42 protein-coding genes and 1 pseudogene (1 of these 43 cut by a window edge) are annotated in these 51,802 nt (G+C 65.7%); 16 read left to right on the top strand and 27 right to left on the bottom strand.

Translation table 11 applies throughout. The features are described from left to right. Window positions 1-209: hypothetical protein (locus AC16HO_RS06510; RefSeq protein ID WP_484335340.1), on the top strand; the 209-nt coding region annotated here is incomplete at its 5' end. A 268-nt stretch (window positions 210-477) separates the two neighbouring features. On the opposite strand, the pseudogene AC16HO_RS06505 reads toward AC16HO_RS06510, so the two are convergent. Both AC16HO_RS06505 and AC16HO_RS06500 read right to left on the bottom strand, forming a co-directional pair. Beyond that, a pseudogene (locus tag AC16HO_RS06505) lies at window positions 478-1,134 on the bottom strand (magnesium chelatase domain-containing protein); the annotation flags it as partial. 414 nt (window positions 1,135-1,548) lie between these two features. Further along, a complete protein-coding gene (locus tag AC16HO_RS06500; RefSeq protein WP_395641250.1) occupies window positions 1,549-1,845 on the bottom strand; it encodes an accessory factor UbiK family protein in 297 nt (98 codons plus the stop codon). Between the two features lie 219 nt (window positions 1,846-2,064). On the opposite strand from AC16HO_RS06500, the gene AC16HO_RS06495 reads away from it, so the two are divergent. The 4 genes from AC16HO_RS06495 to AC16HO_RS06480 all read left to right on the top strand — a co-directional run bounded on the left by AC16HO_RS06495 (window position 2,065) and on the right by AC16HO_RS06480 (window position 9,792). After that, window positions 2,065-2,403 (top strand): P-II family nitrogen regulator, encoded by a 339-nt coding sequence (locus AC16HO_RS06495; RefSeq protein ID WP_395641249.1) that lies wholly within the window; start codon window positions 2,065-2,067, stop codon window positions 2,401-2,403. A gap of 251 nt (window positions 2,404-2,654) precedes the next feature. Continuing rightward, window positions 2,655-7,109 (top strand): glutamate synthase large subunit, encoded by a 4,455-nt coding sequence (gltB, locus tag AC16HO_RS06490; protein WP_395641248.1) that lies wholly within the window; start codon window positions 2,655-2,657, stop codon window positions 7,107-7,109. Window positions 7,110-7,129: 20 nt separating this feature from the next. Continuing rightward, window positions 7,130-8,566 (top strand): FAD-dependent oxidoreductase, encoded by a 1,437-nt coding sequence (locus tag AC16HO_RS06485; RefSeq protein ID WP_395641247.1) that lies wholly within the window; start codon window positions 7,130-7,132, stop codon window positions 8,564-8,566. Window positions 8,567-8,610: 44 nt separating this feature from the next. Then, window positions 8,611-9,792 carry an amino acid aminotransferase gene (locus AC16HO_RS06480; RefSeq protein ID WP_395641246.1) on the top strand — a complete coding sequence of 394 codons (1,182 nt, stop codon included), beginning with the start codon at window positions 8,611-8,613 and terminating at the stop codon, window positions 9,790-9,792. Between the two features lie 99 nt (window positions 9,793-9,891). Here the strand turns inward: AC16HO_RS06480 and AC16HO_RS06475 are convergent, their stop codons facing one another. The 15 genes from AC16HO_RS06475 to AC16HO_RS06405 form a co-directional block, all read right to left on the bottom strand. Continuing rightward, window positions 9,892-10,392, bottom strand: coding sequence for a hypothetical protein (locus tag AC16HO_RS06475; protein ID WP_395641245.1), 501 nt, complete (start codon window positions 10,390-10,392; stop codon window positions 9,892-9,894). A gap of 10 nt (window positions 10,393-10,402) precedes the next feature. Continuing rightward, window positions 10,403-11,215 carry a YajG family lipoprotein gene (locus AC16HO_RS06470; protein ID WP_395641244.1) on the bottom strand — a complete coding sequence of 271 codons (813 nt, stop codon included), beginning with the start codon at window positions 11,213-11,215 and terminating at the stop codon, window positions 10,403-10,405. A 137-nt stretch (window positions 11,216-11,352) separates the two neighbouring features. Continuing rightward, the gene (locus tag AC16HO_RS06465) at window positions 11,353-13,659 is read right to left on the bottom strand and encodes a carboxy terminal-processing peptidase (RefSeq protein ID WP_395641243.1); all 2,307 of its coding nucleotides are present in this window, start codon (window positions 13,657-13,659) and stop codon (window positions 11,353-11,355) included. 37 nt (window positions 13,660-13,696) lie between these two features. Then, entirely contained in the window at window positions 13,697-14,713 is a 1,017-nt protein-coding gene (gene lipA / locus AC16HO_RS06460; RefSeq protein ID WP_395641242.1) for a lipoyl synthase, read from the bottom strand. After that, entirely contained in the window at window positions 14,710-15,435 is a 726-nt protein-coding gene (gene lipB, locus AC16HO_RS06455) for a lipoyl(octanoyl) transferase LipB (protein ID WP_395641241.1), read from the bottom strand. The genes lipA and lipB overlap by 4 nt, the downstream gene beginning before the upstream one ends. Window positions 15,436-15,553: 118 nt before the next feature. Continuing rightward, complete coding sequence (locus AC16HO_RS06450) at window positions 15,554-15,859, bottom strand: YbeD family protein (RefSeq protein ID WP_484335339.1); 306 nt, start codon at window positions 15,857-15,859, stop codon at window positions 15,554-15,556. Beyond that, window positions 15,859-17,250, bottom strand: a complete 1,392-nt coding sequence (locus AC16HO_RS06445) for a D-alanyl-D-alanine carboxypeptidase family protein (protein WP_395641239.1) — start codon at window positions 17,248-17,250, stop codon at window positions 15,859-15,861. Before AC16HO_RS06445 ends, AC16HO_RS06450 begins: the two co-directional genes overlap by 1 nt. Window positions 17,251-17,368: 118 nt before the next feature. Continuing rightward, a complete protein-coding gene (locus AC16HO_RS06440; protein ID WP_395641238.1) occupies window positions 17,369-18,313 on the bottom strand; it encodes a septal ring lytic transglycosylase RlpA family protein in 945 nt (314 codons plus the stop codon). After that, the gene (mltB, locus tag AC16HO_RS06435; protein WP_395641237.1) at window positions 18,310-19,329 is read right to left on the bottom strand and encodes a lytic murein transglycosylase B; all 1,020 of its coding nucleotides are present in this window, start codon (window positions 19,327-19,329) and stop codon (window positions 18,310-18,312) included. The genes AC16HO_RS06440 and mltB overlap by 4 nt, the downstream gene beginning before the upstream one ends. Window positions 19,330-19,408: 79 nt before the next feature. Further along, window positions 19,409-20,263, bottom strand: coding sequence for a 2OG-Fe(II) oxygenase (locus tag AC16HO_RS06430; RefSeq protein WP_395641236.1), 855 nt, complete (start codon window positions 20,261-20,263; stop codon window positions 19,409-19,411). 27 nt (window positions 20,264-20,290) lie between these two features. Then, a complete protein-coding gene (gene rodA / locus AC16HO_RS06425) occupies window positions 20,291-21,412 on the bottom strand; it encodes a rod shape-determining protein RodA (RefSeq protein WP_395641659.1) in 1,122 nt (373 codons plus the stop codon). Next, window positions 21,412-23,310, bottom strand: coding sequence for a penicillin-binding protein 2 (mrdA, locus tag AC16HO_RS06420; RefSeq protein ID WP_395641235.1), 1,899 nt, complete (start codon window positions 23,308-23,310; stop codon window positions 21,412-21,414). Before mrdA ends, rodA begins: the two co-directional genes overlap by 1 nt. A gap of 1 nt (window position 23,311) precedes the next feature. Beyond that, window positions 23,312-23,800, bottom strand: coding sequence for a rod shape-determining protein MreD (mreD, locus tag AC16HO_RS06415; protein ID WP_395641234.1), 489 nt, complete (start codon window positions 23,798-23,800; stop codon window positions 23,312-23,314). Window positions 23,801-23,861: 61 nt separating this feature from the next. Next, window positions 23,862-24,881 carry a rod shape-determining protein MreC gene (mreC, locus tag AC16HO_RS06410; RefSeq protein ID WP_395641233.1) on the bottom strand — a complete coding sequence of 340 codons (1,020 nt, stop codon included), beginning with the start codon at window positions 24,879-24,881 and terminating at the stop codon, window positions 23,862-23,864. Between the two features lie 93 nt (window positions 24,882-24,974). After that, window positions 24,975-26,021 carry a rod shape-determining protein gene (locus AC16HO_RS06405; RefSeq protein ID WP_347260347.1) on the bottom strand — a complete coding sequence of 349 codons (1,047 nt, stop codon included), beginning with the start codon at window positions 26,019-26,021 and terminating at the stop codon, window positions 24,975-24,977. Window positions 26,022-26,183: 162 nt separating this feature from the next. Here AC16HO_RS06405 and AC16HO_RS06400 point away from each other — a divergent pair, with 162 nt between their 5' ends. From AC16HO_RS06400 to AC16HO_RS06380, 5 genes are all read left to right on the top strand, one after another. Continuing rightward, window positions 26,184-27,845: an MFS transporter gene (locus AC16HO_RS06400; protein WP_395641232.1), complete on the top strand. Its 1,662-nt coding sequence runs from the start codon at window positions 26,184-26,186 to the stop codon at window positions 27,843-27,845. A 64-nt stretch (window positions 27,846-27,909) separates the two neighbouring features. After that, window positions 27,910-28,197 (top strand): Asp-tRNA(Asn)/Glu-tRNA(Gln) amidotransferase subunit GatC, encoded by a 288-nt coding sequence (gene gatC / locus AC16HO_RS06395; protein WP_395641231.1) that lies wholly within the window; start codon window positions 27,910-27,912, stop codon window positions 28,195-28,197. 5 nt (window positions 28,198-28,202) lie between these two features. Further along, window positions 28,203-29,651, top strand: a complete 1,449-nt coding sequence (gatA, locus tag AC16HO_RS06390; RefSeq protein WP_395641230.1) for an Asp-tRNA(Asn)/Glu-tRNA(Gln) amidotransferase subunit GatA — start codon at window positions 28,203-28,205, stop codon at window positions 29,649-29,651. Continuing rightward, window positions 29,648-31,093, top strand: a complete 1,446-nt coding sequence (gene gatB / locus AC16HO_RS06385) for an Asp-tRNA(Asn)/Glu-tRNA(Gln) amidotransferase subunit GatB (RefSeq protein ID WP_395641229.1) — start codon at window positions 29,648-29,650, stop codon at window positions 31,091-31,093. Before gatA ends, gatB begins: the two co-directional genes overlap by 4 nt. A 54-nt stretch (window positions 31,094-31,147) precedes the next feature. Then, window positions 31,148-32,083 (top strand): carbohydrate kinase family protein, encoded by a 936-nt coding sequence (locus AC16HO_RS06380; protein ID WP_395641228.1) that lies wholly within the window; start codon window positions 31,148-31,150, stop codon window positions 32,081-32,083. Window positions 32,084-32,120: 37 nt separating this feature from the next. Here AC16HO_RS06380 and AC16HO_RS06375 read toward each other — a convergent pair whose 3' ends face one another. From AC16HO_RS06375 to AC16HO_RS06360, 4 genes are all read right to left on the bottom strand, one after another. Then, window positions 32,121-34,004: a M1 family metallopeptidase gene (locus AC16HO_RS06375; RefSeq protein ID WP_395641227.1), complete on the bottom strand. Its 1,884-nt coding sequence runs from the start codon at window positions 34,002-34,004 to the stop codon at window positions 32,121-32,123. A gap of 9 nt (window positions 34,005-34,013) precedes the next feature. Further along, window positions 34,014-35,597: a S10 family peptidase gene (locus AC16HO_RS06370; RefSeq protein ID WP_395641226.1), complete on the bottom strand. Its 1,584-nt coding sequence runs from the start codon at window positions 35,595-35,597 to the stop codon at window positions 34,014-34,016. An 87-nt stretch (window positions 35,598-35,684) separates the two neighbouring features. Beyond that, on the bottom strand, window positions 35,685-36,449 hold the full coding sequence (gene ubiE, locus AC16HO_RS06365; protein WP_395641225.1) for a bifunctional demethylmenaquinone methyltransferase/2-methoxy-6-polyprenyl-1,4-benzoquinol methylase UbiE: 765 nt from the start codon (window positions 36,447-36,449) through the stop codon (window positions 35,685-35,687). Window positions 36,450-36,507: 58 nt separating this feature from the next. After that, complete coding sequence (locus AC16HO_RS06360) at window positions 36,508-37,092, bottom strand: DUF4337 domain-containing protein (RefSeq protein WP_395641224.1); 585 nt, start codon at window positions 37,090-37,092, stop codon at window positions 36,508-36,510. 123 nt (window positions 37,093-37,215) lie between these two features. Here AC16HO_RS06360 and AC16HO_RS06355 point away from each other — a divergent pair, with 123 nt between their 5' ends. Next, a complete protein-coding gene (locus tag AC16HO_RS06355; protein ID WP_395641223.1) occupies window positions 37,216-39,183 on the top strand; it encodes a CocE/NonD family hydrolase in 1,968 nt (655 codons plus the stop codon). On the opposite strand, the gene AC16HO_RS06350 is transcribed toward AC16HO_RS06355, so the two are convergent. The 6 genes from AC16HO_RS06350 to AC16HO_RS06325 form a co-directional block, all read right to left on the bottom strand. Beyond that, complete coding sequence (locus AC16HO_RS06350) at window positions 39,184-39,549, bottom strand: gamma-butyrobetaine hydroxylase family protein (protein ID WP_395641222.1); 366 nt, start codon at window positions 39,547-39,549, stop codon at window positions 39,184-39,186. A 13-nt stretch (window positions 39,550-39,562) separates the two neighbouring features. Beyond that, complete coding sequence (locus tag AC16HO_RS06345; RefSeq protein WP_395641221.1) at window positions 39,563-40,201, bottom strand: hypothetical protein; 639 nt, start codon at window positions 40,199-40,201, stop codon at window positions 39,563-39,565. A gap of 154 nt (window positions 40,202-40,355) precedes the next feature. Next, entirely contained in the window at window positions 40,356-41,684 is a 1,329-nt protein-coding gene (gene hslU, locus AC16HO_RS06340) for an ATP-dependent protease ATPase subunit HslU (RefSeq protein WP_395641220.1), read from the bottom strand. A 91-nt stretch (window positions 41,685-41,775) separates the two neighbouring features. Further along, window positions 41,776-42,315, bottom strand: a complete 540-nt coding sequence (hslV, locus tag AC16HO_RS06335) for an ATP-dependent protease subunit HslV (RefSeq protein ID WP_395641219.1) — start codon at window positions 42,313-42,315, stop codon at window positions 41,776-41,778. A 156-nt stretch (window positions 42,316-42,471) separates the two neighbouring features. After that, window positions 42,472-43,464, bottom strand: coding sequence for a FecR family protein (locus AC16HO_RS06330; RefSeq protein ID WP_395641218.1), 993 nt, complete (start codon window positions 43,462-43,464; stop codon window positions 42,472-42,474). A gap of 166 nt (window positions 43,465-43,630) precedes the next feature. After that, entirely contained in the window at window positions 43,631-45,484 is a 1,854-nt protein-coding gene (locus AC16HO_RS06325; protein WP_395641217.1) for a sigma-54-dependent Fis family transcriptional regulator, read from the bottom strand. A 234-nt stretch (window positions 45,485-45,718) separates the two neighbouring features. Between AC16HO_RS06325 and adh the strand changes: the two genes are divergently transcribed. The 5 genes from adh to AC16HO_RS06300 all read left to right on the top strand — a co-directional run. After that, the gene (adh, locus tag AC16HO_RS06320; protein WP_395641216.1) at window positions 45,719-47,239 is read left to right on the top strand and encodes an aldehyde dehydrogenase; all 1,521 of its coding nucleotides are present in this window, start codon (window positions 45,719-45,721) and stop codon (window positions 47,237-47,239) included. 139 nt (window positions 47,240-47,378) lie between these two features. Continuing rightward, a complete protein-coding gene (locus AC16HO_RS06315; RefSeq protein WP_395641215.1) occupies window positions 47,379-48,572 on the top strand; it encodes a porin in 1,194 nt (397 codons plus the stop codon). Window positions 48,573-48,597: 25 nt separating this feature from the next. After that, entirely contained in the window at window positions 48,598-50,319 is a 1,722-nt protein-coding gene (locus AC16HO_RS06310) for a methanol/ethanol family PQQ-dependent dehydrogenase (RefSeq protein ID WP_395641214.1), read from the top strand. A gap of 105 nt (window positions 50,320-50,424) precedes the next feature. Next, window positions 50,425-51,645, top strand: coding sequence for a c-type cytochrome (locus AC16HO_RS06305; protein ID WP_395641213.1), 1,221 nt, complete (start codon window positions 50,425-50,427; stop codon window positions 51,643-51,645). 17 nt (window positions 51,646-51,662) lie between these two features. Further along, window positions 51,663-51,802, top strand: partial view of a DUF779 domain-containing protein gene (locus AC16HO_RS06300; protein ID WP_395641212.1) — the start only. The gene runs 259 nt beyond the window's last position; 140 of the gene's 399 nt are visible here — the first part of the coding sequence; the start codon lies at window positions 51,663-51,665; its stop codon lies off the right edge, out of view.

Here is a 51,802-nt window from a genome sequence, read left to right as displayed (position 1 = left end):
CGACTTCGTTTCTAAACGTCATTGAATCGACAGATCAGTCACAGGCCTATCCGCTACAATTCTTCACCACGTTCTATCTCAACAAAGTCGGACATTCGCTGACTGGAGCGAAAGTGGAGGCCGGCGGAATCAATTCCTCAGCTTCTGGGCCATTAACAGTCTGGCGACAACGTTTCGACTTGAATTCCGAAGGCTACGAAGACCAGTAGGGGCAAGCCGGGTAAATTCACGAGAAAAGTAGCGACACGAAAGTGGCGACGCTGCGAAAAGAATACGGCGAGAATTTCGCGGCTGGTTTCCGATCCGATGCTCATTTGGGAACCGTACGCGAGAAGATCGGTTTGAGCCTACGTCAGCTGGTTCACCAGACGAAGAAGCTGAATAACTGAGGACGGGTATCGCCTCCGACAAAGCAGAAGGCTCGCCAAAGTCCGGACCCACAAAGTCAATTAGACAAAGGACTTTATTTCTATATCATATGAGCAGGTGGTGCGCGCCGGCCGCGGCGATTTCAAGAGCCCGGCGCGCCTGCGCCTGGCCGCGCACGTCGGCGAGGTCGGGATAGTCGCGCTCCTCGTCGTTCGTGTTCGCGGTCGCCGCGACCGCGCCTTCGGGCAGGTCGCCCGCGCCGCGCAGAAACGCGAGCACGTCGAGCAGGGTATCGGCGCCGCGCACCTCGGCCGCGGACACCAGTGCGGCTTCGGCGGCGTTGGTCCGCGGCACGATCAACGCGCGCCCCGCGCGCACGGTCTTGAGCGCCGCGGGCAATACGCCGGTGACTGCGCGCAACTCGCCGGACAAGGCGAGTTCGCCGAGGAACTCGTAGCGCGCCAATGCTTCCTTCGGCAGGTGCCCGGCAGCGGCGAGGATGCCGAGGGCGATCGGCAGGTCGAAACGCCCGCCGTCCTTGGGCAGGTCGGCCGGCGCCAGGCTGACGGTCACGCGACGTGCGGGATATTCGATCTGCGCGTTCTGGATCGCGACGCGGACGCGGTCACGCGCCTCCTTCACCGCGGTTTCGGGCAGGCCGACGATGGATGTACCCGGCAAGCCGCCGGAAAGGTGCACCTCGACCGTGACCGCGGGCGCGGCCACGCCGTCCTGCGCGCGGCTGTGGACGGTGGCAAGGCTCATGGCAGGCGAATCTGCAACACGCCGTCCGACGTGCGCGCCGTCAAGGCAACTTGCTGGCGGGGATGGCCGTCCGTGGACGGCGGCGCACCGGCGCGGGCGCAAAAACAACGAACATCCCTGTTCACCCGCCGATCCGGGCAGGGTTCCGAGCGTACTGCGTCCTTGTCGAACGGTGCGGCCACGAATGACCGGTTCGGGGTCCTCGCGATCAGGGGCGATCGCCAAGGTACAGATTCCGCGAGCGGTCGCGCCGGTTCCACCCGCTGTCCATGCGGGGAGGGTTGCAATTCATGCCAACCGGACGACGAGCCGTGATCACCGCAACCATCGGCAACGGGTGCCGAGCTCGGTTCACGACCGCCCGCGGAAAAAAGGGGCTGCATCGGCCTCATGCCGATCGGCCACTGATGCCGATCAGTGCGCTGCGGTTTTGCTGCCGAGCAGCGCCTCGAGCTCGGCGACACGATGCTCGAGCACCTCGACCATCTCGCGGGTGCGCAGCAGCACACAACGCTGCACGTCGAACTCTTCGCGAGTGACGAGATCGAGCGCGCGCAAGCCCGACCGCAAGGTGTCCTTGAAGTTGGCGGAGAGGTCGTCCATGGCCTCGCGCGGGGAATCAGCCAGACGCGCACGCGCATCCGCAAGAGCAGGAGGAACGAGTTCGACCAGGCGACGGGCCAGGTCGTCGAGCGGGGAGACGGCAATCACGGCGTTACCTCTCGGACAAATGATGATGCGCAACGGACCGAAGGCAGCCTAGCCTATCCGTTCGCCGCGGGCACTGGCAGTTTACTGATTCGCTTGTAGGAATTTTCCTACACGCCAGACGGAAATCGCGGCCCGGATGCATCATTTCCGGGCGCCAGCGCCGTGCCGGCTTTTTCGGTATAGTCGCCTGCACGCAATCCATTCGGCGAACCACAAGCCATGAAACTGGTCACCGCGGTCATCAAACCGTTCAAGCTCGACGATGTGCGCCAGGCACTCGCCGAGGTGGGCGTGCAGGGCATCACGGTAACCGAGGTCAAGGGTTTCGGCCGGCAAAAAGGCCACACCGAGCTGTATCGCGGCGCGGAGTACGTCGTCGATTTCCTGCCGAAGATCAAGATCGAGATCGCTGTCGCCGACGGCCTCGTCGAACGCGTCGTCGAAACGATTTTGTCTTCCGCGAACAGCGGCAAGATCGGCGACGGCAAGATCTTCGTCCACGATCTGGAGCAGGTCATCCGCATCCGCACCGGCGAGACCGGCGCGGACGCGTTGTAGGCCCGCACTCCCGCCTTCGCGGGAATGGCGCCGGAAACCGTTGCCTTTCCGCGCGCACGAAGCGGATTTTTGTATGGCCGTCTAGGCGGCCATTTGCCACAGCCTTTGACGCGGCGCAACATTTGTGTTGTAGTCGCGTGCGTGGAATATCCACATAACCAAGGCGGGCGCCAGGACGCGCCGGCTTTGTCGTCGCCAGATGCCGGCGGATCGGAGCGATCGCGTCGCATCGAGCAAGAGCAGGTTCGATCATGTTGCAACAACGCGCTGATACGCTGTACGACCCGTCGTTCGAACACGACAGCTGCGGTTTCGGGCTGATCGCGAACATCGACGGCAAAGCGGGCGCGTGGCTGGTCGACCAAGCCTTCTCCACGTTGGCGAAGATGTCGCATCGCGGCGGCATCGGTGCCGACGGCATCACCGGCGACGGTTGCGGCGTCCTGCTCTATCGCCCGTTCGGCTGGCTGCGGGCGCTGGCGAACGACGCCGGCATCAATGTCGGCGAGCGTTTCGCCTCGGGCCATGTCTACCTCGACCGCAACGACACGGCGCGCGCGGTGGCACAGAAGGCCGGACTCGAAAAGTGCTTGCACGCGGAAGGCCTGAGCGTCGCCGGCTGGCGCGAAGTGCCGGTCGATGCGCGCGCCTGCGGGCCGATCGGTGAAGCGCACCGCCCGCGCATCGAGCAGATCTTCGTCGACGCACCGGCCGGCATGGATGAAGGCGCGTTCGACCGCGCCCTGTTCCGCGCGCGCCGCCTGGCCGAGAAAAACCTCAACGACGACATCCACTTCTACGTCGTCACCCTGTCGGCAAGCACTTTTGCGGCCAAGGCCATGGTCGCGCCGGGCCAGCTGCGCGCCGCATTTCCGGACTTCTCGCATCCGGCGCTCGAGGCCAGCGCTGCGGTGTTCCATCAGCGCTATTCGACCAACACGATGCCGCACTGGCGCCTGGCCCAGCCGTTCCGCCTGCTCGCGCACAACGGCGAGATCAACACGATCAAGGCCAACCGCAACTGGGCGACCGCGCGCGCGGCCAAGTACAAGTCCCCGCTCGTCGACTTCTCCGATCTCGGCGAACTGGTCACGAGCAAGGGCTCGGACTCGCAAAGCCTCGACAACATGCTCGAGGTGCTCGTCGCCGGCGGCCTCGACGTGCTGCTCGCGATGCGCGTGCTGATTCCGCCGGCGTACGCCTCGCGCGACGATCTCGACGAGGATCTCGAAGCGTTCTACGAGTACTACGCGTTGCATTCCGAGCCATGGGACGGTCCGGCCGGCATCGTGCTGTGCGACGGAAGGCATGCCGCTTGCGCGCTCGACCGCAACGGCCTGCGCCCGGCGCGCTGGGCGCGCTCGGATGACAACCATCTCATCGTCGCCTCCGAGGCCGGGCTGTGGGACGTGCCCGATTCGCGCATCGTCGCCAAGGGCCGCCTCGGGCCGGGCGAGATGATCGCGGTCGATCTGGTCGAGCACAAGCTGCTCGACAGCGCGGCGATCGACGCGGTCAACCGTGCGCGTGCGCCCTACAAGAAGTGGTTGCGCGAGCAGCTCAACCATCTCGAATCGCATCTGATCGATCCGGCGCTCGCCGCCGAGCCGTTCTCGCCTGAGGTGCTCGCGCGCTACCAGAAGCAGTTCGCGCTGACGCGCGAGGAGCGCGACGTCATCCTGAAAACCCTCGCCGAGGACGAAGCCGAAGCCACCGGCTCGATGGGCGACGACACGCCGATCGCGGTGCTCTCGCAGCAGTCGCGCTCCCTGTACGAATACTTCCGCCAGTCGTTCGCGCAGGTAACCAATCCGCCGATCGATCCGCTGCGCGAGCGCCTGGTCATGTCGCTGACCACGCAGATCGGCCTCGAGCGCAACGTCTTCGATCTGTCGCCGGACAACGCCAAGCAGGTACTGCTCAACTCGCCGATCCTCTCGCAGCGCAAGCTGCGCCAGATCCTCGCGTTGCCGCATATCGCGCCGGCGAACATCAAGCTCGACCTCTACTACGACGAGCAAATCGGCCTCAAGGCCGCGATCGAAGGCCTTTGCGACCGTGCCGAGGACGCGGTGCGCAACGGCGCCATGCTGATCCTGCTGTCCGACCGCTACCCGGCACCGGGTCTGCTGCCGATCCATGCGCTGCTCGCGACCGGCGCCGTGCACGCGCGCCTGACGCAAAAGCAGTTACGCTGCGACTGCAACATCCTCGTCGAGACCGGCAACGCGCGCGACGCGCATCACTTCGCCTGCCTGATCGGTTTCGGCGCGACCGCGGTGTATCCATACCTGTCGTACCAGACCTTGTTCGACATGAGCAAGCACGGCCAGCTCAAGGGCCGCCAGGGCGAGCCGCCGAGCGAGATCGGCCGTAGCTACCGCCGCGGCATCCAGAAAGGCCTGCTCAAGATCATCTCGAAGATGGGCATCGCGACCATCGCCGGCTATCGCGGCGCGCAGTTGTTCGAGATCGTGGGCCTCGACAACGAAGTCGTCGAGCTGTGCTTCCCCGGCACGCCCTCGCGCATCGGCGGTGCCGGCTTCGCCGACATCCAGAACGAATACAAGGCGCAATCGATCGCCGCGCGCGATCCGAACTACGCGCCGCCGCCAGGCGGCCTGATGAAGGCGCTGCCGGGCGGCGAATTCCACATGTACAACCCCGAGGTCGTCGGCTCGCTGCAACTCGCAGTGCGTACGGGCGATGCGAAGCTGTATCAGCGCTATGCCGATGCGGTCGACCGGCGCGTGCCCGCGGCGCTGCGCGATCTGCTCGCCGTGCATCCGCTCGGCGCGCCGGTGCCGCTCGAAGAGGTGGAGCCGGTCGAGACGATCCTGAAGCGCTTCGACTCGGCCGGCATGTCGCTCGGCGCGCTGTCGCCCGAGGCGCACGAGTCGCTGGCAATCGCTATGAACCGCCTCGGCGCGCGCAGCAACTCGGGCGAAGGCGGCGAAGACCCGCTGCGCTACGGCACCGAGAAGATGTCGAAGATCAAGCAGGTTGCCTCGGGCCGCTTCGGCGTCACTCCGGCGTATCTCGTCAACGCCGAAGTGTTGCAGATCAAGATCGCACAAGGCGCCAAGCCCGGCGAAGGCGGCCAGCTGCCGGGGCACAAGGTCAACAGCATGATCGCGCGTCTGCGTTACGCGCGCCCGGGCATCGGCCTGATTTCGCCGCCGCCGCACCACGACATCTATTCGATCGAAGATCTCGCGCAGTTGATCTACGACCTCAAGGAAGTGAATCCTGCGGCGCTGGTTTCGGTCAAGCTCGTCGCGAATGCCGGCGTCGGCACGATTGCCGCGGGCGTGGCGAAAGCGAATGCCGATCTGATCACCATCTCCGGCCACGACGGCGGCACGGGCGCCAGCCCGCTGACCTCGATCCGCTACGCGGGTTCGCCGTGGGAGCTGGGCCTGTCCGAAGCGCAGCAGACACTGGTGCGCAACGGCCTGCGCGAGCGCGTGATCGTGCAGACCGACGGCGGCCTGAAGACCGGCCTCGACGTGATCAAGGCGGCGATGCTCGGCGCGCAGTCGTTCGGCTTCGGCACCGCGCCGATGGTTGCACTCGGCTGCAAGTACCTGCGCATCTGCCATCTGAACTCCTGCGCGACCGGCATTGCGACGCAGAACGACGAGTTGCGCAAGAAGCACTACGACGGTCCGCCACAGCAGGTCGAGAATTTCTTCCGCTTTGTCGCCGAGGACGTGCGCCAGCACATGGCGCGTCTTGGTGTGCGCAAGCTCGACGAAATCATCGGCCGTACCGACCTGCTCACCCAGCGCGAAGGCGCGACGGTCAAGCAGAACAAGGTCGATCTTGCACCGCTGCTCGGCTCGGGTCTCATCGGCAGTGTGCCGGGCTGCGCGGCAGCGCCGATCCCGCAGAGCGATCTGGCCAAGCGCATCGCCGCGGACACCCGGGCGGCAGTCGAAAAAGCGAGCGGGGGCGAATTCCGCTACACCGTCGTCAATACCGATCGCTCGATCGGCGCACGTCTGTCCGGCGAAGTCGCGCGCAGGCACGGCGATCAGGGCATGGCGGCGAACCCGGTCACGTTGCGCCTGTCCGGCGCCGCGGGCCAGAGCCTTGGCGCTTGGAACGCGGGTGGCGTGCATATCGTGCTCGATGGCGAGGCCAACGACGGCGTCGGCAAGGGCATGGCGGGCGGGCGCATCGTCGTGCGTCCGCCGCATGACGCCGGCTTTCCCAGTCACGAATCGTCGATCGTCGGCAACACCTGCCTGTACGGTGCGACCGGCGGCGAGTTCTACGCCGCAGGCCGCGCGGGCGAGCGCTTCGCGGTGCGCAACTCGGGTGCACTCGCCGTGGTCGAAGGCGTCGGCGATCACTGCTGCGAGTACATGACCGGCGGCACCGTCGTCGTGCTCGGCCGCTGCGGCGTCAACTTCGGCGCCGGCATGACCGGCGGCTACGCCTTCGTCCTCGACGAGGCGCGCGATTTCGTCGACCGCTACAACCACGAACTGGTCGACATCACGCGCATCTCGCACGAGGGCATGGAGAACTACTGGCAACACCTGCGCAACCTGCTGCTCGGCTACGTCGATGCGACCGGCAGCGCCTGGGGACGCCGCATCGTCGAGGAGTTCCGCGAGCTCGTGCACAAGTTCTGGCTGGTCAAACCGAAGGCGGCCAGCCTCGACTCGCTCGCCGACGAACTGCGCCGCGCAGCCTGATAGCTGAAGAATCGATCAACGTGAAAAAAGACAATTTTCCATTTTTGCGCTTTCCCCGCGAACTGCCGCGCGAACTCAATGTTCCGATCCGCGTGCTCGGCTACGGCGAGATCCACACGACGTTCAGCGGCGAACAGATCACCGAGCAGGCCTCGCGCTGCATCGACTGCGGCAATCCGTACTGCTCCTGGGGCTGCCCGCTGCACAACCATATCCCGCGCTGGCTCGAACTCGCGCGCGAGGGTCGCGTGGAGGACGCCGCCGCGCTGATGCACGAAACCAATCCACTGCCCGAGATCTGCGGCCGCATCTGCCCGCAGGATCGCCTCTGCGAGCAGGCCTGCACGCTCGAAACCGGCTTTGGCGCGGTGACGATCGGCGCGATCGAGCGTTCGATCACCGATGAGGCGTTCAAGCGCGGCTGGCGGCCCAGGCTCGACGACGTCGAGCCGACTGGCAAAAAGGTGGCCATCGTCGGCGCGGGTCCGGCCGGGCTCGCTGCGGCCGACGTGCTTGCGCGCTCGGGCATCGCCGTCGAAGTGTTCGACCGTTACGAGGAAATCGGCGGCCTGCTCACCTTCGGCATTCCGCCATTCAAGCTCGACAAGAGCATCGTCGACACTCGTCGCGGCGTGCTCGAAGGCATGGGTGTCAAGTTCCGGCTGAAGACGGAAATCGGCAGGGATGTGGATTTCGCCACGCTGACCCGCGACTACGACGCCGTCTTCCTCGGCACCGGCGCCTACCAGTTCGTCGATGGCAAGCTGCCGGGGCAGACCTTGCCCGGGGTGCACGCCGCGCTGCCGTTCCTGATTGCCAACATGCGCCGCCTGCTCGGCACCGCGACGGCTGCGGACGTCATGCCCGAATTGCTCGGCAAGCGCGTCGTGGTGCTCGGCGGCGGCGACACCTCGATGGACTGCGTGCGCACCAGCGTGCGCCACGACGCCGAGAGCGTCACCCTCGTCTACCGCCGCGACGAAGCGAGCATGCCCGGCTCGCGCCGCGAGGTGAAATACAGCCGCGATGAGGGCGTGGACTTCCTGTTCCAGCGCCAGCCGCTCGAGATTCTCGGCAATGCCAGGGGCGTCATCGGCGTGCGCGTCGGCGAGACGCGTCTGGTCGACGACGGCAACGGCCGCCCGCGTTCCGAGGTCGTCCCGGGCAGCGAGGAAGTGCTGCCGGCCGATGTCGTCATCCTCGCCTTCGGCTTCCTGCCCGAGCCGCCGGCATGGGCAACGGCCAACGGCATCGAGTTCGCGTCGAACGGCAAGATCGTGCTCGGCGGCGCCGGCCGCCTGCCGCTGCAGACGACGAATCCAAAGGTGTTCGCCGGCGGCGACATGTGGCGCGGCGCCGATCTCGTCGTGCGCGCCGTGCTCGACGGCCGCGAGGCAGCGAAGCAGATCAAGCAGATGGTTGCCGCCCACGCCACGGCGGATGCGGCCCGCGCCTGAGCGCGAGGTCATCCCACCCTCCCCGATCCGATCACGACCCGCCCATGTTCGAAACCCTGAAGCAACCCGCGCCCGACAAGATCCTCACCCTGATCGCACTGCTGCGCGACGATCCGCGCCCGAACAAGGTCGACCTCGGCGTCGGCGTGTACAAGGATCGCGAAGGCCGCACGCCGATCATGCAATCGGTGCGTGAGGCCGAGCAGGTGCTGTTCGCCGAGCAGACGACGAAGACCTATCTCGGCCTCGCCGGCGACACGACGTTCGACACGCTGATGACGGGGCTGGTCCTCGGCGACGCCGCGCCGGCCGCACGCGTGCGCGCCATCCAGACGCCAGGCGGCTCCGGGGCGTTGCGCATCCTGTTCGACCTGCTGCATCGCGCGAAGCCGGATGCCACGGTGTGGGTATCCGATCCGACCTGGCCCAACCATGTCCCGATGATCGAGGCTTCCGGCCTCGCGCATGCTTCCTATCCGTACTTCGATGCGACCACCGGCACGGTGCGCTTCGAGGCGATGCTGGCCGCGCTCGCGCAGGCGAAGCCGAACGACGTCGTGCTGCTGCATGGCTGCTGCCACAACCCGACCGGCGCGAACCTGACGTTCGAGCAATGGCGCGCGGTCGGCAGGCTTCTCCTCGAAAAGAACCTGTTTCCGTTCGTCGACATCGCCTACCAGGGTTTCGGCGAAGGCCTCGACGCCGACGCCGCCGGTGTGCGCCTGCTCGCCGCGCTCGTGCCGGCCATGTGCGTCGCCACGAGCTGCTCGAAGAATTTTTCCGTTTACCGCGACCGCGTCGGTTGCGCGATCCTGCTCGCGCCGTCCGCGGCCGAAGCCGATCTCGCCTGCAGCCAACTCGGCTCGGTCGCGCGCGCCAACTACTCGATGCCGCCGGACCATGGCGCCGCCGCGGTGCGCATCATCCTCGGCGACCCGGCGCGCCGCGCGGCGTGGACGGTCGAGGTGGACGCGATCCGCGCGCGCATGATCGCGCTGCGTGAGGGCCTCGCCGCGGCGCTGCGCAAGCACACGGGCACGGAGCGTTTCGATTTCGTCGCCCGCCATCGCGGCATGTTCTCGCGTCTGGGCCTCAGCGTCGAACAGGTGCACCGCCTGCGTGCCGAGCACGCGATTTACATGGTCGAGGACAGCCGCGTCAACGTCGCCGGCCTGCCGGATGATCGTCTCGACGACGTCGCGCACGCGATCGTCGCGGTGCTTTGAACACGGCGTCAATCACACGACACTGCATTGAGATGCCGAGAGCGAACAACCATTGCTTCAACATCATGGCGAGAACGAAGGCAAAGCTCGAAACCGGACCTATTTCGGCCTTACGTCGAAAGACGCTAGGTAGCCTGCGCCTATCGCTACGACCCGGTCATTTTCAACCTCGAAAATCAATTTGAAGGACAGCGGCGACCCGAAGTAGGCGGATAGCCTGTCACCGTCGCGCGTTGAAATCTTCATCGACGTGTACGTCTCCTTGGCACGCTCGAATGACATGCCGGGGCAGATGTCCGATGGAGTGCAGTATTTCGCATCGGCACTGCGTAGAAAAATAACACTGCCCCCGTTTTCGCCAAGCCAGACAGTCAAGCCAGGATAGATCATCCGCGGAGCCTTGTTTTGGCGCAGGTCGTCCTGTCGGTCCGGGCTGCCGAGCTTTTCCGACACGATTTTTTTACTGTCTCCGTGATGAATGCCGCCCAGCGAAAGCTCGCTGTACCAAATCGTCGACATTCCTTTTGCCTCGCAAATATTCGTGCACGCGAAAAAGCAAATTGCCGCGAAAATATTATCCGCTCGAAGAAGATTCTGCATTCCGCCTCACTCAGATTTCGCTGAGGATTTCACCGCGGCGCTTGTCGTATTCGTCCTTGCTGATCGCGCCGCTCTTGTACAGTCCATCGAGCTTGTGCAGGCGCGATTCGAGCGATTTCGACGAGACGTTCGCGGCGGGTTTTTCTGGCGCCGCCGCGGCCGGCTTTGCCGCCTTGCCCGGCGGCGGCGCATCCGTGACCGCAGGCGACGTCGACCAGACCTTGCGGAAATTCGTGTCATTCGAGAGCTTCGACAGTGCGTCGGCCAGCGCCTCGCTCAAGGCTTCGTTGCAGGCTTCCGCACTGCGACCGCGGCCGTAGTGATCGACGTTGCCCGAGAAACTGCCACTGGCCAGGATGCGTCCGGCGCGATTGGTCAGGCTGTAGGCGATCGTCACGTCGCCGACATAGGTGGCGCCGACCGCGCGGTTGTTGTGGGCAACGTTGAATTTCGTGTAGCGGATGAGAAGGCTGCCGTCCGTACCGTCGCCGAGTTTCAGCCCCCAGCCCGACAGCACGTTGCGCGTGACTTCTTCGACGTATTTGCCGACATCGTTCTTGGCGAGGATCGGGTAGACGACGGTGCCATCGTTGACGCCCTGCCCGATCACGGCCCCGGCTTCGGCGCCGCGCCCGTCCTCGACGCGCAAGGCGATGTTGCGTTCGCCGGCGCCCGCGATCGGGCTGGTCGCAGCGGCATTCGCGGGCACGCCCTTGACGACAAGGTCGATCTGCAGCGGCCTGCGTTCCACTTCGGCCCGTGCCGTCGACAGCGCAGAAACTCCGAACACGGCCGCTGCGGCGATGCGAACGAATGGGGACATGATCTTACCTCCGTGTCGATGCTGACGATGCGCCGAGGTTAACCGCCGCGCCAGGCATTGCCAAGCAACGATATCGGCGAGCACCGCGAGTTTTGCTCTCGCGGTGCTTCGCCGAATTGGCGTGCGTCACCCGGACTTCAGTTCACCGCATCCTTGACGATCGCGCCGCGCGGCAGCACCTGCGCGGCGAGCTTGGTGTCGGCGCGCAGCAGGTCGACTTCGTCGGCGACGATGTGCGCGGCTTCGTTGAGGACGACATCCTTGAATGCCTTGCGCCGCTTCTCTTCGGCAAGGTCGGACTTGAGGCTGCGTTCGTCGGCCTGCAAGCCATCGTCTTGATTGGGATTGTCGCCGGACTTGGCCACTTTTGCGCCATTCGCCGCACCGGCTTTCGCGGCCGGATTCTCCGCGTCCGGATCCGCCGCCCTGCGGTCTTCCGCGTTCGCGATCGTCTTGGTCCCGCCCGATTTGCCCGCGGACTGCGCGGCATCGGCAAACTGCTCCGGATGCCGTTCGCGACGCTTGGCCTCCTGCTCGTCGCGCTCTTTGCGCCGCACCGCCTCGTTGAGCGAGATGGTCTTGTCCTCGCGCAGCTTGCGCGCGTCGGCGACGTCGGCCTGGTAGGCAATCCAGTCCTTCTCGGTCGCGGCGCGGCGGTCGTGACGCGCCGCGAGCAGCGGCGAGAGCGCTTTCAGATCGCCGGTGGGCCGGTAGTCGGCGGCCGGGATCGAGGTCCACGGCAGCGCGTTGTCGTAGGACTGCTCACCGTTCTGGGCGAAGTCGCCGGTGACCGGGAACGCGATGTCGGGAGTGACGCCGCGCAACTGGGTCGAGCCACCGTTGACGCGGAAGAACTGCTGGATCGTCATCTTGAGCTCGCCATAGGTAGGCTTCTCGTTGCCGTACATCTGGTCGAGATCGAGCAGGTTTTGCACCGTTCCCTTGCCGAAGGTCGGCTCGCCGATGATCAGGCCGCGCCCGTAGTCCTGGATCGCGGCGGCGAAGATTTCCGAGGCCGAGGCCGAGTTGCGGTTGACGAGCACGGCGAGCGGGCCGTTCCAGGCCATGCCGCCGTTGCGGTCCTCGTGCTCGTCGATGCGCCCGTTGGCGCTGCGCACCTGCACGACCGGGCCCTTGTCGATGAACAGGCCGGTGAGCGTGGTCGCCTCGTCGAGCGAGCCGCCGCCGTTGTTGCGCAGGTCGATCAGCACGCCTTCGACGTTCTGCTTCTTCAGTTCGCCGAGTAGCCTGGCGACATCGCGCGTGGCGCTGCGGAAGTTAGCATCGCCGCGCCGGTGCGCCTCGAAGTCCTGATAAAACGTGGGCAGCGTGATCACGCCGATCTTGTGGGTGACATCGCCGTCCTTGGTTTCGATCACCGAACTCTTCGCCGCCTGCTCCTCGACCGCGACCTTCTTGCGCACCAGCGCGATCGTCATGTGCTTGCCGTCGGGACCGGCGTCGGCGGGCAGGATTTCCAGGCGCACGGTGGTGTCTTTCGCGCCGCGGATCTTCTCGACGACGTCGTCGAGGCGCCAGCCGACCACGTCGACCAGCGGTCCATGCTCGCCCTGACCAACACCGACGATGCGATCGCCGACCTTGACCTTGCCCGACAGCGCGGCCGGGCCGCCCGGCACGACTTCGCGGATCGCGGTGTAGTCGTCCTCGCGCTGCAGCACCGCACCGATGCCTTCGAGCGAAAGCTTCATCGCGATCTCGAAATTCTCCGCCTGACGCGGGCTGAGATAGTTCGTGTGCGGTTCGATCGACATCGCGTAGGCGTTGGCGAAGATCGAGAACGCGTCCTCGCTCGTGAGCTGGCGCACGCGCTCGAGGTAGTTCGCATAGCGCTTGTCCAGCGTCTCGCGGATCTTCGCGTCGTCCTTGCCGGCGAGTTTGAGGCGCAGCCAGTCGTTCTTCACGCGCTTGCGCCAGAGATCGTTGACCTCTGCGTCGGTCTTCGCCCACGGTGCCTTGTCGCGCTGATATTGGTAGCTCTCGTCCTTGCCGAAGTCGAAACCCTTCTTCAGCTCGGCGCGCGCAAAGGCGGTGCGCTCGCCGATGCGCTCAACGTAAAGGTTGAAGATCGCGAACGGTACCGACAGATCCTTGTTGCGGATCGCCTCGCCGAGCTTGTCGCGTGCGGGCGTGAAGCGGTCGATGTCGGCCTGGGTAAAGAACAATCGGTCGGCGTCGAGCGAATCGAGGTAGCGATCGAAGACCTGCTGCGACATCTTCGTGTCGAACGCCTCGGGCTTGTAGTGCATGTGCGAGAGGATCTTCATCGCCATCTGCGCCGCATCGGCCTGGTCGGGCGTGGGCTTGAGCGCGATCGCGGTCGCCGCGTCGCCTGCAGGCTTGGCCATCGCCAGCGTTGCTGCGAGCACGGCGGCGAGCAGGGTCGGGACAAACCACAGGGCCTTGCGATTGCGCACTAACATTTCACCAATCTCCGAAAACCGTTGTCCGACGACAGTCCTAAGCCGTTTCCTGCACGAAACCCGCCGCGTGCGCCATCTGGTCGGCATGGTACGACGAACGCACCAGCGGACCCGAGGCGACGTGGGTGAAGCCCAGCCTGTGTCCGTACTCGGCCAACGCGTCGAACTCGGCCGGCGTCCAGTAGCGCAACACGGGATGATGGTGCGGCGTCGGCTGCAGGTATTGGCCGATGGTCACCATATCGACATCGTGGGCGCGCAGATCGTTCAACGCGCCGTGCACCTGCACTTCGGTTTCGCCGAGGCCGAGCATGATGCCGGACTTGGTCGGCACATCGGCATGCTGCGCCTTGAAGCGCTGCAGCAGGGTCAGCGACCAGTCGTAGTCGGCGCCGGGGCGCACGTTCGGATACAACTCGCGCACCGTCTCCAGATTGTGGTTGAACACGTCGGGTGGTGCCTCGGCGAACACTTCCAGCGCACGCTCCATGCGGCCTTTGCCGCGGAAATCGGGAGTGAGGATCTCGAGTTTGGTGGAAGGATTGAGCGCGCGAATCTCGCGGATGCAGTTGACGAAATGGCCGGCACCGCCGTCGCGCAGATCGTCGCGGTCGACCGAGGTGACGACGACGTAGCGCAAACCCATGTCGCGGATCGTCTCGGCGAGATGGCGCGGTTCCTCGGCGTCGGGCGGCTTCGGCCGGCCGTGGGCGACATCGCAGAACGAGCAGCGGCGCGTGCACACCTCGCCGAGGATCATGAACGTCGCCGTGCCCTTGCCGAAGCATTCGTGGATGTTCGGGCAGGAGGCTTCCTCGCACACGGTGACGAGGCGGTTCGCGCGCAACTTGGACTTGAGCCTGGCCACCGCGTTGCCAGGCGGGATGCGCACGCGGATCCAGTCGGGCTTGCGCAGCATCGGCGCGCTCGCATCGAAACCGGCGCGGTTGCGCGCGATCTTGTCCTCGCCGAGCAGTTTTTCGCCGGTACGGATCGCGGCGCTGCCGGCGTCGCCGACCAGGGCAATGGGAATGGTCTTGTCTAGGGAATTCATGGGTGCACGCTATCATCCGGCACGGGCTGCACGCCAGTTCCGATGGTCACGGATGCTGCAAAAACGGGGCTCAGGTCCAATTGCCGGGCCAGTTGGGTGACGAGTTCGGCCTCGACCTCGGCAAGGCTAGAGGGGCCGCCGAGGTCCATCAGCTGGGTAACGGCCAGGCCTTGATACCCGCAGGGATTGATGCGGTGGAACGGCGCGAGGTCCATGTTCACGTTGAAGGCAAGGCCGTGGAATGTGCAGCCGCGCCGCACGCGCAGGCCGAGCGCGGCGATCTTGGCGCCGGCGACGTAGACGCCCGGGGCTCCTTCGCGGCGCACGCCTTCGACGTTCCAGTTCGCCAGCGTGTCGATGATCGCCTGCTCGATGCGACAGACCAGCTCGCGGATGCCGAGCTTGAGCCGGCGCAGGTCGATCAGCGGGTAGGCGACGATCTGGCCGGGTCCGTGGTAGGTCACCTGGCCGCCGCGGTCGACCGGCACCACCGGAATGTCGCCCGGCATCAGCACGTGCTCCCACTTGCCGGCCTGGCCGAGGGTAAATACGGGCGGATGTTCGACAAGCCAGAGTTCGTCCGTCGTCTCCGCGTCGCGCGCGTCGGTGAACGCCTGCATCGCGCGCCAGACCGGCGCGTAGGGCGACAGCCCGGGGAAACGGCGAACGAGTAGCGAGCGGGACTCGGGACTCGGGACTCGGGATTCGGGAAAATCGGACACGACGGAGCCTGTATTTCGCGCAGAATTTCTAGATGGCTATCGTCAACGGACAATCAAGTCGACGGATAAAAGACCGGGTTACAACAACCCACCCCGAGACCCGAGTCCAGAGCCTTGCTCACAGCGTCCATTTCACCGCCGCATCTTCGCGCAGCGCGGCATGCGCAGCCTCGTACATCTCTCGCGAAGGGCAGGTGAAGGTGACGCTGACCGAGACGAAATTGCCGTTGCTCGACGGACGCACGCGTTCGGAACCGTCCCGCACCGCGAGATCGAGGGCGGCGACGAGCTTCGCCACGCGTTGCTCGAGGCCCGCGTTGGCGTGGCCGACCGCGGTGATCTCGAATTCGCCCGGAAACTGGAAGCCCTGACCCGGATTCTCCGCATGGATCCTCTCGATCTGCTGCGGGTCGAACTTCTTCATCATTTAACCGGCGCCGGGTTGCCGACCGCGGCGGTGCCGACGGCCGAGGTTTCCGTCGTCGGGGCGCTCTTGAAGAGCAGCACGATGCCGTCGACGAAACGCCGCCACCAGCCGCCCTCGGGCTGTTCCTCGAGCACCACGAGCGGGCGTTCGACGAGCACCTTGTCGTCGAGTTTGACGCGCAGCGTGCCGACCTGCTGGCCCTTGGTGTACGGCGCGATCAGGCGGCTCGGCATGTCCATCGCCGCCTTCATGTCGGCGTAGCGGCCACGCGGCAACGTGATCAGCAGGTCGTCGGCGAGGCCGAGCGCGGCGCTCTCGTTCGCGCCGCGCCACAGCTGCGGCGTCGCCAGCGGCCGGTTCGCCTCGAACAGCTTGTGCGTCTCGAAGAAACGAAAACCGTAGTTGAGTACGGTCTGGTTCGCGTCGGCACGTTCCTTCTCGCTGCCCGTACCCATGACCACCGCAATCAGGCGCTGGTCGCCGCGTTTGGCCGAGGTGGCTAGGCAGAAGCCGGCGTCCTTGGTATGACCGGTCTTGATCCCGTCGACGGTCGAATCGCGCCACAGCAGCGAGTTGCGGTTGTGCTGGGTGATGCCGTTCCACTCGAATTCCTTGATCGCGTAGATCTTGTATTCCTCGGGATAATTGTGGATCAGCGCGCGCGACAGGAGCGCAATGTCGCGCGCGGTCGTGTACTCGTCCGGCGACGGCAACCCGGTCGGGTTGACGTAGTGCGTGCCGCTCATGCCGAGCTGCTGGGCGTACTGGTTCATCAGCGCGGCGAAGGTCTGTTCGGAGCCGGCGACGTGTTCGGCCAGCGCGATCGCCGCGTCGTTGCCCGACTGGATGATCATGCCGTAGAGCAGGTCCTTGAGCGGCACCTTGGAGTTGAGCTTCAGGAAGCTGGTCGAACCGTCGGTACTCGCGCCGCCGCCGCGCCAGGCGTTCTCGCTTATGTAGACCTCGTCGTCCATCTTGACCTTGCCCGCGGCGAGCTGGGCGGCGACGACGTAAGAGGTCATCACCTTGGTGATCGACGCCGGCTCGACGCGCGTGTCGATGTTGTCGCCGGCCAGCACCTGGCCGCTGGTGTAGTCCATCAGCGCCCAGCTTTTCGCGCCGAGCTGCGGCTGCGGCGGCACCGGCACGTTGAGCGTGTTCGCGCCCGGCATCGGCGTGGCCGGCTGCACGGGCAACGCCGCGGCAGCCTCCTCGGGTTTCTGCTCGGCCTGCTTTTGCTGCTCGGCCTGCTTTTGCTGCTCGGCCTTCTGCTCCTGCGCCTGCTGGTGGCGGCGTTTCGTCTTCGCCTCGCTCGGCGCCGTCGCGATCAGCGCAGCGGCGGCAAAAGTACACAACGAGACTTTTTGTACAAATTTCCAATTTATCATTTTACAAAATCATCCGGGGAAATCGCCATTCCCGCCTTCGCGGGAACGACAAGCAGAACCAAACAGCGTCGATCCGCCGATTTTACACTTCAAAGCTGAATGCGACGACCTTCACGATTCAATCGTCGATCGCCACACGCGGCTCGCCGAGGCCCAGCGCACGCACTTTCGGCGCCAGCGCGTCGGCCTCGTCGGCGTCGCGCAGCGGGCCGATGCGTACGCGCCGCACCGCGCGCCCGTTCGACGCACCCTCGACCACGCGCACCGTGCCGAGGCGCGCGCCACGCAGGGTTTCCGCGGCGCGCTCGGCGTTGACCTGGTCCGAGAACGCACCGACTTGCAGGTATAGCGCGGGTTTGTGGATTTTTCCTGGCGGCGGCGCGGCGGCGATGCGCGGCGGCGACGCGGCCGCCGGCGCCGGTCGTGCCGGACTGCGCGCCGCGAGATCGCGCTCGGGATGCTCGGGATCGATCGCGCGCACCTCGACCAGGCCCGTGCCCTTCTGCCAGATGCCGAGCTTGATCGCGGCGACGTAGGACAGGTCGATGACGCGGTTTTCGGCGAACGGGCCGCGGTCGTTGACGCGCACGATCACGCTGGCACCGTTGTCGAGGTTGGTCACGCGCGCGTAGCTCGGCAGCGGCAGCGTCTTGTGCGCCGCGCTGAACGCGTACATGTCGTACTTCTCGAAATTCGAGGTCGTATAGCCGTGGAACTTGTTGCCATACCACGAGGCGATGCCGCGCTCGACGTAACCGGAGGCGTTCGGCAGCACGTTGTAGGTCTTGCCAAGCACTGCGTACGGCGACTTGTTGCCGTAGGCGGAACGCGGCTCTGCTCTCGGCACCGGCTCGGGGATCCTGCTCACGTCGGGCAGCGCGCCACCGGGCCCGGAATCGTCGTTCTGCGCGTAACGGCTGGACTGCGGGCGCGAAGTGTCGTCGGCACGCGAACGCGTCTGCGACGAAGGTTTGACCGGCCGATATCCGCCACAACCCGCGATCAGCAACAGTCCGGCTGCGACCCCTGCGCGCAGCAGGCCGGCGGACGCGCGCGCGCTCATTTCGCCGCAGGCTTGACGCCGGTCTGCGCGGCGATTTCGCAGCCGAGCTGGTACACGGCCAGGCTGTACAGCGGACTGCGGTTGTAACGCGAGATCGCGTAGAAGTTCTGCAGCGTGATCCACACCTCGGGGCCATCCTCGCCCTCGAGCCTGACCAGCGTCGCCAGCGTGTCGTCGCCCACGTCGAGCTTCGTTGCCGGCACATAGCCCCATTCGACGAGCTGTCGCAGCGGATACGCCGGCTTGAGGTTTTCCGGCGTCACCGCACGCGCATTCGCGCTGACCTTTGCGCGCACCGCGACCGGTCCGCCCGTCTGCCAGCCGTTGCCGACGAAATAGTTGGCGATGCTGGCGACGATATCGGGCAGCGAGTTCCACAGATCGATCTTGCCATCTCCGTCCTCGTCACGCGCGAATTTGGCGATGCTCGACGGCATGAACTGGCCCCAGCCCATCGCCCCTGCGTACGAGCCCATCAGACTTTCCAGCGGATACGGGAAATTTGGTCCCCGCAGGAGGAACAACTGGCGCAGTTCGCCGCGAAAAAAATCTGCGCGCGGCGGGTAGTAGAACCCCAGCGTGGTCAACGCGTCGAGCACGCGGTAGCGCGTCGGCGTGCGCCCGTAGTTCGTCTCCACGCCGATGATCGCGACCAGGATCGAGGCCGGTACGCCGAACTCCTTCGCGACGCGATCGAACAACGCCGCATTGGCGCGATAGAACGCGACGCCACCGTCGATGCGCGCCTGGGTGAGGAAGATCGGCCGGTACTCGCGCCAGGTCTTCGACTCGGCCGGACGCGAGATCGCATCGATGATGCTCTGCTGGTAGCGCGCCTTGGCCAGCGTGGCCAGCACGTCGGCGGCGGAAAGATCGGTGTCGCGTGCCAGGTCGTCGGCGAACTGCTTCTGCGCCGCGGCCACCTGCGCCGGCGTCGGCGGATCGTAGGCGCGCGCCAGCGCGGCGAACGAGGCAAACAGCAGACAGGCACACGAACACAAAACGCGGAAAGTCATCGATCGAACGGGCGGCGGGAACGGGTGCCGCGAGGGTAGCATGTCGGGCCGACAGCGTCGCCCCGCGGACGCGTTGCCATCAAGCGAAAATCCGCTGGCGCAGCCACTTCGTCGCGATCCACTTCTCGCCCGCTGCGACCGGCGCGCCGGCGTGCAGGGTTTTGCTCGCCGGTTCCGGCCGCGGATAGCTGAAGAACACCGCGTTGCCCTGCTGCGGCAGCACCGACAGGCCCACATCGGGGAACGTCGTCGCACCGCCGTTCTGCGGCGTGTTCAGGTACATGATCAGGCTGGCCACGCGCTGGCCGCCGCGACGGGTCAGCGCCGGCGTGCCGGGGTCGGCAGGGTCGAAGTAGTCGTAGTGCGGCTCGTACTCGGCGCCGGGCTGGTAGTTGAGCACCTGCAGGCCTTCGCCATTTTCGGCGGGCCAGTTCAGCAACCTCGCGATGCGCTCCTCGATGCGCATGTGCAACTCGCTCTCGGCACGCTGGAAGAACATGCCCTGGCTCGTGCGCGCGGTGTCGACCTGGTAGGTGCCGGTCTGCCGGTTGACCGTTTCCGAACGTGCCATGCGCGGCTTCGCCGCTTCGATCAACGCGGCGCATTCCTCGGCGCTGAGCAGACCGCCGAACACGACCACGCGCGGCGACTTCAGTTCGACGAGCACCTGCACCTCGCGGTCGCCCGCAGCGAGCGACAACGGCATCTTCGCGATATCGGGCTCGGGCATGCCCTCGGCGGGGCGGTCGTTCGCTTCGACCGCGACGCGTGCCCGAGTGTTCTCGGCGACGACGACGGCAAGCGCATCGCGCGCGGCCTTGCGCTGCCAGCCGGCCGCCATCAGCTCCGCGATCACCTGCTCGCTGCCCGCGCCGGCAAGCGTGCGATTGAGGATCCACTGCTTGGCTTCGGCGGTGACGCTCGTTCGGCTCATGTCGCTAGTGTATCCGCACGTCCGGCGTCAATGCGGGGATCTTCGGTAATTGTGGATCGCCATCAGCATGCCGAATCCGGCAAGCAGCGCCACAACCGAGGTACCGCCGTAACTGATCAGCGGCATCGGCACGCCGACCACGGGCAGGATGCCGGCGACCATGCCGCCATTGACCATGACGTAGACGAAGAACGACATGCTGATCGAGCCGGCGAGCAGACGCGAGTAGGTGTCGCGCGCGTTCGCCGCGATCATCAGGCCGCGGCCGACGATGAAGATGTAGAGCGCGATCACGGCGGCGACACCTATCAGGCCCCATTCCTCGGAGAGCACGGCGAAGGCAAAGTCGGTCGTATGCTCCGGCAGGAATTCGAGCGCCGACTGCGTGCCGTGCTGCCAGCCCTTGCCCCAGAGGCCGCCCGAGCCGACCGCAATCTCGCTTTGCATGATGTGCCAGCCATCGCCCAGGCGGTCGGCGGCCGGATCGAGGAAGGTGAACAGGCGCTTCTTCTGGTAGTCGTGCATGAAGTGCCAGGCGACGGGCGCCACCGCGGCGGCGGCGGCGGCAACGAGACCGATGCGCCACCAGGCCATGCCGGCGAGAAAGATCACGAACATGCCGCTGGCGACGACGAGCAGCGCGGTGCCGAGGTCGGGCTGCTTGGCGATCAAACCGGCCGGCAGCGCGATCAGCGCGCCGACGATCGCGAGCGAGGAAAATTTCGGCGGCAGCTCACCCCGGCTCAGCACCCACGCGGCCATCATCGGCATGGTCAGTTTCGCCAGCTCGGACGGCTGGAATCGGAGCACCTTCAGGTCCAGCCAGCGATGCGCGCCGCGACCTTCACCGAGCACGGCGACGACGAGCAGCAGGAACACGCTGCCCGCGTACAGCCACGGCGTCCACTTGCGCAGGCTCTGCGGCGACACGCGCGACAGCAGCACCATCAGCACCGCGCCGAGCACGAAGCGCACGCCCTGATTGAGCGCGACCTTCGTATCCGGAGCCCCCGCGCTGTACAGGTTGACGAGGCCGACGCAGGCGAGCAGGACCAGCGCCAGCGCGAGCGGCCAGTCCAGCGTCGGCGCACGCAGCCAGCGTCGCGCGAACAGGCGCAGGCGCGGGCCGAGCTGGTCGAAGTCGAACATCATTGTTGCGCAACCTTCGCCGGAGTTGCGGGCGCGTCGTCGTCATACTTGAGCCAGGCGTCGAGGATCTTGCGCGCGATCGGCGCGGCGTCGGAGGCGCCGCTCTTGCCGGCTTCGAGCGCGACGACGACGGCGACACGCGGCTCCTCCGCCGGAGTGAAGCATTCGAACAACACCTGATGGCGCTCGGCCGACGAAGTCGCGATCGTGGTCCAGGTTTCGTCGTAGCGTGAGTAGCGCTCGGCGGTGCCGGTCTTGCCGGCGATTGCATAGGGGAACTCCTTGCCCAGCCCGCTGACCGTGCTCGGCGGCGGCCCGTTCACCGCCAGCCACATGCCTTCCTCGATCGCCTTCCAGGTGCCGGGGCGCGTGCCTACGCTCGGCCCCGGCATCGGCAACGGCGCCGGTTGCACCGGCGCGCCGATGCCGGATTGCGTCGCACGCAGCACGTGCGGCGGCCGGTTCGCACCCTTCGCCGCGATGATGGTGAGCGCATGCGCAAGCTGGATCGGCGTCACCACCCAGAAGCCCTGACCGAAGCCGACGTTGACGGTATAACCGGCATACCAGGGCTGGTTGCGCGTCGCGCGCAGCCATTCGGCGGAAGGCAGCACGCCGGAGGCCTCGCCGGCGACATCGATGCCGGTCTTCGCGCCGAAGCCGAATTTGCCCATGAAGCCGCTGAAACGGTCGATGCCGAGCTCGTAAGCCAGCGAGTAGAAATAAGTGTTGACCGACCAGGCCAGCGCGAGCTTGAGGTCGACGCGGCCGGCGGGAAAATCGTCGCGGTAGCCGCGCGCCTGACCCGGGATGTGGTATTCGCCGGTCGAGACGACGGTGTCCGAGGGCGTGCGCACGCCGAGTTCCAGTCCGGCGGCGGCGGCATAGGGTTTGATCGTCGAGCCGGGAATGAAGCCGCCGGCAATCGCGCGGTTGAGCAGCGGCTTGCGCGGATCCTGGGTCAGCTCGGTGTAGTCGGCCTGGCCGATGCCGTTGACGAACAGGTTGCCATCGAAGTCGGGCTCGCTGACCATCGCAAGCACCTCGCCGTTGCGCGGATCGATCGCGACCACGGCACCGAGGCGACCGCCGAGCGCTTCCTCGGCCGCGCGCTGCAGGCGCGAATCGATCGACAGGTACAGATTCTTGCCCGGTGTCGGCGCTACGCGTTCGAGCGTACGCATGACACGTCCGCCGACGTTGACCTCGACCGTTTCGCTGCCCGGCTTGCCGTGCAGTTCGTCCTCGTACCAGCGCTCGACGCCCGTCTTGCCGATATGCGTGGTGCCGGCATAGTCGTTCGCATCGAGCTTGACCAGCTCGTTCATGTCAATGCGGCCGACGTAGCCGACCGTGTGCGCGAACAGCGAGCGCAGCGGGTAGGCGCGGGTCAGGTAGGGCACGACCTCGACGCCGGGAAAACGCCAGCGGTCGACCGCGAAGCGCGCGATCTCGTCTTCGCTGAGCTTGAGCCGCAGCGGCACGCTCTCGAACGCCTTCTTCTTCGCGCGCGCGATCTTGAAGCGTTCGATGTCGTCGGCGCTGATCGCGACGACGTCGCCGAGTTCGGCGAGCAGCTTGTCGAGCCCCCCGGGGCCACCCGCCACGGCCTCGGGCACGACTTCGAGACGGAACGCGGCAATGTTGTCGGCGAGCAGCACTCCGTTGCGGTCGTAGATCAGGCCGCGGCTCGGCGCGACACTGCGCACCGAGATGCGCTGCTGATCCGAGGTCTGCGCGAATTGCGTGCCGCGATAGATCTGCAGGAACACGTAGCGTGAGACGAGCGCGGCAAGGCAGAGCACAATGATGAGGAAGCCGACGATCGCGCGTGCGCGGAACGCTTCCGCATCGGCGCGGCCGTTGCGCAGCTGCATGCGCGCGCCGGTCAGATTCATCTCAGGCATCACCGGCGCGCAGGCGCGCGCGCAAGTCGTCAAGCAGCAGGAACAGCCATGGCCAGGCGAGCATGCCGGCTACGGGCGCGAACCAGAAATCGAGGCCCGGCGGCGGATCGCCGGAGATTGCGTGCACCATGAGATACACGACGCGATCGTTGAGCAGCAGCGCGAGCACGGCCAGGGTCTGCTGCCAGACCGGGAAGAAGCGCAGGCGCGAGCGGAAGCGCAGCACGATGAAGCAGAGTATGCAAAGCCGCAGCGCCTGTTCGCCGAGCACCTCGCCGCCGAGCAGATCGGCGACGAGACCGAGCGCGAAGCACAAGCCCAGCGGCACGCGCTCGGGCAGCTCGATCATCCAGTAGATCAGCACCAGCGCGAGCCAGTACGGCTTGAACGGCAACAGCACGGCGGGCAACGGCGCGAGCTGGAACACGAAGCTCGCGGCGATACCGCCCCAGAACAGCCAGTTGAGGCCACGGACGCGCATCAGGAGCCGCTCCGCGGCCGGCAAGCGCTGCGCAGTGCGCGATGCGCGGAGAAGAGCTTCATCATGGCTGCGCTTCCCCGCGCTTTTGCTTCGTGCCTTCCGCGCTCATCACCGACGGCGCACCGCTCCCTGCCTTCTGTTCACCACCCACCGCGTCCTGCGCCGCCGGTTCGTCGCTGCCCTTGAGCGACACGGGCGGGCCCACTTCCTCGGCCGGCGCGGGCGGGCCGACCGGATTGGCGAGTTCGTGCAACACGAGCACCTCGGCGCTGCGGTCGAGCGCGGCGTCTGGCGTAGCCTTGGCGGCAGCGAACATTCCGGTCGCGTCGTTGCCGACCGAACGGATCACGCCAACCGGAAAATCCGCCGGGAAGCGCCCGCCGAGACCGGAGGTGACGAGCTTGTCGCCGACCTTCACGTCGGCACTGGTCGGGATATTCGGCAGTTCCAGCGTGTCGAGCGTGCCGTTGCCGCGCGCGATCGTGCGCAGGCCCGTACGTTCGATGCGCACCGGCACCGCATGCGACTTGTCGCTGATCAGCAGCACGGTGCAGCTGCGCGGACGCACCTCGACGATCTGGCCGACCAGGCCGCGTGCGTCGATCACCGGTTGGCCTACCTTGATGCCATTGTCGCTGCCGAGGTCGAGCAAGATCGTGTGGCGCCGGTACGGGCCGAAGTCGATGTCGATCACGCGCGCGAGCTGCACCGACAGGCCGAGGGTCTTCTGCACCGAGAGCAGCTCCTGCAGGCGCTGGTTCTGTTCCTGCACGACCTCGACGCGACGCAGACGGGTCTGCGCGAGCAGCAGCTGGCGACTCAGTTCGGCGTTCTGTTCGCTCAAGGCACGCCGGTCGGCGAGCGCCAAGCGCGCGTCGCGCGCGAGCTCCGACGGTGCCGCGGCGAGCCGCCAGACCGGCTCGACGACGATGCTGGCAGCGGCGCGCAGGTGTTCGAGCCAGTCGCCGCGGCGATCGGCGATCATCAGCGCGATGGCGATGACGAGATAGACGACCAGACGCAGCGTGCCTGATGCGCCTTCGCCGAACAGGGGAGCCGTGTTGTTGGCGGGGATGGCCATCTCTCGGGGTTCGGGACTCGGGGCCGGCAAAATCACGAGCCTCGCTCTGCTCTGCTCGAGTCCCGGATCCCGGGTCCCGAGTCCCGGCTGCCATCACTCCGACGCGAAGAAGTCGCTGCCGTGCTGGTCGACGAGTTCGAGCGCGCGCCCGCCGCCGCGCGCGACGCAGGTCAGCGGATCGTCGGCGACGTGCACGTGCAGGCCGGTTTCCTCGGAAATCAAACGGTCGAGATCCTTGAGCAGCGCGCCGCCGCCGGTGAGCACGATGCCGCGCTCGGCCACGTCGGAGCACAGTTCGGGCGGGGTCTGTTCGAGCGCGACCCGCACCGCGGCGACGATGCCGGAAAGCGGCTCGTGCAGCGCCTCGAGCACTTCGTTCGAATTGATCCGGATCATGCGCGGCACGCCCTCGGCCAGGTTGCGGCCGGAGATTTCGATCTCGCGTGCTTCGTCCTGCTTGTACGCACAGCCGATTTCCACCTTGATGCGCTCGGCGGTGGACTCGCCGATCAGGGTGCCGTGGTTGCGGCGCACATAGTTGATGATGGCCTCGTCGAAGCGGTCGCCGCCGATGCGCACGGACTGCGAGTAGACGATGCCGTTCAGGGAAATCACGGCGACTTCGGAAGTACCGCCGCCGATATCGAGCACCATCGAGCCACGCGCCTCGTGTACCGGGATGCCGGCGCCGATCGCCGCGGCCATCGGCTCCTCGATCAGATACACGTCGCGCGCACCGGCCGACTCGGCCGACTCCTTGATCGCGCGGCGCTCGACCTGGGTCGAACCGCACGGCACGCAGACCAGTACACGCGGGCTCGGCCTGAACATGCGCGCGCGGTGCACCTTCTTGATGAACTGCTTGAGCATCTCCTCGGTCATGGTGAAGTCGGCGATGACGCCGTCCTTCATTGGCCGGATCGTGACGATGTTGCCCGGCGTGCGTCCCAGCATGCGCTTGGCGTCGGCGCCGACCGCGGCGACCGAACGCGGGCCGCCGGGGCCACGGTCCTGACGGATGGCAACCACCGAGGGCTCGTTCAGCACGATGCCCTGGCCACGCACGTAGATCAACGTGTTCGCCGTACCGAGATCGATCGACAGATCGTTGGAGAAAAGCCCGCGTAAACCCTTGAACATTATTGTTTTCGCTCGTACTGCAGTTGCGTCGCGTCTTGCATGAAAAGAAAAGCGCGCCAGTGTAGTAAGCGCCTCCAAGCGAAGCAAGGAAAAAAGCTGTTAAATATCGGGTTTTGTTGGGCGTTCGACGTGAAGTCGCACGCAAACGGACAACTCCGGCGCATGACTACGGCAAGCAAATCCAGCGGCATTTCCTTCCATCACCCGATCGCGTTCTGGCTCGGCTGCGCGCTGATCACTCTGGGCGTGTTCTCGCACGGGCCGATGCTCGCGATGGGCGCGCACATGCACTACCACCTCGCCGGCATGCCGATGGACACGACGATGCTGGTCGGCATGGCGCTGATTCCGCTCGGCCTTGCCTTGTCGATCTATGGCCTGATGCCACGCTTCGCACAGATGCGCGAGTCGATGCAATCCGTGCACGATCATGCCTGGTTCCACATCGCCGACCGCGTACCGCTCAACCGCGAGCACTGGACACTGGTGATCGTGCTCATCGTCGCGCTCGCGATCGACGTGATGAAACCGGCCACGCTCGGCTTCGTCATTCCGGGCATGACCGTCGAATACGAGATAACCAAGCAGACCGCGGCCAAGCTCGCGTTATGGGCGCTGATCGGCACGACGGTCGGGTCCGTCGTCTGGGGCCGGCTCGGCGACCTGTTCGGCCGCCGCGCGGCGGTCCTGCTGTCGGCGCTGATGTTCATGGCGACCGCGATCTGCGGCGCGATGCCGTCGTTCGAGTGGAACCTCGCGATGTGCTTCCTCATGGGCGCGTCGGCCGGCGGCCTGCTGCCGATCGCGTTCACGCTGATGGCCGAAGCGATCCCGGCCGCCCACCGCGGCTGGCTGCTCGTCGCGCTCGGCGGCGTCGGCACTTCGGCCGGCTATCTCGCCGCGGCCGGCGCGGCCGCGTTGCTTGAGCCCGTGTTCAGCTGGCGCTCGCTGTGGCTGCTCAATCTGCCGACCGGCGCGATCATCCTGCTGCTCAACCACTGGATTCCCGAATCACCGCGCTTCCTCGCCAGTCAAGGCCTGGAAAACGAAGCGCGCGCGGTGCTGCTCAAGTTCTCCGGCGCACACACGGCTGGCGAGGCGCGCGCGGCGATCGAGCGTGACGCGGACACGGCGCCGGGCGCACCGGAAATCGATGCGCCGCTCGGCCGCGGCGGCCTGCGCGCGTTGCTGCGCGGCCGCCAGGCGGGCATCACCTGGGGCTTGATCGTCTGCGGCCTCGGTTGGGGCCTGGCGAATTTCGGCTTCGTGCTCTGGCTGCCGGTCAACCTCGTCCAGCTCGGCATCGATGCCAAAGCAACGAGCACCCTGCTTGCGGGATCGGCTGTACTCGCGTTGCCGGGCATCGGCCTCGTCGTCTGGCTCTATCATCGCTGGAGCGCGGTGAGGACACTGGTCCTGTTCATCGCGTTGTCGGCGCTCGCCTTGCTGGTGTTCTGCGCGCTCGCCACGTTCGAAGTGCGTTCGGCCGCGGCGGTGACTACGGCGACGGTCGCGCTGCTGGTCAGCACCAGCGGCGTGATCGCGATGCTGATTCCGTACGCCGCGGAAATCTATCCCGTGCATTGTCGCGGCACCGGCGCGGGCCTGATCGCGGCAAGCTCGAAGTTCGGCGGCATCCTCGGCGCCGGCCTCGGCGTCGCCGGCTTTTTCGAGCATTTTGCGCTCTCGGCGGTACTGATCGCGCTGCCGCTCGCGATATCCGGCGGCATGCTGTTGCGCCGGGGCATCGAGACGCGCGGAATCCGGCTCGAGGACATCCAGGCCCGGCTCGCGCGCTCCGCGGCGGCATCGCCTCCGACCTGAGCGCCGGCAACCCCGGCGGTGGCGGTCGATATGTTATCTTCGCGTTCCTTCCGGGGTTTTTCGCATGTCCATCGACACCGCCACCGTGCGCCACATCGCCCGCCTTGCCCGGCTCGCCGTCGGCGAGGACGAGTTGGCGCCGGTCGCCGGTGAATTGAGCCGCGTGCTCGACCTCGCCGACCAGCTCGCCGCAGCGCGCATCGACGGCATCGCGCCTCTTGCGCATCCGCACGAGCAGACGCTGGCCTGGCGCGCCGATGCGGTGACCGAAACCGATCGCGCCGAAACATTTCTCGCCCTCGCGCCCGACGCGCGCGCGGGCCTTTATCTCGTTCCCAAAGTTCTCGAATAAGCGGCATGAGCTCTTCGATCACGCAACTCGCGCAGACGCTGCGTGAGCGCAGAACCTCGGCAGTCGAATTGACCCGGCAGGCCATCGCCAGAGCGAAGAAGCTGGCCGGTCTCAATGCGCTGATCACGCTCGACGAAGCCGGCGCACTGGCCGCCGCCGAGCGCGCGGACGCTGCGCTTGCCACGAATCCCGCATCCGTATTGGCCGGCATTCCGTTCGCGCACAAGGACATCTTCTGCACGAACGGGCTGCGCACGACCTGCGCCTCGCGCATGCTCGAGACGTTCGTGCCGCCATACGACGCGACCGTGGTTGCCAAACTCGGCGACGCGCAGGCCGTCTCGATCGGCAAGGCGAACATGGACGAGTTCGCGATGGGCTCCTCGAACGAGAATTCGTTCCACGGTGCGGTGAAGAATCCGTGGGACACGACGCGCGTGCCGGGTGGTTCGTCGGGCGGCTCGGCCGCGGCCGTCGCCGCCGGCATCGTGCCGTTCGCGACCGGCACCGACACCGGCGGCTCGATCCGCCAGCCGGCCGCGTTCTGCGGCGTCACCGGTTTGAAGCCCACCTACGGCCGCGTCTCGCGCTTCGGCATGATCGCGTTCGCGTCGAGCCTCGACACGGCCAGCGTGCTGGCGCGCAGCGCCGAGGATTGCGCGCAGGTGCTCGCCGCCATGGCCGGGCACGATGCGCGCGATGCGACGAGCGCGAATCGCCTCGTCGACGACTATGTCGGCGCGCTGGCGAAGCCGCTGGCCGGTCTGCGCATCGGCGTCGCGCGCGAATACTTCGGCGCCGGCATCGATGCGGGCGTCGGCGCGGTGGTGCAGGCCGCGCTCGGGGAATACGAAAAACTCGGCGCAACGCTCGTCGATGTTTCGCTGGCGAACGCCGCGCTCGCGATCCCGGCCTACTACGTGATCGCGCCGGCCGAAGCATCGAGCAATCTCGCGCGTTTCGACGGTGTGCGTTACGGCCACCGCTGCGCCGATCCGAAGTCGCTCGAGGACCTGTACACGCGCACGCGCGCCGAAGGCTTCGGCGCCGAGGTGAAGCGCCGCATTCTCGTCGGCACCTACGCGCTGTCGGCCGGCTACTACGATGCGTACTACCTGCGCGCGCAGCGCGTGCGCCGGCTGATCGCGAACGATTTCAACGAGGCGTTCAAAACCGTCGACGTGATCGCCGGGCCGACCACGCCGAGCGTCGCGTTCAAGCTCGGCGAGAAGTCATCCGATCCACTCGCGATGTACGCGGCCGACGTCAACACGGTTGCCGTCAATCTTGCCGGCCTGCCGGCGATTTCGTTGCCGGCGGGTTTCAGCGCCAATCTGCCGGTGGGATTGCAGTTGATCGCGCCTGCGTTCGCGGAAGCACGCTTGCTCAGTGCCGCGCATCAATTCCAGCTTGCCACCGACTGGCACGCGCGCAAGCCGGAGGGCGCGGCATGAGCGCCTACGGAAACTGGCAGCCGGTCATCGGCCTGGAAATCCACGCGCAGCTGTCGACGGCCTCGAAGCTGTTCTCCGGCGCGTCGACCGCCTACGGCGCCGAGCCGAACACGCACACCGGTCTCGTCGACATCGCCCTGCCCGGCACGCTGCCGCTGCCGAACCGCGCCGCGCTCGACAAGGCGATTCGCTTCGGCCTCGCGATCGGCGCGCGCATCGCTTCGCACAGTGTGTTCGCACGCAAGAACTACTTTTATCCCGATCTGCCCAAGGGCTATCAGATCAGCCAATACGAGCTGCCGGTAGTCGCCGAGGGCAGCCTCAAAGTACGCCTCGACGATGGCCGCACGATCGAAGTGGCGATCGAGCGCGCCCATCTCGAGGAAGATGCGGGCAAGTCGCTGCACGAGGAATTCCACGGCGCCAGCGGCATCGATCTGAATCGTGCCGGCACGCCGCTGCTCGAAATCGTCTCCAAACCCGTGCTGTATTCGGCCGCCGAAGCAGTTGCCTACATGCGCACCGTGCACACGCTGGTACGCTGGCTCGGCGTCTGCGACGGCAACATGCAGGAAGGCTCGTTCCGCTGCGATGCGAATGTGTCGGTGCGGCCGACGAGCAGCGACAAGCTCGGCACGCGCACCGAGATCAAGAACGTGAACTCGTTTCGTTTCGTCGAGAAGGCGATCGAGTACGAGATCGAGCGCCAGATCCGCGCGCTCGAAAACGGTGAGAGGATCGTCCAGGAGACGCGCCTCTACGATCCCGCGCGCCACCAGACGCGGCCGATGCGCGGCAAGGAAGACGCGAACGACTACCGCTATTTCCCCGATCCGGACCTGCCGCCGCTCGCGGTGACGGCCAAGGATATCGCCGCGGTGCAGGCGACGATGCCCGAGCTGCCCGAGGCGCGGCGCGTGCGCTACGTCGAAACGCTCGGCCTGCCCGAGGCGGACGCGACCCAGCTCTGCGCCGACCGCGCCATGGCCGATTATTTCGAAGGCGTGCTCGCCGCACTGCCGGGCGAGGCGAAACTCGCCGCCAACTGGACCCTCGGCGAAGTTGCCGCAGCGCTCAACGAGGCCGCGCTGACCGTCGAGCAATCGCAGGTATCCGCATCCGCGCTTGCGCAACTGCTCGCGCGCGTGCGCGAGGGCGTCATCTCCGGCAAGATCGCCAAGGACGTGTTCGCCGCGATGTGGGACGGCGAGGGAAGCGCGGACGCGGTGATCGAGAAGCGCGGCCTCAAACAGATCTCCGACTCCGGCGCGCTCGCCTCCGCGATCGACGCGGTGCTTGCCGAGTATCCGACCCAGCTTGCCGATTTCCGCGGCGGCAACGAGAAGCTGCTGCAGTTCTTCGTCGGCCAGGTGATGAAGCGCACGCGCGGCCAGGCGAATCCGCAGCAGCTCAACGCGCTGCTTCGGGAAAAACTAAAATAGGCTCGTTCCCTGCTCGGGGACGGGAAGAACCATTTTGAATTTGGGAGTCTGCACATGTCTGCACTGATCTGCGGTTCGCTCGCCTACGACACGATCATGGTGTTCCAGGACCAGTTCCGGAACCACATCCTGCCCGACAAGGTGCATATCCTGAACGTGTCGTTCCTGGTGCCGCGCATGCGCCGCGAGTTCGGCGGCTGTGCGGGCAACATCGCCTACAACCTCAAGCTGCTCGGCGACGATCCGATTCCGTTCGGCGCAGTCGGCCAGGACTTCGGCCCGTACCGCGAGCACCTGCAGCGCTGCGGCATCCGCCTCGACCACGTGCTCGTCTACGACGAGCTGTTCACGCCGCAGTGCTTCATCACCACGGACATGGACAACAACCAGATCACCGCCTTCCATCCGGGCGCGATGCTCAACTCGCACGAGCATCACGTGAAGGACGTCGAGGGCGTGACCTTCGGCATCGTCGCACCGGACAGCCGCGACGGCATGCTGCAGCACGCGCGCGAGTTCGCCGAGAAGGGCGTGCCCTTCATCTTCGATCCGGGCCAGGCGATGCCGTTGTTCAACGGCGAGGAATTCCGCACGATGATCGAGCAGGCCGACTACGCCATCGTCAACGACTACGAGTCGCAGCTGCTGCAGACGCGCACCGGCTGGAGCGCGGACGACATCGCCTCGCGCGTGAAGGCCTACATCGTGACGCAAGGCCCGAAGGGTTCGATCGTGCACGAAGGCAAGAATCAGCACGTGATTCCGCCGGGCCACGAGCGCCGCATCGTCGACCCGACCGGCTGCGGAGATGCCTATCGGGCAGGACTAATCTTCGGTCTCACGCGAGGTATGGACTGGCCGACCACGGGCCGCGTCGCATCCCTGATGGGCACGCTCAAGATCGAGCATCCCGGCACGCAGAACCAGCGCTTCACCTTCGCCGAATTCGCCGATCAGTTCAAGCAGCAGTTCGGCTACGCGCTCGATTGAATCACCCCGGCACGGAAGGCCGGGATGACGGATTTTCCTAGCGCCGCCGTGTCGGATCCTGCAACGCCTTCTCCACCGCCGCGCGCGTCATCGGGTGATAGCCGGGCTTGGCTTCGGCATAGATCTTCTCGGCCAGGGCCTTGCCCTGCGCGGTTTTCGCCAGTTCCGCGTAGAGCGGCACGACGAGGATGCGCCGGCCGATGCGCAGCATGTGTTCGCGCATCGCCGGATACGCGGCCTCGTAGCCGCTGCCGATCGCGAGGCGGTACCAGCGGAATGCGATCTCCGCATTGTGCGTGCCGGTCAGGTGATAGGCCGCGTCGAGCGCCTTCATCTGCGCCGCGCCCAACTTCGGCGGCAACTGGTCGAGAAAATACTCCCACTCCTGTGTGCGCCAGGCCTTCGCGCCGAGCCCGTTTGCATCGATCTTGCCGGCGACGAACTGTTCGCGCAACTTGTCCTGCGCGGCGAACGCGCTCGATGCGGGCAACGGCGCATCGGCCGGAATGCCGGGCTGGTGCAGCCACGCGTTGACCTCGTCCATGCTCACCTTGCCCGGATGCTTGTCGAGCAGATTGGCCTTGAGATAGTCGACGAACTGACCCGTGGTGATGCTCTGGAACGCGAAGTGGTCGAAGTAGCCGCGCAGAAACGCATCGAACGTGGCGCGGCCGAACTTGCCTTCGAGGTATTGCAGGAACCACGAGCCCTTGGTGTACGGCACGTCGCTGAGCGAATCGTCCGCGTCCTTGCCGGTCAGGTCGGGCACGAGCAATTGCTCGGCGGGCTTGGCCGTCGCGAATGCCTTCTTCAGTTCATTGGCCGCGACGAGGAATTCCTCATCGGCCTGCTGCTTGCCGTAGACGGCCTCGACGATGCGGCCTTGCACATAGGTGGTGAACCCTTCGTTGAGCCAGACGTGTTTCCACGCCGCATTGGTGACGAGGTTGCCCGACCACGAATGCGCCAGCTCGTGCGCGATCACGCTGACCAGCGACTTGTCGCCGGCGATGATCGTCGGCGTCACGAACGTCAGACGCGGATTCTCCATGCCGCCGAACGGGAACGACGGCGGCAGCACGAGGATGTCGTAACGTTCCCAGCGGTACGGGCCGTAGAGCTTCTCGGTAGTGGCGATCATCTTCTCGATGTCGTCAAATTCCTTCGCTGCGGCGGCGACGGTCTCCGGTTCCGCATAGACCGCACTGCGCGGGCCGATCTCTTTCACCGCGATATCGCCGATCGCGAGCGCGAGCAGGTACGAGGGAATCTTCTGCGGCATGATGAAGCGGAAGTCGCCGTCGAGCGGGTGCTTCGCGTCGTTGTTCGCGCTCATCACCGCGCGCAGCGCTTTCGGCGTCGTGATGTGCGCGGTATAGGAGAAACGCACCTGCGGCGTGTCCTGCAGCGGAATCCAGCTGCGCCCGGCGATCGATTCGGATTGCGAATACACGAACGGATGCTTCTTGCCTGCGGTCTGGCTCGGGTCCAGCCACTGCAGGCCGGCCGCGTCGGGGCTGGTCGAATACACGATGCGGACCTTGCCGCTGCGCGCCGGCAGCGCGATGCGCAGCGCCGAGCCGAGCAGCGGATCGGCCTTGTCGAGCGTGAATGTCGCGGCATCCCACTTGCCGGCGTTGTCCGCGGCTTCGACCTTGTCGATTTTCAGGCCGTTCGTGTCGAGCACGAGCTCATGGGCGTTCTCGTCGAGCCATGCCAGGTCCAGTGTCGCACTGCCCGACAGGACGTGCTTGTCGAACGAAACGGACAAATCCAGATCGAGCGCAGTGACGCGCACCTTGTCCGGCTGCGCGTAGGAGTGCGGATCGCGGCTTTCGGTCGATGCGTTGGCGTGCTGCGCGACAGTCATGATGGCGAGGCCCAGAACGCCGGCGACGGCGGATCGAACAAGCATGTTCATCGGCTTTCCTCATTTGGACAAGGCGCTGTCGTAGAAGCGGGCGAGATCGCCCTTCATCTGCTTGAGCGCGTCGAGGTTGAGATAGACCATGTGCCCCGACGGGTAGTAGGTGAAGCTCAGGTTCCTGCGCAGGCTCGGATCGATGTCGAGATGGGCGAGATCGTACTCGGTCGCGAAGAACGGCGTGGCCAGGTCGTACCAGCCGTTCGCCGACAGCACCTTGAGATGCGGATTGGTGCGCATCGCTTCCGACAGGTCGCCGACCATCGCCGGCAAGGGCAGCTTGCGCGAGGAACCCGGCGGTGTGTGGCGCCAGTCCCATTCGCCGATCGCGGCGCCCGCATTCATGCGATACGGCACCTCGCTCGAATACTTAAGCTCGCGCGACAGATAGTCGTTGATCGCCGAGAAGAACGCGCCGCTGATCGCCGTGCTCGACGGATCGAACTCGGGCGATTCGCCGGCGGCGTCGGCGTCGATGCCCTCGAAGCGACCGTCGAAGCGACCGAGCGTGCGGCGCTGGTCGCGCAGCAATTCCTTGCGGAAGCGCGGCTGGCTGACGCGCAGATTGGCGTCCTTGAGATACTGCGGCGACAGGCCGATGTAGCGGCTCAGCTTCTGCGCGATCGCGTCGCGCTCGGCCGGGCCCAGGTCCTGGCCTTTGGCGAGCGCGACCGAGTATTCGCCGCGCGCAAAACCGCGCACTTCCTCGACGAACGGCGCCAGTTCCGCGGGCTTGTTCGGAATCTTGTTGTGGTACCAGGCGATCGCGGCGTAGGTCGGCAGCAGGTTGACGTAGTCGTAGTCGAGCCCCGGAATGCGCGAACCGTAATTGAGGATCGAGGACAGCAGCACGACGCCGTTGAGCGCCACGCCGCGATTCTCCAGGTAGCGCGCAAGGCCCGCCGAACGCGGCGTGCCGTAGGACTCGCCGAACAGGAACTTCGGCGAATTCCAGCGTTTGTTCACGGTGATGTAGCGGACGATGAAGCGGCCGAATGCGTCGATGTCCTGATCGGTGCCCCAGAAGCGCTTGTTCGGATTCTCGTCCTTGTCAGCGGGCTTGCCGTCCTTCTCTTTCGGCAAGCCCTTGGAGTAACCGGTGCCGATCGCGTCGACGAAGACGAGGTCACTCTTGTCGAGCAGGCTGTCGGTGTTGGCGACGACCTGGTACGGTGCCGGCGGCGTCGCCTCCGGGCCGTTGGTCACCACGCGCACCGGCCCGAACGAGCCCATGTGCAGCCACAGGCTCGCCGAGCCGGGGCCACCATTGTAGAAGAACGTCACCGGGCGTTTTTCCGATCCCCCGCCTTCGCCGACGGTGTAGGCGACATAGAAAACGCTCGCATCGGGCACGTCCTTGTCGTCACGGATCGTCAGCGTACCCGCGGTCGCCTTGTACGCGTAGCTGCGGCCGTTGATCGAAACGCTGTGGTTCGTCGCCACCGATTTCTCCGCGACTGCGGAATCGGTTTTGTCCTTGCCCGCAACCGACCTGGCGTCGGCCCTGGCCGGCTCCTCGTGCTCGGCCGCTAAGACAGGGCCGGCCACGACGGTGAAGACCAACAACGAACATAGAATGTACTTGCGCATGGCGCCTCCCGATTCCAAGCCCGCAATTATGCCGCGGAGAAGGAAGCCGGGCCTGTGCCGAAAGCCCTACGCAAAACGCGTTGCGTGTTAAATCTTGTAACCGCGATGGATCGCGACGATGCCGCCGGTCAGATTGCGCACGTCGACGCGGGCGAAGCCGGCGGCTTCCATCATTGCCTTGAGTGTGGCCTGGTCGGGATGCTTGCGGATCGATTCGGCGAGGTACTGGTAACTCTCGGCGTCACCGGCGATCAACGCGCCCAGGCGCGGCAACACCTGGAACGAGTGGAAGTCGTAGATTCTCTTCAACAGCGGATCGCGCACCGCAGAGAATTCCAGGATCAGCGCGCGCCCGCCGACGCGCAGTACGCGCTGCATCTCGCGCAGCGCAGCGTCCTTGTCGGTGACGTTGCGCAAGCCGAAGGCGATCGTCACCGCATCGAAACTCGCATCGGGAAACGGCAGCGCCTGCGCGTTGACCTGCGCATAGCTCAGGCCGCGCACGCTGCCTTCGTTCAGCAGCCGGTCGCGGCCCTCGCGCAGCATCGCCGCGTTGATGTCGCCGAGCACGACGCTGCCGCTCGCGCCGACCATCGGCAGCAGCAGCGCGGCGATATCGCCCGTGCCGCCGGCCAGATCGAGCACATGGTCGCCCACGCGCACGCCGCTGGTCGCCGCAAACCAGCGCTTCCAGATGCGATGGATGCCGAACGACATCGCATCGTTCATCAGGTCGTACTTCGAGGCGACCGAGGTGAATACCCTGCCGACGAGTTTTTCCTTTTCGGCGACGGGAACGTCGCGGTAGCCGAAATGGGTGGTGTCGGCCGGATTCGGGTTCGTTTCGCTCATGCGCCTATCTTAGCAGCGCGGCGGCGGGCACCGGTGCGCGAGCCGGGCCGATGCGGACTCAATGCGCGAACAACGCCCACAGGAAGATCAGCGCACCGACGAGGCCGAGCGCGGTCGAACCGAGCCACGCCGCGCGCTTGCGCGTCAACGCGGCGACGGCGCCGAGCGCGATCGCGACCTGCAGCATCGCCACCGCATAGGCGAAATAGTGGTGCTGGTGGATCAGGTGGTCGGCCTCCTTGCCTTTCTCGTCGCGTTCGTGCTCGAACTCTTCGGCCTTCTTCTTGGCCTCCTGCTGCTCGTCCTTGTAGCGCCCGATGTTCCTGTCGAGGTCGGCTGGCAACGGCTTGTCCGCACCGGCGAGCACGCCTTTCTGCGCTTCGAGCACGACGGCCTTGATGCCTTTGGCCTGGTAGTAGGCCCATTGATCAGAGGCCTGCGCCTGCAATTGCGTCGCCTCGGCCTTGAGTGCGAGCGCCTCGTTGACGGTGCCGCCGGCGAGCAATGAGGCCACAGCTGCGAACGCGGCGAACAGCGCCGTCGTCAGCGCGATCGTGCGCAGCAGCGCGCCGCCTTCCTTCTCGACTTCCTCGTGGATGGCTTCGTGCAGCTTGTCGGTATCGATTTCGATTTCTTCGGGCATGACGGATCCTGCTTCGGTAGTGAGCCTGGTGTGTTCGACCCCGATTCTTCGAATCCCTCCCCTCTGCTAGTCTAGCGCGGCTCGCGGCGTTTGCCGCGCGGTTCTCATGTGCAGACGACCGGAATGAAAGTACCGCCCCCGAATCGATCACGCCGGCGCTTCGGCCAGTTCGCGATGGGCACGTTCGCCGGCATGGCATCGTGGCCGTGGACGCAACCCCGGGCGGACGGTGCGGAACGCTTCGACGTCCGTGTCCTGCGCGACCAGATGGTGCGCATGCGCGACGGCGTGCACCTCGCCACCGACGTCTACCTGCCCGCCCGCGACGGCAAGCCGGTCGCGCAGCGCTTGGCGGCCATCCTCGAACGCACGCCATACGGCAAGACGATCGCCAGCCGCTCCGAGCGCACGCCGGACAATCCGCAACCGAAGTCGCGCGCCGAGGTCGCGGAATTCTTCGTGCGCCGCGGCTACGCCGTGATCTACCAGGATTGCCGTGGCCGCTACGGTTCCGAAGGCAGGTTCGTCAAATACCTCGCCGACGGCAACGATGGCTACGACACCTGCGCCTGGATCCTCGAGCAGCCATGGTCGAACGGCCGCATCGGCACGATGGGTCTGTCCTACGCGGCACACACACAAGGCGCGCTCGGCAGTGCCGGTGCGCCTGGCGTGAAGGCGATGTTCCTCGATTCGGGCGGCTTCGCCAACGCCTATCAGGGCGGCATTCGCCAGGGCGGCGCGTTCGAACTCAAGCAGGCGACCTGGGCATTCTCGGAGGCCGCCGAGAGCGCGCAGATCCGATCCGACCCGAGCAAGCTCGCCGCGTACAAGGCCATCGACATCAAGCATTGGTTCGCGCGCCTGCCGTGGCACCGCGGCGACTCGCCGCTCGCACTCGCGCCCGACTACGAGAGTTACCTGTTCGAGCAGTGGCAGCATGGCAACTTCGATGCGTACTGGAAGCAGCTCGGCATCTACGCCGAAGGTTTCTACGACCAGTACTGCGATGCGGCGATGGTGCACATGTCGTCGTGGTTCGATCCGTATCCGCGCACGGCGACGCAGAACTATCTCGGGTTGAAGAAGCGCAAGCGTGGACCGGTGCGCCTGATCCTCGGCCCGTGGACGCACGGCGACCGCCAGCTGACCTATGCGGGCGATGTCGATTTCGGCGCCGAGGCGACGCTCGACGGCCATCTTGCACCGGACTTCCTCACCCTGCGCCTGCGCTGGTTCGACCGCTGGCTCAAATCGATCGCGAACGGCGTCGACGAGGAAGCGCCGGTACGCATCTTTGTCATGGGCGGCGGCAGCGGGCGCAGGAATGCCCAAGGCCGCATGCAACACGGTGGCCGCTGGCGCAACGAGCGCGACTGGCCGTTGCCGGGCACGCGCCTCGTGCCGCACTACTTGCATGCAGACGGCTCGCTGACGGACGCGCCGCCGCAGATCGATGCCGCGTATCGCGAATACCGCTACAACCCCAGACATCCGGTGCCGACGATCGGCGGTACGGTGACCTCGGGCAAACCGGTCATGGTCGGCGGCGCGTTCGACCAGCGCGAGGCGCCGCAGTTCTTCGGTTCGACCGCGCCGTATCGTGCGCTCGCCGAGCGCGAGGACGTACTCGTGTTCCAGACCGAACCATTGCGCGAGGATGTCGAAGTCACCGGCCCGCTCGTGTTCGAGCTGTGGGTGTCGTCGGATTGCCCCGACACGGATTTCACCGCCAAGCTGATCGACGTGTATCCGCCGAACGAGGACTATCCACATGGCTACGCGATGAACATCACCGACGGCATCCTGCGCCTGCGCTACCGCGATTCCTGGGAGAGGCCGACGATGTTGAAACCTGGAGAGGTATACAAAATCCGCATCGAGGCGTTCCCGACGTCGAACCTGTTCCTGCGCGGACACCGCCTGCGCATCGACATCTCGAGCAGCAATTTTCCGCACTTCGACGCAAATCCCAACTCGGGGGAGCCGGAGGGCATCGCCGAGCATCCGCGCATCGCCACGAATCGCCTTTACCTCGACCGCGCGCGACCCTCGCACGCACTGCTGCCGGTCATTCCCGCGCGGCGCTGATCAGCGCTGCGGCGCGCGCGCCTTGCCTGCCGCGGCGAGTTCATCGAGATAGGCCTGCCATTTGGCGGCCTGGTGCTTACCGAGATCGTGGAGCACGCTCCACGAATAGATGCCCGTGTCGTGGCCATCGTCGAAGCGCAGCAGCACGCCGTACTGGCCGACCGGCGCGATCTCGACGATGTTGACGTTCTGCTTGCCGTGCTGGAGCACGCGCTGGCCGGGCCCGTGGCCCTGGACTTCGGCACTGGGCGAATGCACGCGCAGGTATTCGCACGGCAGGCGGAAGGTCTCGCCCGTGTCGAACGCGACCTCGAGTACGCGCGAAGCGCGATGCAGGGTGATGTTGGTCGGCCGCGGCGCGCTCATCGCCAACCCCGCGTCACGACGCCGGCAGGGCTTCGGGCGGCAATGGAACCGGCGGCACACCGGCGATGCGCGCGAGCAGCAGCATGTACGCGGTGCCGAACGCGATCGAGCCGATCGCGGGGAATTCGTAGGCACCCGTGTCGGGATACCAGTTGGCGTTCGGATCGACTTCCTGCAGCACCAAGGCGTCGGGTTCGGCACCGGTGAGGCGGCCGACGTAGCTGATCTCGCCGGCATCGGCGTCGTCGAGCATGTTGAGCGAGATCAGCGGCGTCACCGAAGCTGCCGACTGCGCGATCGTCTGCCAGTCGGCAAGGTCGATCTCGGGCAGCGCCGGCAATGCTTCCTCGTTGAGATTGAGCGCGCGCTCGACGAACTCGCGGCCCGGGTCTTCCTCGACGTGGCTGACATCGGACAACGCGATCGCGAGAAAGCCGTCGAAGCGCATCGCATCCGACACCTCGGCGATCAGCGCGAACTCGGTCGACATGCCGATCACGTAGCCGTGGGTCCAGCCCGGAGAAATCTTCTCGCGCATCACGCGCACGGGCACGCGTCCGTCGAGCGCCTCGCGCAGCTGTGCGCGCGCGCCGCGACCGCGAAACTGGACGACGTTGTTTCCGCCTTCGCGGTGGTGGTTGATCGTTGCCATTTCTATACTTGTATAAAAACCATCTAACGCAGATTTACGCGGATAAAAGGCCGACAAGAGCGGATTGAGCGAAGTTCTAAGAAGGCCATTTTCCGATCGGCCATATCCGCTTTGATCCGTTTTTATCCGCTCTGATCTGCGTTAAGAATCGTCCCTACAAAATGTAGCGGCTCAAATCCTGATCCTGTACCAGCGCCGCAAGATGCTCGTCGACGTACTTCGCATCGACGACAAACGTCTGCCCGCCCCGGTCCGGAGCCTCATAGGATATCGTATCGAGCAACCGCTCCAAAACGGTGTGCAGCCGGCGCGCACCGATGTTCTCGGTGCGTTCATTGACCTGGAAGGCGATCTCGGCGAGACGACGCACGCCGTCGTCGCTGAATTCGAGGGCGACGTTCTCGGTCGCGAGCAGCGCGCTGTATTGCTTGGTCAGCGCGCTGTGCGGCTCCCGGAGGATGCGCTCGAAGTCGTTCGCCGACAGCGCCGACAGCTCGACCCGGATCGGAAAACGGCCCTGCAGCTCGGGAATCAGGTCCGAGGGCTTGGCCAGCGAGAACGCTCCCGAGGCGATGAACAGGATGTGGTCGGTCTTGATCAGGCCGTGCTTGGTCGACACGGTCGAGCCCTCGACCAGCGGCAGCAGGTCGCGCTGCACGCCCTCGCGGCTCACGCCCGCGCCACCCCATTCGCCACGCTGCGCGACCTTGTCGATCTCATCGATGAAGACGATGCCGTTCTGCTCGGCCGCCTCGATCGCCTGCTGCTTGATTTCCTCGTCGTTGACGAGTTGCGCCGCCTCCTCCTCGATCAGTAGCGGACGCGCGGCCTTGATCGCGAGCTTGCGTTTCTGCGTCTTGTTGCCGGCCATCTGCGAGAACATGCCGCGCAGCTGGTTCGTCATTTCCTCCATGCCCGGCGGCGCCATGATCTCGACACCGACGTTGACCGCCGTCTCGATCTCGATCTCGCGTTCCTCGAGCGCGCCCTCACGCAACTGCTTGCGCAGCTTCTGGCGCGTATCGGTGTCGAGCGACTCCGGCGGCGGCTGGTCCCAGCTCGACGCGCGGCGCGGGATAAGCGCATCGAGAATGCGTTCTTCGGCCCGGTCTTCGGCCTGCGACTTGACCTGGTTCTTCGCCGCCTCACGCGCCATCTTCACCGCCGCGTCGGCGAGGTCGCGCACGATCTGCTCGACGTCCTTGCCGACGTAGCCGACCTCGGTGAACTTGGTCGCTTCGACCTTGATGAACGGTGCGTTGGCGAGCGCCGCGAGCCGACGCGCGATTTCCGTCTTGCCCACCCCGGTGGGGCCGATCATCAGGATGTTTTTCGGGGTGACCTCGTTGCGCAGCGCCGGATCGAGCTGCATGCGCCGCCAGCGGTTGCGCAGCGCGATCGCGACCGCGCGCTTGGCCGCGTTCTGGCCGATGATGTAGCGATCGAGTTCGTTGACGATTTCGCGGGGGGTGAGTTCGGACATGGCTGTGGATTGTGAACGGTGGGCGGCAAGCAGTGAAGGGAAAAAACGCGGCGGCGCGACGGATTGGCTCTTCCCGCTCACCGCTGACGGCTCACAGCTCTTCGATCGTGATGTTGTGGTTGGTGTAGATGCAGATGTCGCCGGCTATGCCGAGCGCCTTCTCGACGATCTCGCGCGCGCCGAGCTGCGAGTGCTGCAGCAGCGCACGCGCCGCCGCCTGCGCGTAGGGGCCGCCCGAACCGATCGCGATGAGGCCGTGCTCGGGCTCGAGCACATCGCCGTTACCCGAGATCAGCAACGACGCATCCTTGTCGGCCACCGCCAGCATCGCCTCGAGCCGACCAAGGCGGCGATCGGTGCGCCAGTCCTTGGCCAGTTCGACCGCGGCGCGCGTGAGGTTGTTGCCGTATTTGTCGAGTTTCTGCTCGAACAGCTCGAACAAGGTGAACGCATCGGCCGTCGCGCCGGCGAAGCCGGCGAGCACTTCGCCCTTGGTGCCGAGGCGGCGAACCTTGCGTGCGTTGGCCTTGACCACGGTCGCGCCCAGCGTGACCTGGCCATCGCCACCGATGACCACCTTGCCGTCGCGGCGCACCGAAACGATTGTTGTGGCGTGGAAACTGTCGTGCATGACGCGTTCTCGAAAATCTGCCGACCCACCGATATGTGGACTCCGCGGCGGATTCCAAGCATCGTCCCGCGTGCGCTGTGGATGCGCGCGCGCGGAGCACCTGCGCCTGCGGTTTTGCCCGTTGCCGTGCGCTGCCGCAGGCGCAGGTACTCCGCGTCAGCGCCGCAAATACAATCGTGTTTCCCCCTCGGACGACTTCTCCACGCGAATCGGCAACGCGCTTTGCAGAGCATGCAGCAGCGCATCCGTGTCGCCGATGCGGAAGTCGCCACTGATCTGCAGCATTCCCAGCGAATCGTCGACGATCACGAGACGAGGGGGACCGTAACGGTTCACTTTCGCCACGACATCACGCAACGGGGCGGCTCGGAACACGAGGTGGCCGCTGCTCCAATCCGTCACCATGGCCAGATCGGCGACCGTCTGCTTGCGCCACGTTGTAGCGCTGGAGATGAACTGATCGCCTGGCGCCAGCTCGACCGCGGCGCCGTCGCGATCACGGGTCACCGTGGCGCGACCGCTGATCAGGGTGATCCAGGTGTCGGCGGCGTCGCTGCGGATATCGAAGCTCGTGCCGAGATCGGCGATGGTGATGTCACCGCTGCGTACGTGGAACGGATGTCCCGGTTCGTGGGCCACGTCGAACAACGCCTCTCCGCGCATCAATTCGACCTCGCGCGAGCCACCCTCGACGCGGACGCGAACGCGGGTGTCCGTGTTCAGCGTCAGGTGCGAACCGTCTTCGAGCGTAAGTTCGCGCTGCTCTCCCGGCGCGGTCGAATAGTCGCGCGACGCCGTCATGGAGCGACCGGGCCATGTCGACCGGACGCCGAACGCGACGCAGGCGGCAGCGGCAGCGACTGCGAGCGCACCACCCCAGACCAGGGCGGAACCGTACCCTGGCAGCGCTTCGGTCCCGCCCGCCTGCCCGTGTCGACGGCGCGCGTCGCGCTCGTGCGGAAGCAAATCGAGAGAGTCCCAGAAACGTTGCGTCTCCGAATAGGCGTCGGCATGTTCCGCCGCGGCTGCGAGCCAGGCTTCGAAGGCACGGCGCTCGTGGGCCGAACAGTCGTAGGCGCGCAGGCGCACGAACCAGACCTCGGCCTCGGCCTGGATCGCGGCAGTCGACGATGACGGGCGCTGCTTCATCTATGACAGGAACGCATCGTGCCGATCCATCCCACAGCGCGCGCCGGCAGGTCGCCAGCGCATGCGCAATCCGGTTTTCTACCGTACGCGGCTGCGTGGCGAAACGCAACGCCATGCCGGCCACACCGGGGATCGCGCGGCAGCGGAGGAGTCCGCGCCGGACGGCTCAGCCCAGCCGCCGATAAAGCGTGCTGCGGCTGACCCCCAGGCTGCGCGCCGCAGCTGAGACATTGCCGGCGTGTTTTTCCAGGGCCTGACGCATCGCCCTCTCGGTAATTTCGCCCAACGCGACCAGAGTGTCCGCAGCGAGTGTCCGCGCGTCCGCTTCCACCGGCGGCGGTAACTCGTGGAACATCGCCGGCAGGTCGTGCGTTTCGACCCGGCCGCCCGGCCCCGCGAGTGCGACCAGTGTGCGCAACGCGCCCGTAAGCTGGCGCAGATTTCCGGGCCAGGAATAGTGCGCAAGGATGTCGAGCGGGCCGGGATCGAGGCGCGTGGGCGTGCCCGCGGTGAGTCGATTCCAGAAGATTTCGATCAACTCGCGACGATCGGGATACTCGCGCAGTGCCGGAAGGTTGACCGTGTAGTGCGCGATGCGGAAGAACAGGTCCGAGCGGAACTGATCGAGCGCTCCAACCTTGAGATTGCGGTTGGTCGCTGCAATCACGGTGAAATCGACCTTGGCCGGCTTGCCGCCACCGAGTGGTGTGACCTCGCGCTCCTGCAATACGCGCAGCAATCGCGTCTGCGCGGCGAGCGGCATGTCGCCGATCTCGTCGAGGAACAACACGCCGCCGTCGGCCTCCCGCAGCATTCCCTTCGCCCCGTGACGCTTCGCCCCGGTGAACGCGCCTTCCTCGTAACCAAACAATTCCGACTCGATCAGACTCTCGGGCAGACCTGCGCAGTTGACCGCGACGAACGGCATGTTCCCGCCGCCAAGGCGACGATGCAGTTCGCGCGCGAACACCTCCTTGCCGGTGCCGGTTTCCCCGAGCAGCAGCACCGACATGCCGGCGCGCAACACGCGCTCGGCGCGGTCGAGTTCGTGTTTGAGTCGCGCGTCGAACACGCCAATGTTGCCGCCGGCCGCCGATGCGGGCCGTGCCGGTCCGGCCGTGGCCGGACGATGTTGCTGTTCGTCCACGCGCACGAAGATCGGCTTGTTGAGATGGTCGCGCAGGCCGGCCTCGCCATGCAGCGATTCGAGCCTGGCATCGAACAATTCGTTGAATTCCCTGCGCCCGATGTCGCCGCGCACGAGATTGACCGCGCCGAGGCCGTGCCGGTTCGCCGCGACGAGGCGCCCGTCTTCGAACACCAGAATGCCTTCCTGCGGCGTACCGAGCAGACCGGCATCGCGTTGCACGCGCAGCACACGGCAATCCGGGAAATCACGCTCGAACAGGCGCCGTTCGATCTGGTCGACCGCGAAGCGCACCATGCCCAGCGCGTGCGTGTGATGCACCGACGACTCGCCCGACAGATCGAGCACGCCGGCGATCTTGCCGAACGGGTCGATGATCGGCACGGCCGAACAGCTGAGCACGCGATGCGGCGCGAAGAAATGTTCGGGGCCGCGTACCTCGATCGCGCGGCCCTCGATCATCGCCGTACCGATCGCGTTGGTACCGGTGTGGTTCTCGTTCCACGGCACGCCGGGGCGCAGCGAAACGCGTGCCGCCTTGTCGAGGAAGTCGGCGCTGCCGAGCGCCTCGAGGATCATGCCATCGGGCGAAGTCAAAATGACGATGCTGCCGGTCGCGCGCGCATCGGCGTACAGCGCGCGCACTTCGGGCAGACAGATACGGCGCAGTTCCTCGTATTTCTGGCAGACCTCGCGCAATGCGGTAGCGGCCAGAGGCTCGACGTTGGGACGCTCGTGCTCCGACAGACCAAGCCCCGCACAACGCTGCCAGGAACGCAGGATGGTGGCGGGCACGAGCCCACGCGGCGCATCGCCTTCATCGAAGAACCGATGGCGAGCGGCTTGGATGCGATCCAGAACAAAATCGGTCATGGAATTCCATGTGTCGCAATTTGCGACAGTTGTCTCTGGCGGGTGCACCGAGTCTGGACACAATTTCCGGGCGAATGCAACAAGCCATCTGCAACGTGCGTTGCGCACCGCAGCAACGCACGGCCAAGTGCATTTCTATACAAGTATCCTGACGTTGCTGCACCGCAATAGCTGCGGCCGTTGGCACGCTGCGTGCTCTACGCAGACGCCCACCAACCTGGAGCCTCACGCGTCATGACCAAACTCGAGCAGCAACATCTTGCGGTGCAAGTTCCGTTCAAGGCCCGCTACGAAAACTACATCGGCGGCAAGTGGCTCAAGCCCGTAGCCGGTCGCTATTTCGACAACGTCACGCCAGTCACCGGACAGGCGTTCTGCGAAGTCGCGCGTTCGGACAAGGACGACATCGAGCTCGCGCTCGACGCCGCGCACAAGGCAAAGACGGCCTGGGGCCGCACCGCGCCGGCCGAGCGCGCGAACATCCTCAACCGCATCGCCGACCGCATGGAGCAGAATCTCGACCTGCTCGCGCATGCGGAGACCTGGGACAACGGCAAGCCGCTGCGCGAGACGCGTGCCGCCGACATTCCGCTCGCGATCGACCACTTCCGCTACTTCGCCGGTTGCATCCGCGCGCAGGAAGGCTCGATCGGCGAAATCGACCACGACACCGTCGCCTACCAGTTCCACGAACCGCTCGGCGTCGTCGGCCAGATCATCCCGTGGAACTTTCCGATCCTGATGGCGGCATGGAAGCTTGCGCCCGCACTCGCGGCGGGCAACTGCGTGGTGCTCAAGCCGGCCGAACAGACTCCGGTCGGCATTCTGGTCTGGGCCGAACTGATCGGCGACCTGCTGCCGCCCGGCGTGCTCAACATCGTCAACGGCTTCGGCCTCGAAGCGGGCAAGCCGCTCGCATCGAGCCCGCGCATCGCCAAGATCGCGTTCACCGGCGAGACCACGACCGGCCGCCTGATCATGCAGTACGCGAGCCAGAACCTGATACCGGTGACGCTCGAGCTCGGCGGCAAGTCGCCGAACATCTTCTTCGACGATGTCGCCTCGCGCGACGACGATTTCTTCGACAAGGCGATCGAGGGTTTCGTCATGTTCGCCCTCAACCAGGGCGAGGTCTGCACCTGCCCGAGCCGCGCGCTGATCCACGAATCGATCTACGACAAGTTCATGCAACGCGCGATACAGCGCGTCAACGCGATCAAGGCCGGCAACCCGCTCGACCCGGCCACGATGATCGGCGCGCAGGCTTCGAGCGAACAGCTCGAGAAGATTCTCTCGTACATCGACATCGGCAAGCAGGAAGGCGCGAAGGTGCTGACCGGCGGCGAGCGCAACGTGCTCGGCGGCGATCTCAAGGACGGCTACTACGTCAAGCCGACCGTGTTCGCCGGCAGCAACAAGATGCGCATCTTCCAGGAGGAAATCTTCGGCCCGGTCGTCTCGGTAACGACCTTCAAGGACGAAGAGGAGGCGCTGCACATCGCCAACGACACGCTGTACGGCCTCGGCGCCGGCGTGTGGAGCCGCGAAGCGAATCGTTGCTACCGCTTCGGCCGCGAGATTCAGGCCGGGCGTGTGTGGACGAACTGCTACCACGCCTATCCCGCGCATGCAGCGTTCGGCGGCTACAAGCAGTCCGGCATCGGCCGCGAGACGCACAAGATGATGCTCGACCACTACCAGCAGACCAAGAACATGCTGGTCAGCTACTCGCCGAAGAAGCTCGGGTTCTTCTAGGTCCGGGGCCGGGGGATGCAGGAAGGAAGACGCGGGCTCCGGCCCGCGTCGTGGACGTGTTTGGTCACGAAACGGCAACGCGCTGCCGCGCTGCCGCGACAGAACAGATTTTTCCAACAACTACTGTCTGGGAGGAAACGTGTACGCGCCATCAACACCATCTAAGCAATTCCGGCGAGCGCCTCGCCGACTGATCCACGCAACCGCCCTGGCTGCGGCACTGGCCGCAGCGCAGGCCGGCGCCGTCGAGATTCAGTCCGGCGACTGGACCGTCGATGTCGGCGGCATCGTCAACGCCTACGCGACCAGCGTCAGTTGCTCGGGCGACGCGGTCGGCGGTCCGGCAATTGCCGGGCGTGGGCTCGGTTGCAGCGGCGAAAGCAGCAAGACGACGATCGGCAACGGCCTGTTGCCGAGCGGACTCGTCACCAAGTTCAAGACCAGCCAGGATGGCCTCGAGATCGGCGGCACGATCGGCATCTATGCGGCCACGGCGACGTCATCGGGCCTTGCCGCGAACAGCGGGGTCGACGTGCGCCAGGCGTTCTTTACGATCGGCACCGCCGAAGCCGGCACGCTCAAGATCGGCCGTGACTACGGTGTGTTCGGCTCGAACCCGATCCTCAGCGACATGACCCTGCTCGGCGCCGGCGCGCCGGTGCAGGGCACGCAGCGCGGCCGCGTCACCCTCGGCCACATCGGCGCGGGTTACACGTATCTCGGCACTTACGGCCAGATGACCTACGTCTCGCCTGTTATCGGCGGTGGCTTCACTTTCACCGGCGCGCTGGTCAGCCCGGTCGACAGCGGCGTTTACGCCTCGCAGGCGGGACCGCAGTACCAGGCCCAGCTCGCCTGGGCGGGCAACGGCTTCAAGGCGTGGATCGGCGCCAAGATGCAGCACTTCGCCGATGCCGGCGCCGGCACCGGCGGTTTCGCCGAAACGGCCGCCGAGATAGGCGCCTCATACAGCGCCGGGCCGTTCGCCGTACTCGCCAACTACCAGGAGGGCAAGGGTCTCGGCATCCTCTCCGATGGCGATCAGGGGCCGGTCAAAGGCCGCAACTACTTCCTGCAGGGCACGTACAAGGTCAGCGACAAGCTCAAGTTCGGCATCAACTACGGCGAGAGCCGCAACCAGGACGACAACGCGCGCAATACGGCGCTCAATGCCTCGTTCAAATCGAACGCCAACCTCACTGCGGGCCTCTACTACGGCCTGACCAAGAGCATCACCCTCGCCGGCGAACTCGGCGACACGCGCTCGAAGGACTACCTGGGCAACACTGCCAAGATGTTCGGCGGCTCGTTCGGCGGAATCATTTTCTTCTGATCACCAATCCTCGGGAGCAATCAACATGATCAAGCAAGTCATCAAGACGTCCTCGTTGCCAGTCGCTTGCACCTTGGCACTGGCACTGTTCGGTTCCGGCAGCGCCGTCGCCGATCCCGGCGCGTATCAACCAGTTACCGACGCGCGCCTGGCCAATGCCGCCAAGGACGACGGTTGGCTGATGTATCGCCGCGACTGGTCCGGTAGCGGCTACGCGCCGTTCAACGACATCAACACCGGCAACGTCGCCAACCTCAAGCCGGCGTGGGATTTCAAGAACGAGCTCGAAGGCCATGACGTCGGTCACGAAGCACCGCCGATCGTCAACGGCGACTACATGTTCATCACCGGGCCGCGCGGCAAGCTGTGGGCATTCGAGGCGGCAACGGGCAAGCCGTTGTGGAAATACGAGCATGACCTCAGCAACACCGGCCTGAAGACGGTGTGCTGCGACATCGTCAACCGTGGCGTTGCTTTGTACGGCAACAACGTCTATCTGGCCACGCTCAATAACGACATCGTCGCCCTCGACGCGAAGACCGGCAAGGTCGTGTGGAAGAAGACGCTGGAAAAGCCGGACCTCGGCTATGCCATCACCCAGGCGCCGCTCGTTGCCAAAGACAAGGTTCTGGTAGGTATCTCCGGCGGCGAATACGGCATTCGCGGCTACATCACTGCTCTCGACGCCAAGACCGGCGCAACGCTGTGGAAACGGCACACCACCGCAGCACCGAACGAACCAGGCGGCAATTCCTGGCCCAAGGGTGCGTACAAGACCGGCGGCGGCGCGCCGTGGCTGACCGGCACCTACGATCCCGGTACCGACACGTTGTTCTGGGGTGTCGGCAACCCCGGGCCGTGGCTTGCGACAATGCGTCCCGGCGACAGCCTGTATACCGATTCGGTGCTGGCGCTCGATCCCGCCACCGGCGCGATCAAATGGTATTACCAGTACACGCCCGGCGACACCTGGGACTACGACGGCAGCAACGAACAGGTGCTGACCGACATCACCTATGGCGGCAAGTCGTACAAGGCGCTGGTCTCCGCCAGTCGCAACGGTTGGCTGTACGTGATCGATCGCACCAACGGCAAGCTGATCTACGCCGAGAAGTTCGCCCATGCGACCAGCGTCAAGGAAATGAAGGACGGCAAGCCGGTGACCGACGACAACCTGCGCCCGACGCTCGAGAAGGAGGTCTTCACCTGTCCGAGTTTCCTCGGCGGCAAGAACTGGTGGCCGGTGGCGATCAATCCGGAACTGCACTCGGTGTTCATCCCGACCCTGCACACCTGCATGACGATCAAGGGTGCGCCGGCGACCTACAAGGCGGGACTGCCCTACCTCGGAGCCACGTTCCGCGTGTTGCACGACCCGGACAACAAGAACTGGGGATCGGTGCAGTCGATCGACCTCGATACCGGCAAGCAGGTCTGGTCGTTCCCGTCCGAACTGCCATGGAACAGCGGCATGCTCGCGACGGCCGGGGGACTAGTGTTCTCCGGATCCGCGGACGGGTATCTGTATGCGTTCGACGCGAAGACCGGCAAGGTCCTGTGGAAGAGCCCGCAGGCCACCAGCGGCTTCCTCGGCGTGCCGAGCACTTGGCGCGTGAACGGCAAGCAATATGTCGGCATCTGGGCCGGCTGGGGTGGCGGTACACCCATCTGGGGTGGCGAGATGGCCGAAGACCCGAAGGTCAAGGCCATTCCGAGCGGTGGTCACCTGTACGTGTTTGCCCTGTGAGCCCGCGCTAGTCGGGCATCCGAGCCACGCCGGCGCCGATCGCCGGCGTGGTCCGTTTTCATCACCAGCCACCAGGTTTCCAAAATGTTCCAAAGCATCCACGACATGACTCCCCCGATCCGCGCGCTGCGCCGCATTCTTGTGGCCTCTGCCGCGCTGGCACTGTTGGTTGGCGCGAATCGCGCGCACGCCGACGACATGCGCTTTTGCATCGACAAGGCGAGTCCTTCGGTCGCAATCGACGCAGACGTCGCGCGCGCCGTCGCGACCCAGCTCGGCGCACGACCGGTGCTGTACGAATACAGCGGCCAACCCAAAGGCGACGATCCGGATTTCGATCTGCGCGCCTACAAGGGACTGCTCGCCGAGCACTGCGACCTCGTGCTCGGGTTTCCGTACGACGCTTCCAGCGGCTCCTTGCCGAAATTCCTCACCGCAACGCCGCCCTATGCCATAACCGGTTTCGTGCTCGTCACGCACAAGGGCGATCCACGCACGAAACTCGCCAAATTCGCAGCGGGCAGCAAGGTCGCCGTGGCGTACAACACGCTGCCCAATCTGTACTTTCCACACCATCCCAATCTTGTGCGCGAGATCCGCGCCGATGACGACGATGTCGTCGCCGCTCTCGAACATCGCGACGTTGTCGCCGCCATGATCTGGCGCCCCGGCGTGGTCGGCGCACTGCAACGGGCCAAGGCGGTGGCGAAGTACGAGTTCCACCCGCTCGACGACGCCGGCACGTCGTGGCCGCTGGTGGCCTTGCACGGCGACAAGGGCGCAGAAGCCGCGCGCCGCTTCGAGCATGCCATTGCCGTGTTGCGCGACAACGGCGGGCTCGCCAAATTCCTGCGCGGCTACGCCGATGTGGCGCCCGCTGCGACGGGCAGGCGCGGTGCCGAGCCGACGGGCTTCAACCATGCACGCCGCCACGCGCAGGGCCCGGCCACATCGACTTGCGCTGCGAAGTCCACCGGCAAGCGCAGCGTCGCCAACTACACCGCAGAGCAGGCCGCGGCCGGCCAACAGTTGTTCGAAGACAAATGCTCGATTTGCCACGGCAAGAACCTGGAAGGCCGCAATGGCCCGATGCTGAAGGGCAAGATGTTTTTTTCTGCCGAGGCGAAGCACACACTAGGCGAAATTTTCACGATCGTCGTACAGAATATGCCCGCCACGGCCCCGGCTACACTGCCGCATGACCAGTACGAAAAAATCATGGCCTACATCCTGCAGGTGAATGGTTTTGGGCCCACCGGCTCGGCGTTGACTTACGAGGACGCCAAACAGTCGAAGGCACTGTTGGTCTACAAAGACTCGAACTGAACACCGAGAAGGGCACCATGGGGACGACCAGCAAGCATGAACTCGACACACGCCAGGTCATCGCCACACCCGCAGCTATTGCCCTGATCGATACGCTGCGCAAGGAAAATGGGCCAGTGCTGTTCCATCAATCCGGCGGTTGCTGCGACGGCTCCTC

This window comes from Rudaea sp. (assembly GCF_057139185.1).
Note: the sequence above shows the minus strand (reverse complement) of the source record. Positions and strands in the feature narration are given on the sequence as shown.

Coding starts and splice junctions, on each gene's coding strand:
- AC16HO_RS06495 (WP_395641249.1), top strand. CDS start 2,065: ATGAAACTGGTCACCGCGGTCATCAAACCGTTCAAGCTCGACGATGTG.
- gltB (WP_395641248.1), top strand. CDS start 2,655: ATGTTGCAACAACGCGCTGATACGCTGTACGACCCGTCGTTCGAACAC.
- AC16HO_RS06480 (WP_395641246.1), top strand. CDS start 8,611: ATGTTCGAAACCCTGAAGCAACCCGCGCCCGACAAGATCCTCACCCTG.
- AC16HO_RS06475 (WP_395641245.1), bottom strand. CDS start 10,392: ATGCAGAATCTTCTTCGAGCGGATAATATTTTCGCGGCAATTTGCTTT.
- AC16HO_RS06470 (WP_395641244.1), bottom strand. CDS start 11,215: ATGTCCCCATTCGTTCGCATCGCCGCAGCGGCCGTGTTCGGAGTTTCT.
- AC16HO_RS06465 (WP_395641243.1), bottom strand. CDS start 13,659: ATGTTAGTGCGCAATCGCAAGGCCCTGTGGTTTGTCCCGACCCTGCTC.
- lipA (WP_395641242.1), bottom strand. CDS start 14,713: ATGAATTCCCTAGACAAGACCATTCCCATTGCCCTGGTCGGCGACGCC.
- AC16HO_RS06450 (WP_484335339.1), bottom strand. CDS start 15,859: ATGAAGAAGTTCGACCCGCAGCAGATCGAGAGGATCCATGCGGAGAAT.
- AC16HO_RS06445 (WP_395641239.1), bottom strand. CDS start 17,250: ATGATAAATTGGAAATTTGTACAAAAAGTCTCGTTGTGTACTTTTGCC.
- AC16HO_RS06440 (WP_395641238.1), bottom strand. CDS start 18,313: ATGAGCGCGCGCGCGTCCGCCGGCCTGCTGCGCGCAGGGGTCGCAGCC.
- mltB (WP_395641237.1), bottom strand. CDS start 19,329: ATGACTTTCCGCGTTTTGTGTTCGTGTGCCTGTCTGCTGTTTGCCTCG.
- AC16HO_RS06430 (WP_395641236.1), bottom strand. CDS start 20,263: ATGAGCCGAACGAGCGTCACCGCCGAAGCCAAGCAGTGGATCCTCAAT.
- rodA (WP_395641659.1), bottom strand. CDS start 21,412: ATGTTCGACTTCGACCAGCTCGGCCCGCGCCTGCGCCTGTTCGCGCGA.
- mrdA (WP_395641235.1), bottom strand. CDS start 23,310: ATGAATCTGACCGGCGCGCGCATGCAGCTGCGCAACGGCCGCGCCGAT.
- mreD (WP_395641234.1), bottom strand. CDS start 23,800: ATGCGCGTCCGTGGCCTCAACTGGCTGTTCTGGGGCGGTATCGCCGCG.
- mreC (WP_395641233.1), bottom strand. CDS start 24,881: ATGGCCATCCCCGCCAACAACACGGCTCCCCTGTTCGGCGAAGGCGCA.
- AC16HO_RS06405 (WP_347260347.1), bottom strand. CDS start 26,021: ATGTTCAAGGGTTTACGCGGGCTTTTCTCCAACGATCTGTCGATCGAT.
- AC16HO_RS06400 (WP_395641232.1), top strand. CDS start 26,184: ATGACTACGGCAAGCAAATCCAGCGGCATTTCCTTCCATCACCCGATC.
- gatC (WP_395641231.1), top strand. CDS start 27,910: ATGTCCATCGACACCGCCACCGTGCGCCACATCGCCCGCCTTGCCCGG.
- gatA (WP_395641230.1), top strand. CDS start 28,203: ATGAGCTCTTCGATCACGCAACTCGCGCAGACGCTGCGTGAGCGCAGA.
- gatB (WP_395641229.1), top strand. CDS start 29,648: ATGAGCGCCTACGGAAACTGGCAGCCGGTCATCGGCCTGGAAATCCAC.
- AC16HO_RS06380 (WP_395641228.1), top strand. CDS start 31,148: ATGTCTGCACTGATCTGCGGTTCGCTCGCCTACGACACGATCATGGTG.
- AC16HO_RS06375 (WP_395641227.1), bottom strand. CDS start 34,004: ATGAACATGCTTGTTCGATCCGCCGTCGCCGGCGTTCTGGGCCTCGCC.
- AC16HO_RS06370 (WP_395641226.1), bottom strand. CDS start 35,597: ATGCGCAAGTACATTCTATGTTCGTTGTTGGTCTTCACCGTCGTGGCC.
- ubiE (WP_395641225.1), bottom strand. CDS start 36,449: ATGAGCGAAACGAACCCGAATCCGGCCGACACCACCCATTTCGGCTAC.
- AC16HO_RS06360 (WP_395641224.1), bottom strand. CDS start 37,092: ATGCCCGAAGAAATCGAAATCGATACCGACAAGCTGCACGAAGCCATC.
- AC16HO_RS06355 (WP_395641223.1), top strand. CDS start 37,216: ATGAAAGTACCGCCCCCGAATCGATCACGCCGGCGCTTCGGCCAGTTC.
- AC16HO_RS06350 (WP_395641222.1), bottom strand. CDS start 39,549: ATGAGCGCGCCGCGGCCGACCAACATCACCCTGCATCGCGCTTCGCGC.
- AC16HO_RS06345 (WP_395641221.1), bottom strand. CDS start 40,201: ATGGCAACGATCAACCACCACCGCGAAGGCGGAAACAACGTCGTCCAG.
- hslU (WP_395641220.1), bottom strand. CDS start 41,684: ATGTCCGAACTCACCCCCCGCGAAATCGTCAACGAACTCGATCGCTAC.
- hslV (WP_395641219.1), bottom strand. CDS start 42,315: ATGCACGACAGTTTCCACGCCACAACAATCGTTTCGGTGCGCCGCGAC.
- AC16HO_RS06330 (WP_395641218.1), bottom strand. CDS start 43,464: ATGAAGCAGCGCCCGTCATCGTCGACTGCCGCGATCCAGGCCGAGGCC.
- AC16HO_RS06325 (WP_395641217.1), bottom strand. CDS start 45,484: ATGACCGATTTTGTTCTGGATCGCATCCAAGCCGCTCGCCATCGGTTC.
- adh (WP_395641216.1), top strand. CDS start 45,719: ATGACCAAACTCGAGCAGCAACATCTTGCGGTGCAAGTTCCGTTCAAG.
- AC16HO_RS06310 (WP_395641214.1), top strand. CDS start 48,598: ATGATCAAGCAAGTCATCAAGACGTCCTCGTTGCCAGTCGCTTGCACC.
- AC16HO_RS06305 (WP_395641213.1), top strand. CDS start 50,425: ATGACTCCCCCGATCCGCGCGCTGCGCCGCATTCTTGTGGCCTCTGCC.